This window comes from Rhodococcus sp. NPDC003383 (assembly GCF_053589115.1).
This window is the reverse complement of the sequence record NZ_JBSFRG010000037.1, coordinates 1-56499: the sequence shown is the minus strand read 5'-3', so window position 1 is coordinate 56499 and position 56499 is coordinate 1. Positions and strand designations below refer to the sequence as shown.

At 67.6% G+C, this 56499-nt stretch carries 57 protein-coding genes and 2 pseudogenes (1 of these 59 only partly in view); 18 read left to right on the top strand and 41 right to left on the bottom strand.

Features of this window, described 5'->3' with window-relative positions:
- Window positions 1–1513, top strand: the 3' portion of a protein-coding gene (locus ACWDTS_RS24795; protein WP_450119213.1) for a helicase-associated domain-containing protein. Its footprint begins 773 nt before the window's first position; the window shows 1513 of its 2286 coding nt (coding positions 774–2286); its start codon lies beyond the left edge, outside the window; it ends in the stop codon at window positions 1511–1513.
- A 188-nt stretch (window positions 1514–1701) separates the two neighbouring features.
- Here ACWDTS_RS24795 and ACWDTS_RS24790 read toward each other — a convergent pair whose 3' ends face one another.
- Together ACWDTS_RS24790 and ACWDTS_RS24785 are read right to left on the bottom strand one after the other, a co-directional pair.
- Window positions 1702–2184, bottom strand: coding sequence for a hypothetical protein (locus tag ACWDTS_RS24790; protein WP_248676255.1), 483 nt, complete (start codon window positions 2182–2184; stop codon window positions 1702–1704).
- A pseudogene (locus ACWDTS_RS24785) lies at window positions 2181–2318 on the bottom strand (GMC oxidoreductase); the annotation flags it as partial. The gene ACWDTS_RS24790 and the pseudogene ACWDTS_RS24785, both read right to left, overlap by 4 nt.
- A 99-nt stretch (window positions 2319–2417) precedes the next feature.
- On the opposite strand from ACWDTS_RS24785, the gene ACWDTS_RS24780 reads away from it, so the two are divergent.
- A complete protein-coding gene (locus ACWDTS_RS24780; RefSeq protein WP_450109156.1) occupies window positions 2418–3587 on the top strand; it encodes an IS1249 family transposase in 1170 nt (389 codons plus the stop codon).
- Window positions 3588–3626: 39 nt separating this feature from the next.
- On the opposite strand, the gene ACWDTS_RS24775 is transcribed toward ACWDTS_RS24780, so the two are convergent.
- Entirely contained in the window at window positions 3627–5084 is a 1458-nt protein-coding gene (locus tag ACWDTS_RS24775) for an FAD-binding protein (RefSeq protein WP_450119212.1), read from the bottom strand.
- A 364-nt stretch (window positions 5085–5448) separates the two neighbouring features.
- Here ACWDTS_RS24775 and ACWDTS_RS24770 point away from each other — a divergent pair, with 364 nt between their 5' ends.
- The 3 genes from ACWDTS_RS24770 to ACWDTS_RS24760 all read left to right on the top strand — a co-directional run bounded on the left by ACWDTS_RS24770 (window position 5449) and on the right by ACWDTS_RS24760 (window position 7618).
- The gene (locus ACWDTS_RS24770) at window positions 5449–5625 is read left to right on the top strand and encodes a hypothetical protein (RefSeq protein ID WP_248676253.1); all 177 of its coding nucleotides are present in this window, start codon (window positions 5449–5451) and stop codon (window positions 5623–5625) included.
- 22 nt (window positions 5626–5647) lie between these two features.
- On the top strand, window positions 5648–5833 hold the full coding sequence (locus ACWDTS_RS24765; RefSeq protein WP_197250094.1) for a hypothetical protein: 186 nt from the start codon (window positions 5648–5650) through the stop codon (window positions 5831–5833).
- Window positions 5834–5959: 126 nt separating this feature from the next.
- Complete coding sequence (locus tag ACWDTS_RS24760; RefSeq protein WP_197250030.1) at window positions 5960–7618, top strand: DNA repair helicase XPB; 1659 nt, start codon at window positions 5960–5962, stop codon at window positions 7616–7618.
- Window positions 7619–7630: 12 nt separating this feature from the next.
- On the opposite strand, the gene ACWDTS_RS24755 is transcribed toward ACWDTS_RS24760, so the two are convergent.
- From ACWDTS_RS24755 to ACWDTS_RS24745, 3 genes are read right to left on the bottom strand one after another with little or no spacing between them, the layout of a single operon-like run.
- On the bottom strand, window positions 7631–8293 hold the full coding sequence (locus ACWDTS_RS24755) for a response regulator (RefSeq protein WP_450111085.1): 663 nt from the start codon (window positions 8291–8293) through the stop codon (window positions 7631–7633).
- Window positions 8275–9942, bottom strand: coding sequence for an ATP-binding protein (locus ACWDTS_RS24750; RefSeq protein ID WP_450111086.1), 1668 nt, complete (start codon window positions 9940–9942; stop codon window positions 8275–8277). Before ACWDTS_RS24750 ends, ACWDTS_RS24755 begins: the two co-directional genes overlap by 19 nt.
- Before the next feature lie 48 nt (window positions 9943–9990).
- Window positions 9991–11358 carry a CitMHS family transporter gene (locus tag ACWDTS_RS24745; RefSeq protein ID WP_450111113.1) on the bottom strand — a complete coding sequence of 456 codons (1368 nt, stop codon included), beginning with the start codon at window positions 11356–11358 and terminating at the stop codon, window positions 9991–9993.
- Window positions 11359–11630: 272 nt separating this feature from the next.
- On the opposite strand from ACWDTS_RS24745, the gene ACWDTS_RS24740 reads away from it, so the two are divergent.
- Together ACWDTS_RS24740 and ACWDTS_RS24735 are read left to right on the top strand one after the other, a co-directional pair.
- Window positions 11631–12299 carry a DUF3239 domain-containing protein gene (locus tag ACWDTS_RS24740; RefSeq protein WP_197250033.1) on the top strand — a complete coding sequence of 223 codons (669 nt, stop codon included), beginning with the start codon at window positions 11631–11633 and terminating at the stop codon, window positions 12297–12299.
- Window position 12300: 1 nt separating this feature from the next.
- The gene (locus ACWDTS_RS24735) at window positions 12301–12864 is read left to right on the top strand and encodes a GNAT family N-acetyltransferase (protein ID WP_450111087.1); all 564 of its coding nucleotides are present in this window, start codon (window positions 12301–12303) and stop codon (window positions 12862–12864) included.
- A gap of 22 nt (window positions 12865–12886) precedes the next feature.
- Here ACWDTS_RS24735 and ACWDTS_RS24730 read toward each other — a convergent pair whose 3' ends face one another.
- Genes ACWDTS_RS24730 through ACWDTS_RS24705 form a run of 6 tightly spaced genes read right to left on the bottom strand, consistent with a single transcriptional unit; the run spans window position 12887 to window position 19308 of the window.
- Entirely contained in the window at window positions 12887–13873 is a 987-nt protein-coding gene (locus ACWDTS_RS24730) for an LLM class F420-dependent oxidoreductase (protein WP_450119211.1), read from the bottom strand.
- Between the two features lie 7 nt (window positions 13874–13880).
- Entirely contained in the window at window positions 13881–15152 is a 1272-nt protein-coding gene (locus ACWDTS_RS24725; RefSeq protein ID WP_197250035.1) for an MFS transporter, read from the bottom strand.
- The gene (locus tag ACWDTS_RS24720) at window positions 15149–16501 is read right to left on the bottom strand and encodes an LLM class flavin-dependent oxidoreductase (RefSeq protein ID WP_450119210.1); all 1353 of its coding nucleotides are present in this window, start codon (window positions 16499–16501) and stop codon (window positions 15149–15151) included. The genes ACWDTS_RS24725 and ACWDTS_RS24720 overlap by 4 nt, the downstream gene beginning before the upstream one ends.
- Before the next feature lie 29 nt (window positions 16502–16530).
- Window positions 16531–17403, bottom strand: coding sequence for an ABC transporter permease (locus ACWDTS_RS24715; RefSeq protein ID WP_197250037.1), 873 nt, complete (start codon window positions 17401–17403; stop codon window positions 16531–16533).
- A complete protein-coding gene (locus ACWDTS_RS24710) occupies window positions 17396–18220 on the bottom strand; it encodes an ABC transporter ATP-binding protein (protein ID WP_420752479.1) in 825 nt (274 codons plus the stop codon). The genes ACWDTS_RS24715 and ACWDTS_RS24710 overlap by 8 nt, the downstream gene beginning before the upstream one ends.
- Window positions 18217–19308: an ABC transporter substrate-binding protein gene (locus tag ACWDTS_RS24705; RefSeq protein WP_450119209.1), complete on the bottom strand. Its 1092-nt coding sequence runs from the start codon at window positions 19306–19308 to the stop codon at window positions 18217–18219. Before ACWDTS_RS24705 ends, ACWDTS_RS24710 begins: the two co-directional genes overlap by 4 nt.
- Window positions 19309–19660: 352 nt before the next feature.
- Here ACWDTS_RS24705 and ACWDTS_RS24700 point away from each other — a divergent pair, with 352 nt between their 5' ends.
- Entirely contained in the window at window positions 19661–20341 is a 681-nt protein-coding gene (locus ACWDTS_RS24700) for a hypothetical protein (RefSeq protein WP_450119208.1), read from the top strand.
- 1 nt (window position 20342) lies between these two features.
- Complete coding sequence (locus ACWDTS_RS24695) at window positions 20343–22115, top strand: GMC family oxidoreductase N-terminal domain-containing protein (protein WP_450119207.1); 1773 nt, start codon at window positions 20343–20345, stop codon at window positions 22113–22115.
- Window positions 22116–22203: 88 nt separating this feature from the next.
- On the opposite strand, the gene ACWDTS_RS24690 is transcribed toward ACWDTS_RS24695, so the two are convergent.
- Window positions 22204–22590 carry a VOC family protein gene (locus ACWDTS_RS24690; RefSeq protein WP_450119206.1) on the bottom strand — a complete coding sequence of 129 codons (387 nt, stop codon included), beginning with the start codon at window positions 22588–22590 and terminating at the stop codon, window positions 22204–22206.
- Window positions 22587–22880 carry an ArsR/SmtB family transcription factor gene (locus ACWDTS_RS24685; RefSeq protein ID WP_371304357.1) on the bottom strand — a complete coding sequence of 98 codons (294 nt, stop codon included), beginning with the start codon at window positions 22878–22880 and terminating at the stop codon, window positions 22587–22589. Before ACWDTS_RS24685 ends, ACWDTS_RS24690 begins: the two co-directional genes overlap by 4 nt.
- 77 nt (window positions 22881–22957) lie before the next feature.
- Between ACWDTS_RS24685 and ACWDTS_RS24680 the strand changes: the two genes are divergently transcribed.
- Together ACWDTS_RS24680 and ACWDTS_RS24675 are read left to right on the top strand one after the other, a co-directional pair.
- A complete protein-coding gene (locus ACWDTS_RS24680; protein ID WP_138999299.1) occupies window positions 22958–23896 on the top strand; it encodes a sigma-70 family RNA polymerase sigma factor in 939 nt (312 codons plus the stop codon).
- A gap of 10 nt (window positions 23897–23906) precedes the next feature.
- Window positions 23907–24323, top strand: coding sequence for a VOC family protein (locus tag ACWDTS_RS24675; RefSeq protein ID WP_138999298.1), 417 nt, complete (start codon window positions 23907–23909; stop codon window positions 24321–24323).
- A gap of 28 nt (window positions 24324–24351) precedes the next feature.
- On the opposite strand, the gene ACWDTS_RS24670 is transcribed toward ACWDTS_RS24675, so the two are convergent.
- The 4 genes from ACWDTS_RS24670 to ACWDTS_RS24655 form a co-directional block, all read right to left on the bottom strand.
- Window positions 24352–25551 (bottom strand): NAD(P)-dependent malic enzyme, encoded by a 1200-nt coding sequence (locus tag ACWDTS_RS24670; protein WP_138999297.1) that lies wholly within the window; start codon window positions 25549–25551, stop codon window positions 24352–24354.
- A gap of 122 nt (window positions 25552–25673) precedes the next feature.
- Window positions 25674–26597 carry an SDR family NAD(P)-dependent oxidoreductase gene (locus ACWDTS_RS24665; RefSeq protein ID WP_371306504.1) on the bottom strand — a complete coding sequence of 308 codons (924 nt, stop codon included), beginning with the start codon at window positions 26595–26597 and terminating at the stop codon, window positions 25674–25676.
- The gene (locus ACWDTS_RS24660) at window positions 26572–27177 is read right to left on the bottom strand and encodes a VOC family protein (protein ID WP_450119205.1); all 606 of its coding nucleotides are present in this window, start codon (window positions 27175–27177) and stop codon (window positions 26572–26574) included. Before ACWDTS_RS24660 ends, ACWDTS_RS24665 begins: the two co-directional genes overlap by 26 nt.
- Before the next feature lie 257 nt (window positions 27178–27434).
- Window positions 27435–28850 (bottom strand): purine-cytosine permease family protein, encoded by a 1416-nt coding sequence (locus ACWDTS_RS24655; protein ID WP_206022889.1) that lies wholly within the window; start codon window positions 28848–28850, stop codon window positions 27435–27437.
- A 232-nt stretch (window positions 28851–29082) separates the two neighbouring features.
- Between ACWDTS_RS24655 and ACWDTS_RS24650 the strand changes: the two genes are divergently transcribed.
- Window positions 29083–29922, top strand: a complete 840-nt coding sequence (locus tag ACWDTS_RS24650) for a GntR family transcriptional regulator (RefSeq protein WP_138999295.1) — start codon at window positions 29083–29085, stop codon at window positions 29920–29922.
- Here ACWDTS_RS24650 and ACWDTS_RS24645 read toward each other — a convergent pair.
- The 13 genes from ACWDTS_RS24645 to ACWDTS_RS24585 form a co-directional block, all read right to left on the bottom strand.
- Window positions 29908–31842, bottom strand: a complete 1935-nt coding sequence (locus ACWDTS_RS24645) for an oxidoreductase (protein WP_450119204.1) — start codon at window positions 31840–31842, stop codon at window positions 29908–29910. The two genes, ACWDTS_RS24650 and ACWDTS_RS24645, sit on opposite strands and share 15 nt — an antisense overlap.
- Before the next feature lie 212 nt (window positions 31843–32054).
- A complete protein-coding gene (locus tag ACWDTS_RS24640; RefSeq protein ID WP_138999293.1) occupies window positions 32055–32804 on the bottom strand; it encodes a maleate cis-trans isomerase family protein in 750 nt (249 codons plus the stop codon).
- Window positions 32801–33652, bottom strand: a complete 852-nt coding sequence (locus ACWDTS_RS24635; protein ID WP_138999372.1) for a GntR family transcriptional regulator — start codon at window positions 33650–33652, stop codon at window positions 32801–32803. The genes ACWDTS_RS24640 and ACWDTS_RS24635 overlap by 4 nt, the downstream gene beginning before the upstream one ends.
- A 23-nt stretch (window positions 33653–33675) precedes the next feature.
- Window positions 33676–33948, bottom strand: coding sequence for a hypothetical protein (locus ACWDTS_RS24630; protein ID WP_450119203.1), 273 nt, complete (start codon window positions 33946–33948; stop codon window positions 33676–33678).
- A complete protein-coding gene (locus ACWDTS_RS24625) occupies window positions 33945–34832 on the bottom strand; it encodes a carbon-nitrogen hydrolase family protein (RefSeq protein WP_138999292.1) in 888 nt (295 codons plus the stop codon). Before ACWDTS_RS24625 ends, ACWDTS_RS24630 begins: the two co-directional genes overlap by 4 nt.
- On the bottom strand, window positions 34829–35929 hold the full coding sequence (locus ACWDTS_RS24620) for a DODA-type extradiol aromatic ring-opening family dioxygenase (RefSeq protein WP_138999291.1): 1101 nt from the start codon (window positions 35927–35929) through the stop codon (window positions 34829–34831). Before ACWDTS_RS24620 ends, ACWDTS_RS24625 begins: the two co-directional genes overlap by 4 nt.
- A gap of 5 nt (window positions 35930–35934) precedes the next feature.
- Window positions 35935–36948, bottom strand: coding sequence for a M29 family metallopeptidase (locus ACWDTS_RS24615; protein WP_138999290.1), 1014 nt, complete (start codon window positions 36946–36948; stop codon window positions 35935–35937).
- A gap of 52 nt (window positions 36949–37000) precedes the next feature.
- Entirely contained in the window at window positions 37001–37774 is a 774-nt protein-coding gene (locus tag ACWDTS_RS24610; RefSeq protein WP_138999289.1) for an SDR family oxidoreductase, read from the bottom strand.
- A gap of 39 nt (window positions 37775–37813) precedes the next feature.
- Window positions 37814–38008, bottom strand: a complete 195-nt coding sequence (locus tag ACWDTS_RS24605; RefSeq protein ID WP_138999288.1) for a ferredoxin — start codon at window positions 38006–38008, stop codon at window positions 37814–37816.
- Between the two features lie 2 nt (window positions 38009–38010).
- Entirely contained in the window at window positions 38011–39267 is a 1257-nt protein-coding gene (locus ACWDTS_RS24600; protein WP_450119202.1) for an NADH-ubiquinone oxidoreductase-F iron-sulfur binding region domain-containing protein, read from the bottom strand.
- The gene (locus ACWDTS_RS24595) at window positions 39264–39938 is read right to left on the bottom strand and encodes an isochorismatase family protein (RefSeq protein WP_240795002.1); all 675 of its coding nucleotides are present in this window, start codon (window positions 39936–39938) and stop codon (window positions 39264–39266) included. The genes ACWDTS_RS24600 and ACWDTS_RS24595 overlap by 4 nt, the downstream gene beginning before the upstream one ends.
- On the bottom strand, window positions 39935–41320 hold the full coding sequence (locus ACWDTS_RS24590; RefSeq protein ID WP_138999285.1) for an aromatic ring-hydroxylating oxygenase subunit alpha: 1386 nt from the start codon (window positions 41318–41320) through the stop codon (window positions 39935–39937). The genes ACWDTS_RS24595 and ACWDTS_RS24590 overlap by 4 nt, the downstream gene beginning before the upstream one ends.
- A 62-nt stretch (window positions 41321–41382) precedes the next feature.
- Complete coding sequence (locus ACWDTS_RS24585; RefSeq protein ID WP_138999284.1) at window positions 41383–41928, bottom strand: aromatic-ring-hydroxylating dioxygenase subunit beta; 546 nt, start codon at window positions 41926–41928, stop codon at window positions 41383–41385.
- 233 nt (window positions 41929–42161) lie between these two features.
- Here ACWDTS_RS24585 and ACWDTS_RS24580 point away from each other — a divergent pair, with 233 nt between their 5' ends.
- Entirely contained in the window at window positions 42162–42809 is a 648-nt protein-coding gene (locus tag ACWDTS_RS24580; protein WP_450119201.1) for a flavin reductase family protein, read from the top strand.
- Window positions 42810–43091: 282 nt separating this feature from the next.
- On the opposite strand, the gene ACWDTS_RS24575 is transcribed toward ACWDTS_RS24580, so the two are convergent.
- On the bottom strand, window positions 43092–43682 hold the full coding sequence (locus ACWDTS_RS24575; protein WP_450119200.1) for a carboxymuconolactone decarboxylase family protein: 591 nt from the start codon (window positions 43680–43682) through the stop codon (window positions 43092–43094).
- A 119-nt stretch (window positions 43683–43801) separates the two neighbouring features.
- On the opposite strand from ACWDTS_RS24575, the gene ACWDTS_RS24570 reads away from it, so the two are divergent.
- Window positions 43802–44995: a pyridoxal phosphate-dependent aminotransferase gene (locus ACWDTS_RS24570; protein WP_248675030.1), complete on the top strand. Its 1194-nt coding sequence runs from the start codon at window positions 43802–43804 to the stop codon at window positions 44993–44995.
- A 1-nt stretch (window position 44996) separates the two neighbouring features.
- Window positions 44997–45992: an AraC family transcriptional regulator gene (locus ACWDTS_RS24565; protein ID WP_197250056.1), complete on the top strand. Its 996-nt coding sequence runs from the start codon at window positions 44997–44999 to the stop codon at window positions 45990–45992.
- 24 nt (window positions 45993–46016) lie between these two features.
- Here ACWDTS_RS24565 and ACWDTS_RS24560 read toward each other — a convergent pair whose 3' ends face one another.
- From ACWDTS_RS24560 to ACWDTS_RS24550, 3 genes are all read right to left on the bottom strand, one after another.
- On the bottom strand, window positions 46017–46442 hold the full coding sequence (locus ACWDTS_RS24560; RefSeq protein WP_450111100.1) for a VOC family protein: 426 nt from the start codon (window positions 46440–46442) through the stop codon (window positions 46017–46019).
- Between the two features lie 30 nt (window positions 46443–46472).
- Window positions 46473–47516: a zinc-binding dehydrogenase gene (locus tag ACWDTS_RS24555; RefSeq protein ID WP_450119199.1), complete on the bottom strand. Its 1044-nt coding sequence runs from the start codon at window positions 47514–47516 to the stop codon at window positions 46473–46475.
- A 177-nt stretch (window positions 47517–47693) separates the two neighbouring features.
- Window positions 47694–48092, bottom strand: coding sequence for a VOC family protein (locus tag ACWDTS_RS24550; RefSeq protein WP_450119198.1), 399 nt, complete (start codon window positions 48090–48092; stop codon window positions 47694–47696).
- 169 nt (window positions 48093–48261) lie between these two features.
- Here ACWDTS_RS24550 and ACWDTS_RS24545 point away from each other — a divergent pair, with 169 nt between their 5' ends.
- A complete protein-coding gene (locus ACWDTS_RS24545; protein ID WP_450119197.1) occupies window positions 48262–49545 on the top strand; it encodes a competence/damage-inducible protein A in 1284 nt (427 codons plus the stop codon).
- 70 nt (window positions 49546–49615) lie between these two features.
- Here ACWDTS_RS24545 and ACWDTS_RS24540 read toward each other — a convergent pair whose 3' ends face one another.
- From ACWDTS_RS24540 to ACWDTS_RS24515, 6 genes and pseudogenes are all read right to left on the bottom strand, one after another.
- On the bottom strand, window positions 49616–50461 hold the full coding sequence (locus ACWDTS_RS24540) for a hypothetical protein (RefSeq protein ID WP_450119196.1): 846 nt from the start codon (window positions 50459–50461) through the stop codon (window positions 49616–49618).
- Window positions 50458–51252, bottom strand: a complete 795-nt coding sequence (locus ACWDTS_RS24535) for a MerR family transcriptional regulator (protein WP_450119195.1) — start codon at window positions 51250–51252, stop codon at window positions 50458–50460. The genes ACWDTS_RS24540 and ACWDTS_RS24535 overlap by 4 nt, the downstream gene beginning before the upstream one ends.
- A 76-nt stretch (window positions 51253–51328) precedes the next feature.
- Window positions 51329–52414 carry a 3-deoxy-7-phosphoheptulonate synthase gene (locus ACWDTS_RS24530; RefSeq protein WP_248675036.1) on the bottom strand — a complete coding sequence of 362 codons (1086 nt, stop codon included), beginning with the start codon at window positions 52412–52414 and terminating at the stop codon, window positions 51329–51331.
- A 204-nt stretch (window positions 52415–52618) separates the two neighbouring features.
- Complete coding sequence (locus tag ACWDTS_RS24525; RefSeq protein ID WP_197250063.1) at window positions 52619–53230, bottom strand: acetate uptake transporter; 612 nt, start codon at window positions 53228–53230, stop codon at window positions 52619–52621.
- Window positions 53231–53528: 298 nt separating this feature from the next.
- Window positions 53529–53726: a hypothetical protein gene (locus ACWDTS_RS24520; protein ID WP_450119214.1), complete on the bottom strand. Its 198-nt coding sequence runs from the start codon at window positions 53724–53726 to the stop codon at window positions 53529–53531.
- 171 nt (window positions 53727–53897) lie between these two features.
- Window positions 53898–54092, bottom strand: a pseudogene (locus ACWDTS_RS24515) (TetR/AcrR family transcriptional regulator); the annotation flags it as partial.
- Between the two features lie 135 nt (window positions 54093–54227).
- Here ACWDTS_RS24515 and ACWDTS_RS24510 point away from each other — a divergent pair.
- Window positions 54228–55412, top strand: a complete 1185-nt coding sequence (locus ACWDTS_RS24510; RefSeq protein WP_248675038.1) for a cytochrome P450 — start codon at window positions 54228–54230, stop codon at window positions 55410–55412.
- Between the two features lie 197 nt (window positions 55413–55609).
- Window positions 55610–56482: a hypothetical protein gene (locus ACWDTS_RS24505; RefSeq protein ID WP_450119194.1), complete on the top strand. Its 873-nt coding sequence runs from the start codon at window positions 55610–55612 to the stop codon at window positions 56480–56482.
- Window positions 56483–56499 lie beyond the last annotated feature (17 nt).

The following is a 56499-nucleotide window of genomic DNA, read 5'->3' as shown; positions in this document are numbered from 1 at the left end:
GCGGCACGCCGAGGAACTGATCGACGCACTCGGTACCACCCCAGCCCCCGCGCTCAAATCCGGGGGACTCGGCGTCCGCGAGGTGCGCAGGCTCGCGAAGACCGTCGGCATCGACGAAACCCACGCGGCGCTGCTCGTCGAGGTGCTCGCCGCGGCCGGACTGATCGCGCGGGGCCTGCCGGACCCGCCGCCACCCACCGACGTCGACGACTACTGGGCTCCGACGACCTCCGCCGACGGCTGGATGAAGGCTCCCGCCGGACACCGGTGGGCGGTGCTCGCCGGCGCGTGGCTCGACTCGCCGCGGCGGCCGTGGCTCGTCGGCCGCCGCGACCAGAACGACAAGCCGATCGCCGCGCTGTCCGACGAGGTGCAGTCCCCGCCCGCAGTTCGCGACCGGCGGCTCCTGCTCGAATACCTCGCGGAGACCCCCGGATCGGCGCCCGACGTCGGGCAGATCCGCGCGGCACTGGCCTGGCGTCGGCCGCGGTGGGCGGGGCGGCTCGGGGGTGACGCGGTCGCCGAAACGCTGCGGGAGGCCACCGCGCTCGCCGTCGTCGCGCACGGGTCGATCGCATCCCCGGGCAAGGCACTGCTGCACGGCGGCGACGCCGAAGCCGAGATGGAAGCCGCGCTACCGGAGCCGGTGGACTACGTCCTCGTGCAGGCGGACCTGACCGTGGTCGCACCCGGGCCGCTGGTGCCCGATCTCGCCGCGCGCATCGCGCTCGTCGCCGACGTGGAATCGGCCGGCGCGGCCACGGTGTACCGCATCAGCGAGGGCAGCGTGCGGCGGGCGCTGGATGCCGGCACCGGGGCCGGAGACCTGCACGCGCTGTTCGCGACGCATTCGCGGACCCCGGTGCCGCAGTCCCTGACCTATCTCATCGACGACGTCGCGCGGCGGCACGGACGGCTGCGCACCGGCATCGCGTCGTCGTTCGTGCGGTCCGACGATCCGGCGCTGCTCGCCGAGGTCCTCGCCGCGCCGGTCGCCGCCACCCTGGCGCTGCGCGCGCTGGCACCGACCGTCGCGATCTCCCAGGCTCCGCTGGCCGAGGTGCTGCAGGAACTGCGGGCGGCGGGTTTCGCTCCCGCCGGGGAGGATTCGTCGGGCGCGGTCCTCGATCTGCGCCCGCCCGGTGCCCGGCTGGCGGTGCCGCGCACGCGCACCCGCTACACCGGCCCGGTCCCCCCGACCGCAGAGCAGCTCGACACGCTGGTCCGTACCCTGCGCGCCGGTGACCGTGCCGCGACCGCGTCGGCGTCGAAGTCGGTACAGGCGGACGGAAGCCGGTCCGGCGGCGCCGCCACGATGGCGCTGCTGCAGCTCGCGGTGCACAGCAAGCGCAGCGTCAACCTGGGGTACGTCGACGCGCAGGGCGTCGCGACCCGGCGCATCGTCGACCCGGTCGCGGTGAGCGGCGGCACGCTCGAAGCGTTCGATCCGGCCGCCGGCACGGTGCGCAGTTTCGTGCTGCACCGGGTCACCTCGGTCGCGCTCGTCGACTGACGGGCACCGACTACCCGGCACCGGCCCCCGGCACCGGCACTCTGCGGAGCCGCCCTGCCGGGTCCGCCGCCTTGCCCCTTCCGTCCACCCTCCCCTTGTCCGAGCGAACGGTACATTCGATCGATTGAAGGAGACGAGCGATACATTCGCTCGGAAAGGACGGGGGCGGGCGGGCAGGGATCGTGGACTCAGGACCGGGAGTCGTCCCGGACGAGCACGAACGGCGACGCCGCCACCCGGGACCACGGTGCCACGGCGAACGTCAGCCCGAGCATCGTCCGCTCGTCGAGGGCACGGAATTCGTCGCGCACCCACCGCCACGGAATCGGGCCGTCGGAGCCGTAGGAGACCACCACCGCGGGCCGGCCGTCGAGCCAGGACGGCTCGGTCGCAACCCGGATGGGCAGGTCCTCACGGAGCGTCCCGTCGTCGGTGACGAGCAGATTGGCCGCGGTGCCGTCGGCGGCGACGCGCTTGCCGTACCAACGCGGCATGCCGCCGAGAGCGATCGCGCGCGGTGCCGCAAAGCGCAGCAGGGCCGGTCCGACGAAGACGGCGCGGTAGGTTCCCGGCGCCATCGTCACGTCCGACGGCAGCGACCGGAACCGTTCGCGCAGTCCGCGAATCGACCCGGGCAGACTCCGGATTGCGTCGGTCTCCCCTGTGTTCACGCCGTCTCCTCGATCTTCTTGCGGGCCGCGTACCGCTCGGCGAACCGTTCGGCCATCGCGGCGATCGTCAGGCTCGGATTCACGCCGACGTTCGCGGGGATCGCCGAGCCGTCCACCACGTACAGGCCCGGATGCGAACAGGGTTAATGGCCAGAATGTGTGTACAGAACCCCCGATTTCTGAGCCCTGACCTCGGATGATAGCGACCCGAACATGCTCTGAAAGCATGTTCGGTGTCAGCTACCCGGAATTCCCCGCTCTGTGGTGTATGCGGAGCCAAGTTGGTCAAGAACGGCACCACCACAGCCGGCCGCACCCGCTGGCGCTGCAAAACCTGCGGCGCATCGACGACCCAGTCACGTCCGGACATCACCCGCAAAGCACAACTGAACGCATTCCGGGCATGGCTTCTCGACGGCCACACACCCACCCAGGTGGCCTCCAGCGCCCGCACCTTCCGCCGCGACACCTCCTGGTGCTGGAACATCGAAATCCCACCACCGACCCCGGCCCCGACACCGGCCGATCTGGTGATCCTCGACGGCACCTACTTCCAATCCTGGTGCCTGCTCATCGCCACCGACGGCCACCATGTCATCGACTGGCAATGGTGCGACCGCGAGAAGAAGATCGCCTGGCTGCAGATCCTCGAGCGCCACCGCGCCCCGACCGTCGCCGTCATCGACGGCGGCACCGGCCTGCACGCCGCGATCGCCGAGCAGTGGCCCACCACCCGCATCCAACGCTGCTACTTCCACATCTTCCAGGTCGTGCGCCGCCATCACACCCTCAAACCCCGACTCGAAGCCGCCCGCGAAATCCTCACTCTCACGCGAGCTTTGATGAATGTCCAGGGCATCGACCAGGCCGTGCTGTGGTTGCAGGCGTACGCGGCGTGGGAGGCCCGCTGGGACGGTTTCCTGCGTCACCGCACATACGCGAAAGCACATGTGGCCCGCCCGAGCGGGGTCTCGGACGACCAGCAGTGGTGGTACACCCACCGGGACCTGCGCAAGACCCGTGGCCTGTTCCGCCGCTTGATCGCCGGCAACCACCTGTTCACCTGGATCGACCCGGAGCTGACCGACGACGAACACCCACTGCAGCGGACCACCTCACCGCTCGAAGGTGGCCCGAACAAGGCGATCAAGGACCTGTTCCGCACACACCGTGGGCTGCCGGTCGAGCACGCTCGCCGGGCCGCGGAATGGAAACTCAACAGTCTGACCGCCGAGCCCCGCGATCAGTGGACTCTGGTCCGGCCCGAGCACCACACGCCGTCCCGGACGACGCGACGCGACACCACCGAGGACGAACCGATCGGCCCGACCATGGGCACCGACTTCAGCTGGGAGGACGGAAACGGTCGTCAACAGGGTTGGGCGGGCAGATCACGCCGGTGAACCGAGCCGACACACCGGTAGCCGTACACACATTTTGGCCTATAACCCCCCGAACACCTCGTGATCGGTGTCGACGACGCCCTGCGACGCGTCGGCGCCGATCGCCGCGCCGCCGAGGATGTGCGCGGTGATGGATTTGCCGCCGATGCTTTCGAGCAGGAGGTTCAGGGGACGACCGCCGATCGAGTCGGCGAATGCGCGCGCAACGGCATTGGCCTGCGGCAGGTAACTCGGTGCCTGCCGGCCCTCGACACCGCGGGAGCGAAGCACCTTCCGCCACGGCCGGATCGGCGACCGAGCGTAGTCGAGCCGGATCTCGCTCTCCACGTCCTGCATCACCGTGAACACACTGAGTCGTTCGATGAAGTTGCGCGCGAACATGGTTCGCAGCTGCCGCAGGGGATGGCGCAGCAGGATCGCTGCGGCGTCCCGTCGGCGGCGGCGTGGATCGGCGCCGTCGACGAGCGGCCCGACCTGGAACCGCATGTGCCAGCCGCCGACGTATCGGTTCTGCGTCACGTGAGTGCGTTCGTCGGGGTAGAACTCGCTCGAAATGGTCGGTCCGCGAGTGAGATCGGCATCGACGTCGTCGGCGAGGACCGCGGTGATCGCCTCCGAGTTGGTGCGCACACGCTCACCGAGCCGCGCGGAGACGTTCGGGAGGCCACCGTTCTCGCGGGAGCGGAACAGCAGTTCCACGGTGCCGAGCACTCCGGCGGCGAGCACCACCTCGGGTGCGCGCAGTCGTTCACCGCTCGCCAGGTGCACCTCGTACCCCTCGTCGAGCGCGGTCACCGACGTGACCTGCTGCTCGGGACGGATTTCGACGCCGCGCCGCTCGGCGAGCCACAGATAGTTCAGGTCCAGGGTGTTCTTGCTGCCGTACGGGCATCCGATCAGGCACCCACCGCACAGCCGGCAGCCGGTGCGGTCGGGCCCGTCGCCGCCGAAGAACGGATCGGGCACCGTGACGCCTTCCTCGCCGAACCAGATGGCCATCGGGGTGGGCCCGTAGGTGTCCTCGGCACCGAGCTTTCCCGCGACGACCCGCAGATGCTCGTCCATCGGGCCGCTGAACGGCGCACGGGTGCGCCCCAGCATCCGAGCGGCGGTCGCGTAGTGATCGGACAGCTCTGCGCGCCAGCCCTTTTCGGAAGTCGGCCAGGACGGATCGTTGAAGAACGCCTGCTCCGGTTCGAGGAGCACACCGGCCCAGACGATGCTGCCGCCGCCGACGCCGGCGCCCCCGATGATGCCGACGTGCGCGAACACCCGCTGCCAGAAGAACCCGCGCAGTCCGAGTTCGGGCAGCCACAGGTATCGGCGCGGGTCACGGCGCGCGGCCGCGAAGTCTGCCCGCGAATGCCGCCTGCCCTGCTCGAGCACCAGCACACGACGTCCCTGCTCCGCCAGCCGCAGAGCGGTGACCGAACCGCCGAATCCGCTGCCGACCACGATCACATCGGCAGCGAATTCCGGATTGTCCTCGGCTTCCACGGGCACAGCATAGATCCCGGTACGTGACGAACCGGACAAACGCCCGGTGAGCGGATCGGTCGGGGCCACCCCGTCCGAACAGGGCGTCGACGTCCGCGATTCCCGGAACACCGCTCTCCGAAGCCGATTTTCGTCGCACGCGAATTTCACGGCGACTGGCTTTTTTCTGCAAATGGGCTATGGTCGGGTCCTGTCGGGTTGTTCAACCCCTTTTTCGAGAGGAGAAAAATGGCCGACAAGGGTAAGGCACTCAAGAAACCGGCGCTGTCCATCAAGGAGCGTCGCGCGGAAAAACGTCGCAAGCAGGCGAACGAGGGCGAATTCGTGACGAGGCGCAAGTCGAACTGAACCGCCGGGAGACGCCGTGACCACCTCAGCTCAGGAACTCCTCGACAGCCTGTACGAGCAGTTCACAACCATGTCCGATCAGACGGCCGGCGGCCCGCAGTCCGCGTTCCTCCACAGCCGCCGGGCCGCCCTGGCTCGCGCCCGCCTGTTCGTCCTCGATCAGCAGGCCGCCGAATGCACCGTGACGGTGTGATCCGGAAAAATCCATCGAATCGGTGAACGACGAAAAACAGGAAACACACGTGAAAAGAGCACTGTCGGCCCTGGACAAAATTCAGGACAGACTCGAAAACGAATTGGATTCCCGACCCCCGGTGTCGGAAAAAGATGCGGGCTATCGGTCCGGAATTTCCGAAGCGCTGGTGTGCGTGATGGAGATGCGCCGCTCGCTCACGAACTGACGAGACCGCAGGGGGATTGCAGGGGGATCGCAGGGGGACCGAGCCGGAGGCGGCGCGCGGGTAGCGCGCCGCCTCCGGTGTCTGGAGAATGGGAGAGTTCCGCTGTTCCCGCGCTAGGAGGCGTCCGTGCCCGACGGACCGTTGATCGTCCAGTCCGACAAGACCTTGCTCCTCGAGGTCGATCACGAGCTTGCCGACGCGGCACGTCAGGCGATCGCGCCCTTCGCCGAACTCGAACGCGCCCCCGAACACGTCCACACCTACCGGGTGACGCCGCTGGCGCTGTGGAACGCCCGCGCCGCCGGGCACGACGCCGAGCAGGTCGTCGACGCACTCGTCACCTATTCACGGTTCGCTGTGCCGCAGCCGCTGCTGGTCGACGTCGTCGACACGATGGCTCGCTACGGGCGCCTGCAGCTGACGAAGAACCCCGCCCACGGGCTGACGCTGGTGAGCCTGGACCGCGCGGTGCTCGAGGAGGTGCTGCGCAACAAGAAGATCGCCCCGATGCTCGGTGCACGCATCGACGACGACACGGTGGTGGTGCATCCGAGCGAGCGCGGCCGGCTCAAGCAGATGCTGCTCAAGATCGGCTGGCCGGCGGAGGACCTCGCCGGCTACGTCGACGGCGAGGCGCACCCGATCACCCTCGACTTCGAGTCCGACCCCTGGCACCTGCGCGACTACCAGGAGATGGCCGCCGAGTCCTTCTGGGCGGGCGGCTCGGGCGTGGTGGTGCTGCCGTGCGGCGCGGGCAAGACGATGGTCGGTGCCGCCGCGATGGCGAAGGCCGGCGCGACCACGCTGATCCTGGTGACCAACACTGTCGCCGGCCGCCAGTGGAAGCGCGAGCTGATCGCCCGCACCTCGCTGACCGAGGACGAGATCGGCGAGTACTCGGGCGAGAAGAAGGAGATCCGGCCGGTCACCATCGCGACCTACCAGGTGATCACCCGCAAGTCGAAGGGCGAGTACCGCAACCTCGAGCTGTTCGACTCCCGCGACTGGGGTCTGATGATCTACGACGAGGTGCACCTGCTGCCGGCACCGGTGTTCCGCATGACCGCCGATCTGCAGTCGCGGCGCCGGCTCGGCCTCACCGCGACCCTCGTCCGTGAGGACGGCCGGGAAGGCGACGTGTTCTCGCTGATCGGCCCGAAGCGGTACGACGCGCCGTGGAAGGACATCGAGGCGCAGGGCTGGATCGCCCCGGCCGACTGCATCGAGGTGCGGGTCACGCTCACCGACGCCGAACGGATGGCGTACGCGGTCGCCGAGCCGGAGGAACGGTACAAGCTGTGCTCGACCGCGCGCACCAAGATTCCGGTGGTCGAGTCGATCCTCGCCAAGCACGGCGACGCCCCCACGCTGATCATCGGCGCCTACATCGATCAGCTCGACGAGCTCGGGGAAGCGCTCGATGCCCCGGTGATCAAGGGCTCGACGCGCACGAAGGAACGCGAGGCGCTGTTCGACCGGTTCCGCAACGGGGAGCTGAAGGTTCTGGTGGTCTCGAAGGTCGCCAACTTCTCCATCGATCTGCCGGAGGCGTCGGTGGCGGTGCAGGTGTCCGGCACGTTCGGGTCCCGCCAGGAGGAGGCGCAGCGCCTCGGCCGGCTGCTGCGGCCCAAGCAGGACGGCGGGCAGGCGCACTTCTACTCGGTGGTCTCCCGCGACACCCTCGACGCCGAGTACGCCGCCCACCGGCAGCGGTTCCTCGCCGAACAGGGTTACGCGTACCGCATCACCGACGCCGACGACCTGCTCGGGCCGCAGATCGGCTGACGCGAATCCCGGTCACACGGGACGGTATTCCTGCTCGGGACGGCCGGTGGTGCCGTACCGCAACTGCATTCGCAGGTGGCCCTTGGCGACGAGGGCCGCGAGATAACGCTGGGCGGTCGCGCGTGACACCCCGATGGTCACCGCGACCTCCCCGGCGGACAACGGCTCTCCCGATTCCCGAAGTGCTTGCAGTACAAGTTCTTTGGTGACCGAACGTGGGGGCGCTTCGCGGGCGGCCGGCAACACCGGCCGCAACGCCGCCAGCGCCGTGTCGATCTCGGCCTGGGTGAGCTCCTCCCCCGCGACGACCCGGCGGTACTGCGCGTAGGCCGCCAGACGCCGGGCCAGTTCGGTGCTCGCGAACGGCTTGACCAGATACACCAGCGCACCCGCGGCGAGCGCCGCACGCACCGTGGCACCCTCACCGGCGGCACCGAGCACGAAACTGTCGCACTCGAGACTCCGGATCAGGTCGACCCCGGACCCGTCCGGCAGGTACACGTCCACGAGCGCGAGGTCGACGGGACCGGCCCGGACCGCGTCCCGGGCCGCCGCGACGCTCCCCGCGACCGCCGCGACCTCGAACCCCGGCACACCCGACACCACGGACGCGTGCAGATCCGCGACCCGGAAGTCGTCGTCGACGACGAGCACCCTCAGATCCGTTCCGCCCATCCCGCATCTCCCTCGTCGAGCACCCCGGTCAGCGTCGCCAGGAACACCGCGCCCCCGGTCGGATTGTCCGGGGTGCGCCGGCCGCCGCGGTCCGCGAGCACGACGTCGCCGCCGTGCATCCGCGCCACGCGTCGTGCCAGCGCCAGCCCCATCCCCCGGCCGCCCGGCACGGACGAGTCGACGCGGGTCGTCGCGCCCTCGGCGAAGACGTCGGGCAGCTCGGCATCGACGCCGTCACCCGTGTCCGCGACACTCACGTGCAGGTCGGTGCCGTCCTCCACCAGCTCGACCTCGACTTCGGCGGGACTGCGCCCGCTCACGCGGGCCGCCTCGATCGCGTTGTCGAGCAGGTTGCCGAGCACGGTGGTGACGTCGACGGGCACCTTCACGGTGGCGTGCACCCACGTGTTCTCACCGAGCACGAGGGTCACGCCCTGCTCACGCGCGTGCGCCGCCTTCGCGGCGAGGAAGGCGTGCAGATACGGGTCGGCGAGCGCGTCGGCGCCCTCGAGCTCACCGAGCGGACCCGAGCCGAGGACCTGCTCGATGTATTCGACGGCCTGCTCCGCCCGCCCTTGGCGGAGCAGGCCGTCGATCAGGTGCAGCCGGTTGGCGAATTCGTGCCGCTGCGCCCGCAGCGCGGTGCTCATCGACTTGACGGCGCCGAGTTCGCGCGTGAGCGTCTCGATGTCGGTGCGGTCGCGCACCGACATCACCGTGCCGAGGTCGCGGCCGTCGCGCACGACCCGTCGCGAGACGGCGACAACGACCCGATCGCCCGTGGTGGCGGCGACCGGCGTGCCGTCCGCGCTGCGCAGCACGTCGAGCAGGCGCGGGGTCATCCCGAGCGTGTCGACGCTGCGGCCGATCCCGTCGTCGAGATCGAGCAGGCGACGCGCCTCGGCGTTGACGACGGTGACGATGCCGCGGGTGTCGGTACCGACGACCCCCTCGGAGATCCCGTGCAGCACGACCTCCTGCTCCCGGACCAGTTCGGTGAGCTGCTCGGGTTCGAGCCCCAAGGTGAGCCGCTTCCATCGGTTGGCGAGCAGCAGCGACCCGACGGCACCGCACACGAGCGCTGCGAGTGCGATCAGGACGGCGTCGGCGAGGTCGCTGCGCAGATCGGCGCGCACCCTGTCGGTGGAGATGCCCACGCTCACCTCCCCCACGACCCTGCCCGACGACGGGTCCGTCACCGGAACCTTGGCCCGCACCGAATCACCGAGCGTGCCCCGCTCGCTGGTCACGACCTCGCGTCCGGCGAGGGCCTCGGCCGGATCGGTGCTCACCCTGCGCCCGAGCTGTTCCGGATCGGGGTGGGCGAGCCGGAGCCCCTGATCGTCGGTGACCACGACGAACAACGCCCCGGTAGCGGTGCGGACGGCCTCTGCGGCCTCCTGCACCGCACCGGACGCGAGTGCGGGGTTGTCCGGCGAGACCACCCCGTCGTCGGCGGCCGCGTAGCGTGCGACCTCGTCGCGGACGGTCACGTCCGCGGACACGGCCCGGGCGATCGCGAGCGCCCGCTGACCGTGTTCGTCGGTGACGCGGTCCTCGGTGGTGGTGGCGAACACCGTGAATCCGATGCCGAGCGCCACCGCCACCACCGCGGACTGGAACAGCAGTACCTGGGTGCGAAGTTTCACCGCGTCGTCCCCGTTCGTCCCACCTGCCCAGTGTGGCCCGGGCGGATCTCAGCCGAGCGGAATCTGCCCGAGGAGCACGCCGACCACCAGCATCGCGATCGACACCACCCCGGCGCGCCACAGCACCTTGCGGTGGTGGTCGGCCAGTGGCACCCCGGCGAGGGTCACCAGCAGCAGGATCGCCGGGACCAGCGGGCTCTGCATGTGCACCGGCTGTCCGGTGATCGACGCACGCGCCATCTCGACCGGTTCGATGCCGTACTGCGCCGCCGTCTCCGCCAGGACGGGCAACACCCCGAAGTAGAAGGCGTCGTTGGTCATGAAGAACGTGAACGGGATGCTGAGCACGCCCGTGATGACCGCGAGGAACGGGCCGAGCGAATCGGGGACCACCCCGGTCAGCCACAGTGCCATGGACTCGACCATCCCGGTGCCCTGGAACACGCCGGTCAGGACCGCCGCGGCGAACACCATCGCGACGACCGACACGATGCTCGACGAGTGCCGTGCGATCGCGGCGGACTGGTCGACGACCCGCGGGAAGTTCACGGCCAGTGCGAGTCCCGCGGCGATCATGAACAGCACGGGGATCGGCAGGATGTCGAGGACGAGGACGACGAGCAGCGCCACCGTGAGGAGCGCGTTGAAGGGCAGCAGTCGCGGGCGCAGGGTCGGGCGGTCGGGGTCGAGACCCGCGGCGAACTGCCCGACCTCCGCGTCGGTCGTGTCCGAGTCACCGGTCGTCGTACCCACTCCCGAGGGACCGGCGCCGAGCGGCATCATCTCGGGCTTCCACACGAGCCGACCGATGCGGCGACGTTCGAAGATGCCCAGGTGCACGGCGAAGCCGAGGACGATCAGGAGTCCGACGACGAGCGACGGGATCATCGGGACGAACACCTCGGACGGCGACAGCCCGAGCGCGCTGGCCGCACGCACAGTCGGCCCACCCCACGGGATGATGTTCATCGTGGCGTTCGCCAGACCCGCGACGACGGTGAGGACGACCGGGCTGACCTTCAGTTTCAGGTAGAGCGGCAACAGCGCGGACGTGGTGATGATGAACGTCGTGGACCCGTCACCGTCGAGGGACACCACCATCGCCAGCACCGCGGTGCCCACCACGAGCCGGGCCGGGTCGTCGCGCACGAGCCGCAGGATGAGCCGCACCAGCGGGTCGAACAGGCCGACGTCGATCATGATCCCGAAGAAGATGATCGCGAAGAACAACAGTGCCGCAGTGGGGGCGAGACTTTCGACGCCGTCGACGATCATGTCGCCGATGCCGGTGCCGGCCCCGGCGATCAGTCCGAACGCGACGGGGACCAGGATCAGGCCGACGACCGGGGTGGCACGTTTCGACATGATCAGATACATGAACGTGGCGACCATCAGGAAGCCGAGGATGACGAGCATGGCGCTGCCCACTTTCTGACTGGGTCGGGCCGGACCGGGCACACGTCGGCCACGGCCGCTGCCGCGACCTGGGGTCGGTGTGGGAATCCGGCACCGAAAGCCGTCCGGGGTGTGATCTCTGCTGCCGCCGAAGCGGTGTGATCTCTGCTACATCAGAGTGTGTGTCCGCGCCCCGCGCGGAGTCACCGTTGAGCGCGATAGTGCCGTTCTGCGCATTCTGCTCGAGCCCATCGCGATCGGACCGCCGGAACGGTTCCCATATGCTGGACGACGTGCGCCGATTCGAATTCCCCGTCGACCTTCCCCACGCCAAGTCCGTGAACCAGACCCTCGCGGAAGTGCGCAGCCTGCGGATCTCCGGCATCGTCGTCGCGCTGTTGTGCGCGGCCGGAGCGGCGTGGCTGTTCACCCTCGGCAAGCCCTGGGCCTACATCGTCGGTGCGGTGCTGGTCGTCGCGGCCGTCACGTCGGCGTGGGTGGCGTTGTGGGCGCCGCGGAAGGTGGGTTCGGTGCAGGACCTGTACCACGAGAGCCCGCTGGTGCCCGCCGTGGTCTCCGAGATCCGGCCGCGTGGTCTGACGTTGCTGGCGCTGGTCGACATCGCAAAGCCCGGCACCGCCGACCGCCGATTCGCGCTGGTCACCCGCAACGTGCAGGCGGTCCCGGGGCATCAGAAGCGCGTCGGCGAACAGGTGCCGTGCGTGGCGGTGCTGTCCGATCGCACGACCCGCAACACGACCGGGTCGTGGCAGATGGTCAGCCCGATGCCGATCGCGTGGGGAACCCGGGACGCAAAGGTGCTGCGCGAGGCGACCGACGCGATCGACGACGCCGAATGGAAACTGCTGAAGAGCAAGGTCGATCTGTCCGAGAAGGTCAGCTTGACCGAGGACCACCGGCTGGTGCTCGATCGCGACGATCTCCCCGGCGAATTGCGCTGACATGCAGGTGACGTCGCTGTCGGACGGACGGGTTCATCTGACCGTCCCCGTCCCACACGACGTCGACACGATCACCACAGCGTGCCAGGACCGGGAGATCGCGGACTGGACGACGGTGCCCGATCCGTACACCCGCGCCGACGCGGTGCGTTTCGTCGGCGACATCGTGCCCCGGGGCTGGGCCGCGAGCGCCCCGAACTGGGCGATCCGCACCTCGCCGGACGGTGTGTTGCTCGGCGTCGTCGGGTTCCTGCATCACGAACGCACCGCCCCGGAGATCGGCTACTGGATCGCGGCGGATGCTCGCGGTCGCGGTTTGGCCACCGCCGCAGTGAATCTGGCGTGCGATTTCGCGTTCGACCCGGACGGGCTCGCGACCACTCGGATCGAGTGGCGGGCATTCGCCGGCAATCTGGCCTCGGCGGCGGTCGCGCGGCACGTCGGCTTCCGGTTCGAGGGGACGCTGCGCCGCGGCACCCTGCATCGCGGGGTCCCGCGCGACACGTGGATCGCCGGTCTGCTGTCCGACGATCCACGTGTACCCGCGGACGGCTGGCCGATCTGACGCTGCCGCCAGGCGCATACCGTCAAGCCAGGTGCGGCAGCACCTCGTTCTCGAGCAGTTCGATCCCCGACGTGTCGTAGGCCGCTTCCGGGAAGTAGAAGATCGCGTAGCCGAGGCCCTTCTTCTTCAGGGCCGTGAGGTTCTCGACGATCTGCTCCGGGGTGCCGACCGCGGGCATCCCGCGGAACGCGTTGAGGGAGGCGTCGGCGGCGGCGGCTCCGACCAGCGGTTCGAGCCGGGCGCGGAGGTTCTCGAGGCGGTCCTGCACCTCCGCTTCGGTGCGGCCGATGGCGACGTTGTAGTTCGCGGAGCGGACGATCGCATCGAAGTCGGTGCCGACGGCCGCACAATGCTCGCGCAGCACGTTCGACTTGTGCGCGAATCCCTCGGGGGTGCCGTCGAAGTTGGTGTACTGCGCGTACTTCGCGGCGATCTTCAGCGTGACCTTCTCGCCACCGCCGGCGATCCACAGCGGAATACCGCCCTCCTGCAACGGAAGCGGACGGACGATCGCACCGTCGACCTGGTAGTGCTTGCCCTGCAGGGTCGCCGACCCCGTGGTCCACGCCTGCCGGAAGATCTGTACCCCCTCGTCGAGGCGGGCAAGTCGCTCACCGGCGGAAGGGAATCCGTATCCGTAGGCGCGCCACTCGTGTTCGTACCAGCCGCCGCCGATACCCATCTCGATGCGCCCGCCGGAGATGATGTCGGCGGTCGCGGCGACCTTCGCCAGGTAGGCGGGATTGCGATAGCTCATCGCGGTGCACATCTGGCCGATGCGTACCCGCTCGGTGACGGCCGCGAACGCGGAGACGAGCGACCACGCCTCGTGGGTCGCCTCGTCCGTGGCCGCGGGGACAGTGTGGAAGTGGTCGTACACCCAGATCGATTCCCACGGGCCGCTGTCGGCGCGGACGGCGAGGTCACGCATCACCCGCCACTGGTCGGCGGGATCGATGCCCACGAGGTCGAGCCGCCAGCCCTGGGGAACGAAGAGTCCGAATCGCATTGATGTCCTATCTCGATCGGTTGGTGACCGTATCGACGAGATCCGCCCCCGGGTCCGGGGCCGGTTCGGTCGTCGCGGCCGACGGTACCGGCTGGAGCGTCCGGCGTGGCCACGGTGAGTATCGCGGAACGTAGCGGAACATGCAGGCCGCACCGGCCACCGCGAGACCGCCGATCGTGACGGCACCGGCCGCGAGCGACACGGCCGCGACCGCCCCCACCAGGAACGGGCCGACGAACATGCCGCTGTCGTGCGTGAGGCGCCACGCGGCGAGGAACTCGGCCCGGGTATCCGGTGGGGCGGTGTCCGCCCCGAGGGTCATGATCACGCCGTTGCCGAGCCCGTTCCCGATACCGAGGACCACCGCGACGACGGTGAGCGAGACGACGTCGTCGGCGAACGGCAACATCAGGAACGCGACAGCGATGATCACCAGCGACGGCACCGCGACGACCCGGCGACCGTACCGGTCCATCAGGATCCCGGCCGGATACGAGAACAGCAGGTCGACGGCGCCGCCGATACCGAACACGATCGACACGGTCACCGCGTCGAGCCCGATGTGGGTGGCCCACAGCGGAAGTACCGCTTCCCGGGACGCGCGCGCCGCGCCCATGAGCAGCGATCCGGTTCCGAGAGTGCACAGCAGCACCCGGTGCCGGCTCAGGATCGTTCCCAGCCCGACGGCAGCGACCGGGCCGGTCGACGACGACGAACGCGGGGTCTCCGGTGCCCGTGCCATGAGGATGCCCGCGAGCACGACACCGGTCACCTGGACGACGAGGCCACCGCGCACCCCCATGAGATGGATCGCACCGGCGCCGATGAACGGCCCGAGGAAATTGCCGAGCCGCCACATCGTGGCGAACATCGCCATGGCCCGCGCCCGGGCTTCGATGGGCACCGCCTCGGCGAGATAGCTCTGCCGCGCCAGCCCCCACACCGCGTTCGCGAATCCGGTGAGCAGGGCACCGACGGCGAGCACCACCGGAGTCCAGGCGGCGATCGAGACCCCGATGCCGAGGGCGCCGAGCACGCTGCCGCCGATGATCGCGCGTCTCTCCCCCAGGCGCGCGACGATGCTCCCGGCGGGCAGGTCACCGAGGACCGCGCCGAACGCCACGAGCGCGACGATCAGCCCGGCCACCGGCAACGGGGCCCCGAGTTCCCGCGCGAGCAGCGCGAGCACCGGGGCCCCGGCGCCCTGCCCGATCCCGAAGATGGCGGAGGGCAGAAAGACCGTGGTGACGAGAGGTTTCAGGTCGAAGGCCGGTCTCATGCAGTGGCGGCGTCCGACTCGGCGACCGCGGCGTAGCGGCTCACCGGCCGGTCCAGCCCGTAGTGCCCGCGCAGGGTGGTGGCGGTGTACTCGGTGCGGAACAGCCCGCGCTCCTGCAGGATCGGCACCACCTCGGCGGTGAAGTCCTCGAGCCCGCCCGGCAGGTAGGGCGGCATGACGTTGAAGCCGTCGGCGGCTTCCTGCTCGAACCACAGCTGCAGTTCGTCGGCGATCTGCTCGGGGGTGCCCGCGAAGGTGCGGTGCCCGCGACCGCCGCCGAGTTTGCCGATGAGCTGACGCACCGTCAGGCCCTCGTTCTCGGCGAGGTCCTTGACGAGCTGGTAGCGGCTCTTGTTGCCCTGGATCTGCTCGATCGGGGGCAGCGGCGGCAGCGGTGCGTCGAGGGCGTGCTCGGTCAGGTCGACGCCGAGCATGTTCGAGAGCTGCCGCAGCGAGTAGGCCGGCGAGATCAGGTCGGTGAACTCCTGTTCGAGCGCCTTGGCCTCCTCCTCGGTCTCCCCGATGAACGGCACGATGCCCGGCAGCACCTTCAGCGACTGCGGGTCGCGTCCGGCCTTGACGACGCGGGCCTTCAGATCGCGGTAGAAGGCCTGTCCCTCGGCGAGGGTGCGCTGCGCGGTGAACACGGCCTCGGCGTAGCGTGCCGCGAAATTCTTTCCGCTCTCGGACGACCCGGCCTGGACGAGCACGGGGCGGCCCTGGGGGCTGCGCGGCGAGTTCAGCGGGCCGCGCACCTTCAACCGTGCGCCGTCGTGGTCGACGGTGTGCACCTTGGCCGGATCGGCGAACCGCCCGGACTCCTCGTCCAATTCGATCGCGTCGTCTTCCCAGCTGTCCCACAGCGACACCGCGACGTCGACGAACTCGGCCGCGCGGTCGTAGCGGCCGGCGTGGTCCGGGGTGTCGTCGTAGCCGAAGTTGCGGGCCTCGTCGGCGCCGCCGGAGGTGACGATGTTCCAGCCGGCGCGGCCGCCGCTGATGTGGTCGAGCGAGGCGAACTTGCGGGCCAGGTTGAACGGCTCGTTGTAGCCGGTCGACGCGGTCGCGATGAGACCGACGTGCTCGGTCACCACGGCCATCGCGGACAGCAGGGTGACCGGTTCGAAGATCGCCTGCGTGTTGTGCTCGACGCGGGGGCCGACCGCGAGTCCGTCGGCGAAGAACACCGAATCGAGCTTGCCGCGTTCGGCGATCTGCGCGAGTTCCTGGAAGTGCTTCACATCGAGGACGCGGTGTGCTTCGGTGCGGGGGTGACGCCAGGCCGCCTCGTGGTGGCCGACACCCATGAGGAAGGCGTTGAGATGAAACTGCTTGCGTGACTGTGACATTCTTCTGATCCTGTGTGCTTCGGGTGGGGTCAGTGTTCGGGGCGCCAGCGGGAGAGTCGACGTTCGATCGTGACGAGGATGCCGTTGAACGTGAGCCCGACGAGCGAGATCGCGATGATGCCGGCGTACATGGCGGGGATCTGGAAGTTGAGCTGCGAGGCGGTGATCAGGTAGCCGAGTCCTGCCTTCGCACCGACCATTTCGGCGGCGATGAGCACGAGCACCGACGACGCCGCGGCCATGCGGATGCCGGTGAAGATCGTGGGAACCGCGGCCGGGAGGATCACCTTCTGGAACAGCCGGTAGGACGGCAGCCCCAGCGACCGGGCGGACTTGACCAGCAGCGGATCCACCGTGCGCACACCGGAAATGGTGTTGAGCAGGATCGGGAAGGTGCTCGCGTAGATCACCAGGGCGATCTTGGAGGTCTCCCCGATACCGAGGACGAGCACGAACACCGGCAGCAGCGCGAGAGCCGCGGTGTTGCGGAACAGCTCGAGGATCGGGTTGAGCAACTCGGCGACGGGCCGGTACCAGCCGATCGCGACGCCGAGCGGAACGGCGACGAGCAACGCGATCGAGAACCCGATGAGAGCCCGGGAGAGGCTGGCGCCCAGATGGTCTGCCAACTGTCCGCTCGTGATCAGATCGGCCAGCGATCCGAGCACGGTCGACAGCGGCGGCAGGAACACTTCGTCGACGAGACCGAGCCGCGGCGCGGTCTCCCACACCGCGAGGAACACGACGATCGCGACCGCCGGCTTGATCCCCTTCCACGCCAGCGCACCGGCCCGACGGCCTGCGCGTCGTAACTTCGTCGGATCCGTTGCGACGACGGTTTGTTCGACGACGGCCGGTTCGGTGTCGACGGGCCGGGTCAGGGTTGCGGTCGGACTAGACATGCTCCACCTCTTCCGTTGCGGTGCCGAGTTCGAGGTCGCGGGCACGCTCGACCTCGGAGTGCAGCAGTGACCAGATCTCGTGCCGGTAGTGCCGGAACGCCTCGCCGGAGCGCACGTCGTCGACGTTCCGGTCGATGTCGATGTCGACGATCGTCTTGATCCGCCCGGGGCGGGAGGTGAGCACGGCGACGCGCTGCCCCAGGTAGATCGCCTCGTCGATGCCGTGGGTGATGAACAGGATGGTCTTGCCGGTTTCCTTCCAGATCCGCAGCAGTTCGTCCTGCAGGGATTCGCGGGTCTGGGCGTCGAGCGCGGCGAACGGCTCGTCCATGAGCAGAACCTCGGGATCGAACGCGAGGCTGCGGGCGATCGCGACACGCTGCTTCATGCCGCCGGACAATTCGTGCGGGTAGCGGTCGCCGAAGCCGGCCAGACCGACGAGGTCGAGGTAGTCGTCGGCGAGTGCGCGGCGCTGCTTCTTCGGCAGTCCCTTGGCTTCCAGGCCGAACTCGATGTTGGCCCGTGCCGTGCGCCAGGGCAGCAGTGCGTACTGCTGGAACACGATGCCGCGGTCCAGGCCGGGCCCGGAGATCGGGCGGCCGTCCAGCAGGATCCGGCCCGAGGTCGGTTCGCTCAGACCGCCGAGCAGATCGAGCAGTGTGGACTTGCCGCAGCCGCTGGGGCCGACCAGGACCAGGAATTCCCCGGCGGCGAGATCGATGCTGACGTCGTCGAGTGCGGTGAACGTGTCGTTGCTGCCGCGCACCGCGAACTGCTTGGTCACATGCTCCAGGCGGAGCTTCGGGGTGGTGCTCACTTCGCCGCCTCCTCGACGGGTTCACCGTTGGGCCCGGCGCTCGGGTCGTAGGTGCCGTTGGCGTAGGGGTTGAATTCGTTGGTGTAGATGTCCGAGGTGGTGAACTTGCCGTCCTCGAGCTCACCGTTGCGGGTCAGCCAGTCCAGCCAGGTCTGGATCTCCTGATCGGTGATGACACCGCCGGGGCCTGCGACACCGGGGCTCTTCCAGTACTCGACGAGATCGGTGTTCTCGTTGCGGCCGCGGGCGTTGATGATCTCCTTGAACTTGGCGACCACTTCGTCGCGCGGGGTGGTCTGCGCCCACCGGATCGCCCGCGCGGTGCCCTGCACGAAATCGGCTACCGCATCACGGTTCTCGGCGATGAACTCGTCGCGGAAAACGTACGTTCCGTAGGTGAAGGCGCCGAACAACGATTCGTCGGTGAACAGCGGCCGGATGCCGCCCCGTTCGACGGCGGTCTCCCGGAACACGCTGCCGAGCGTGCCGACATCGATCTGTCCTTCGCGCAGCGCCTGCTCGGTGTTCACCGGAGGCACCACGATCAGCTCGACCTGCTTGATCTCGTCCGGCGTGAGTCCTTGCTGCGCAAGCCATTCCCGCACCAGGAACTCGTGATGTGCACCGAGGGTGTTCATCCCGACCTTCTTGCCGATCAGGTCCCGCGCGGTGCGGATCGGGCTGTCCTCGAGAACGTAGTAGCCGTTGAACGACTGCTTGTCGGAACCGTAGTAGCCGATCACCGACGTGATCGGCGAGTTCGCGGCCTGGAGCTTGATGACCGCGCCGTTGAACGCGCCACCGAAATCGGTCTGGCCGGTCGCGGCGTTCTGGATGGACTGCGGACCGCTGGTGTTGTCCCCGATCCAGTCGAGCTTCACCTTCTCGTAGAACCCGAACGCTTCGGCGAGTTCGGGATAGGTGACCTGTGAGGCCGTCCCCTCGTACCGAAGCACGGTCTTGCCGTCCTCGGTGGTGGTGACATCCGAACCGGACGAGCACGCGGCCGCGACGGACGTGACGGTGAGCAGTGCTGCGACGACGGCGACCGACCGGGTGAGTCGGGCGCGCAGCGTGGAATGCGACATCGTGAAAGCTGTTCCTTGCGTTGGAAGAAGGCCCTACGGACTCGGGCCGGGCGGGTGGCGTTACCGCGGGCAGCAATCGTCGATACGCATGCGACGGAGCGCAGATAACGAGTGCGGTGCGATACAGCCGGAAGATCTCTGCGACGCGCGGTCGTCAAACCTGCACGTCGGCGGTCGCTGGGTCAGCGACAACACTCCGAACACTCGTACACGGCAATCCCCCTGTGCGGCGATGTGACTTCAGCAAGAGTGCCGTCCGGGGGCGACGCGCTCAACGGTTCTGCGCAGCCTGATCGGAACTCGCGGCTCCAACCCCTAAGCTCTGTCGACGATCGACGAGACGGGAGCGCAGGTGGGCGGAGACGACGACCCGGTGTGGACTCGGCGGCGGTTCCTGGCCGGCATGGCCGGGACCGCGGCGGCCCTGATGGGGATCACCGCTCTGTTCTCGGCCGAGGCGATCGCACGCCCGGCCGCCGCTGCCCCACCGGTCCGCGACACGATCTGCGGCATCCTCGCGTTCGTCGTCCCCGGCAACGACCCCTATTCGCGGCACCAGGGTGTGTCCACCGATCGGGTCGGTGGCGCCACCGAGGGCGCCGCGGCCTCGCTCGAGCACACCTTCGACCACGCGTCGCCGGTACCGCTGCTGGGCCGCGCCGCCGGGAACCTGCCCGGAGCAGCCGCCGTCGCCGCGCTGGTCAACATGTATACGGTCACCGTCGATACCGGGTCGCTCGTCGGTCCGTTCGCGGCGCCGTTCGCGAATCTGAACCACGCCGCGAAGGCCCGTGTCTTCGAATTGCTGGACACCGAACCGCAGTTCGACGGGACGATGCTCACCTACGTGGTCAACGCGATTCCCACACTCGCCGCGTTCGCCGCGTATTCGGAGGTGTCCGCGTTCGACCCCGACCGCCGCGTCCTGACCGGCCGGCCCGTCGGGTGGGAACTGGCCCGCTACGACGGTGTCTCCGACGGGTGGGACGAGTTCGCGGGCTACTACCGCGGTGTCGACCGGATCGAGGAGTGACGTGCGGGACGTGATCGTGATCGGGTCCGGCGGTGGCGGGCCGGTCGTCGCGAAGGAACTCGCGGCACGCGGACTGGACGTCCTCGTCGTCGAGGCCGGGCCGCGCTTCGCGGATCCGGAGAACGAGTGGACGCATTTCGAGGACGACGCGAACAATCCCCTCACCGGCTTCTTCCGGCAGGGTCCCGGCGACCGGTCGCGCACCCCGTGGCTGCGCGACCTTCCGCAGAATTCGTACGTGTGGCAGGTCGCGGGGGTCGGCGGAACCACGCTGCACTACTTCGGCAACTCGCCGCGCGCGGTGCCGGGCGTGTTCGTCGGCTACGACGGCGCGGACCGGAACATGTACGACACGGACCACCTGTTCCCGTTCGGATACGACGAATTGCGCCGTTACTACGAATGGGTCGAGGCAACCCTGCCGGTGCAGACCGCCCCCATGGGCACGAAGGAACGGATCTTCCTGCGCGGTGCGGCCGCACTCGGCCTGCCGCACCAGACGACGCACGACACGAGCGTGGCCTCGCACCGCGCGCAGCAGAACGCGATCCTGCAGCCGGGCGGGACCGCCGGGCGCACCCGCGACCCGCAGCGGTTGCGCCACCCCGAGGCGCGGGGCTGCACGATGTGCGGCCACTGCTACCAGGGCTGCTACCTGCCGGCGGGTGCGCCCCGCAACCTGAAGGCGAAACGGTCGACGGACAACTCGTACGTGCCGATGATGCTCACCGCGGAGGCGTGGTCGCCGCACGGGCGGGCCGCGACGCTGGTGACCGACGCGACGGTCACGCAGGTACTGACCGAGGACGTACACGGAGAGACGACCGCGCGCGGGGTGCGGTTCCGCACCCTCGACGGCGAGGAACACGAGGAGCATGCACAGGTCGTGGTGCTCGCGGCGGGCGCGATCGAATCACCGCGCTTGTGGCTGGCGTCGGACCTGCCGAACCCGAACGACTGGGTGGGCCGCGGCCTGACGGACCACCACATGGATGCGGTGTTCGGGGTGTTCGACGAGGACACCGGCCAGACCCGGGGCGCCGGCTCGAATGCGCGCGTCGACCTGCCCGGATACGGCGGTATCGAACAGGTCGGGATGCCGCCGGCGCTGCAGGCGTATTCGCTGGCGTTCAGCGACTCCGGCATCCACGGCTACGGCCGGGCGGGCGGCGTCGTCGACGATGCCGGCGCCGACAGTCTCGGCCGGCTGGTGGGCCGGGACCTGCTCGGCACCCTCGACGACGCCAACCGGACGTTGGCGGCGCTGGTGATCACCGACGACGATGTCGAACCGGGCAACCGCGTGACCCGGTCGGCGATGTTGCTGCCGGACGAAGGTGGTCTCGCGCCGAAAGTGACGATGCGGCATCGGCAGCGGTCCGAACGCACGCGGCGAAACCGGGAGTACTGCACCCGCAAGGCCGTCGAGCTGATGCGGGCCGCGGGCGCGAAATCCGTGCACCGCTGCGACTGGCCCCCGCTGATCCTGCACGCGCAGTCGAGCATGCGGATGGGGACGAGCGAGGACGACTCGGTGCTCGACTCCACCGGTGAGGCGCGGTGGGTGAAACGGCTTTTCGTCGCGGACAATTCGGCGCTCGCGAACTCGCTGGGCGGGCCGAATCCGACGTTGACGACGCAGGCGCTGGCGACCCGCACGTCCGAGGCGATCTTCCGCGCCTACTTCGGCGGCAACGCGTGGGTGGGGAGCGAGGATCCGGTGTCCTCCATCGACGACCGCGTCACCGCGGCGGTGGTCGCGCGGGGGCTGTGACCTCGGCAGGGCATACACGCTGATTGTGAGGCGTACACCCCTTTCCGGTAGCGAAAGGGGGTGTACGCCCACACGACAGGGTGTACGCCTACTTCTCCGTGATGATCTGGATGAGGTTTCCGCACGTGTCGTCGAAGACGGCGACGACTGCGGTCCCGATGTCCGTCGGGGCCATCGTGAACACCACACCTTGTCCGGCAAGTCGCGCGTATTCGGCTTCCACGTCGTCGACGGCGAACTGCGCGAGCGGAATTCCGTCTTCCCTCAACGCATCCCGATACGGCTTGACCGCCGGGTGACCTGCCGGCTCGAGCAGGAGCTGCGGGCAGTCCGGCGCGTCGGGCGAGACGACGGTGAGCCAGGAGGCATCGCCGATCGGAATGTCGTGGTGTTTCACGAATCCGAGCACGTCGGTGTAGAAGGCGAGGGCGGCGCGCTGGTCGTCGACGAACACACTCGTCAGGTTGATCCTCATCGGTCTTTCCTTTCGTGGGCGGGCCACCGCTCGGTGATCTCGGCGAGCGGACCGGGGTCGAAGTAGTGGAATTTGGATCGTCCACGTCGCTCCGTGACGACCAACCCGGAGGCCTCGAGCACCCCGAGATGCTGCGAGATCGCCTGGCGGGTGAGACCGAGACCGTGACGCATCGTGAGCACGGAACAGATCTCGAACAGCGTGCGCCCGTCGCCGGCCGCGAGTTCGTCGAGGATGAGGCGTCGTGTCCGGTCGTCGAGCGCGTGAAAAACGTCGGCCACAGCGCCCACTATAGGCAAGTAGCCACTTGCCTATCAAGGGTGGTCGAGTCACCCACCACGCGGGCGCGCGTCGTACCATCGGACCCATGCGCGCTGCGTCGCTCGTCGATTCGTTCGAGGAACACAGGCCCCACCTGCTGTCGGTCGCGTACCGGCTCACCGGCAGCGTCGCCGACGCCGAGGACGCCGTGCAGGACGCCTGGTTGCGCCTGGACGGCGCCGACGCCGACCGCATCGACGACCTGCGTGCCTGGCTGACCACCGTGGTCGGGCGCCTGTGCCTGGACCGGCTGAAATCGGCGGCGGCGCGACGAGAACAATACGTCGGCCAGTGGCTGCCCGAACCGATCGTCACGCCGCTGTCGGGTTCCGTTCCCCCGGATCCGCTCGAGCAGGTGGTTCGGTTCGAGGACAATCGCCTCGCCGCGCTCGTCGTGCTCGACAACCTCACCCCGCCGCAACGCGTCGCATTCGTACTGCACGACGCATTCGCGGTGCCGTTCGACGAGATCGCCACGATCCTCGGAGTGGAGACACCCGCGGCACGGCAGCTCGCGTCCCGCGCGCGACGCATCGCGGGTGGCGCTCCCCCGCGCGCCGGCGACGACGAGCACAACGCCGCGGTGCAGCGGCTCCTGGAAGCCATCGCCGCCGGTGACCTCGACGCGGTCGTCGCGTCGCTGCACCCCGACGCCCGGATGATCGGGGACGCGAACGGGAGCACCCGCACGGCCGTCAACATCATCGTCGGCCCCGACAAGACGGCCCGGTTCTTTCTGGGCCTGGTCCAGATGTACGGCCCCGAGTCGCTGCGCACCTACACACCGGTACTGGTCAACGGGCAACTCGGCTTCGTCACGCCGGGCTCCCCCGGCGACGGCACCCACCGGGCCTACGCGGGCCGGGTCCTCGGGTGCACCGTCGTCGACGGTTACGTGTGGGCGGCGTACGACATGGCCAATCCCGAGAAGCTCCGGCGGGTGAAGGTGCCGTCGCCGTGGACGACCGACTCCGAGAGCGAGTAGTGAGCCGACGATGGAACAACGCCTGAGCTTCGTGACGCTGGCCGTCGGCGACGTGGCCCGCAGCCGCACGTTCTACGTCGACGGGCTCGGCTGGACACCGACCGTCGACATCGAAGGCGACGTGCTGATGTTCCAGGTCGGCGCGCACATCGTGCTGTCGCTGTGGGACCGCACCGCATTCGAGGCGGAAGTCGGCGGACCGATCGCGCGCGGCGGCATCGCACCGGTGACCCTCGCCCACAACGTCGCGACCCGCGACGACGTCGACCGGGTCCTCTCCGCCGCCCGCGCCGCCGGCGCCGAACGGATCACCGGCGGCACCGACCGCGAATGGGGCGGCTACACAGGCTATTTCGCAGATCCCGACGGCTTCTTCTGGGAGGTCGCCTGGAACCCGGGACCGATCGGGGAAGTGGTACTCCCGTAGAGGGCTGATTTCGGGGCGGTGCCCGAGGCTAGCCGGTCATCCCTTCGTCCCGCGCCGCCTGCGCGACGGCCGCCGCGACGGCCGGCGCCACCCGAGGGTCGAGCGGGCTCGGCACGATCTTGTCGGCCGCGAGCTCGTCGCCGAGTACCGACAGGATCGCCTCCGCTGCAGCCAACTTCATCCCCTCGGTGATCCGGCGGGCACCCGCATCCAGCGCACCTTTGAACACGCCCGGGAACGCCAGCACATTGTTGATCTGATTCGGGAAATCACTGCGTCCGGTCGCCACGATCGACGCGTACTCGGCCGCGATGTCCGGATGAACCTCCGGGTCCGGATTCGACATCGCGAAAATGATCGCCTCGGGCGCCATCGTCGCGATGATCTCCTCTGGCACCGTGCCCGCCGACACCCCCAGAAACACATCCGCACCATTCAGCGCCTCGACTATTCCACCCGTGCGGCCCGCCGGGTTGGTGCGTGCGGCGAGATCGGCCTTGATCTCACCCAGATCACCCCGGTCGGTAGAGACGATGCCCCTCGAATCCAGCACGGTCACGTCCGCGACACCGGCGGCCAGCAACATGTTGGCGCACGCCACACCGGCCGCACCCGATCCCGAGATCACCACCCGCAGGTTCGCGATCTCCCGGCCCTGCACCCGGGCGGCGCCACGCAGTGCGGCCAGCGCGACGATCGCGGTGCCGTGCTGGTCGTCGTGCATCACCGGGCAGTCCAGCGCCTCGATCACCCGGCGCTCGATCTCGAAGCAGCGAGGCGCGGAGATGTCCTCGAGGTTGACCGCACCGAAGCTCGGGCGCAGGCGGACCAGGGTCTCGACGATCTCGTCGGGGTCCTTGGTGGCGAGCACGAGCGGGATCGAGTTCAGACCGGCGAAGTTCTTGAACAGCGCCGACTTGCCCTCCATGACCGGCAGTGACGCGCGGGCGCCGATGTCGCCGAGACCGAGCACCGCGGACCCGTCGGAGACGACAACCACAAGGCGGCTGGTCCAGGTGTAGCGGTCGGCAAGAGTCTCGTCGGCATGGATTGCGCGGCTCACCTGGGCAACGCCCGGGGTGTACGCGATCGACAGCGCACGCTGGGTGTCGAGGGGAGCTGTCGTCTCGACCGAGAGCTTGCCGCCACTGTGGCCTGCGAAGATGTCATCGGACGTGATTTCTGTGGAAAGCTGTTGCGCCAAAACGTGTTCAGGATAGACGGTCATGTGAATTCCTTGGAGACAGAGCGGTGAATTGAGAATCTGCGCACAAGGAGCAGATGTACGAGTGGACGGAGCGCGCACCGGCGCGCGCGGGCCGGACGCAACGGCTTGCGGGCGGTGTAGTTCTACGACCGGATGCGACCACCAGGCCTGGCGATCCCGCGGATCGCCAGGCCGCTGTCGGCGGCCACGAGGGTGCCGGTCATCGCGGCAGAGTCATGTCGTGAGGCCAACATTGTAAAGATTCCGTCGTACGCGTCGATCGGAGCTATCGCCTGCAACGGAAGCGCCTTGTCGGTGCCGTCGAGGACAGAGTCGGCGGAATCCTGTCCCAATGCTCCGGTTCCGCGAAGCCGGGTGGGTGCGACACCGGGCGCGACACCATTGACCCGGACGTCGGGGGCGAGTTCGTAGGCCAACTGGCGGATCAGTCCGTGCACCGCGTGTTTGGACGACGTGTACAGCGACCCTCCGCCCGCCGCGTTGGTACTGGCGAAGGATCCCGTCAGGATGACGCCGCCTCGAGAGGCGATCAGTGCGTCAAGACACGCGCGCACGCCGAGCAGCGGCGCGAGGACGTTGACGCCGAACAGCTCACCGAAGGCAGCCGGAAGGCTCTGGCCAGGAATTTCCTCGAGTGGGCGGGCGCCGTCGGTGATCCCGGCGTTTCCGACGAAGACATCGATCCGGCCCCATCGTTCGAGTGCGATGCGGGCCGCTGTCTCGTTGCCCTCCCAGGTCGCCACGTCCGCGACGACCGGTACCACCGCCGAGCCGAGCTCGTCGACAAGCTCGGTCACGCGATCCGAGATATCCACGGCGACAACGGCTGCCCCTTCGGATACGTATCGGGCAACCACCGAACGGCCGATCCCAGCACCGGCCCCGGTGAATACCACGACCTGTCCATCCAACGCACCCATGTGTATTTCCTCCAGAGTGTCTTGTCCATCGAAGGTTTCCGATGGACGGCTCGTGCCGGAGTCCTGATCCCGGAGTGCCGGGTCCAGGACGGTGTGTGTTTCAGTAGGGCAATCTCGCGCGTGCATCCTCACGGACCCGCCTCTCGTCCTCCGGCAGGGCGAAGAGGGTGAGCTGGCGGTTTCCTCCGCCACTCATCCGCAGACAGTCCTGGTCCCAGGGGGTGTGGACGATCTCACCGACGCGGGCGACGCCGGAAGCCTCGAGACGCTCTGCAAGAGCTGTGATTCCGGCGCGATCGCGTACCTCGACCCGCACTGCGTGGTCGGTGCCGGTGAGCTGCCCCGCCTCCGAGCCGTCGACAAGGTCCCATTGCGGACCGTCGAACAGTTCGATGGCGGAGGGCGCGACCCCGAACAGTACGCCGCGTTGTCCGCCGGGGTGGATCCACTCGTCGACGATGGGCATGCCCAACCCGTCCCGGTAGGCGCGGACGGCCTCGTCGAGGTCATCGACCCTCGAGCAGATCCGCAGTTCGTCGAATGCCCGCACGGCCGCCGCCGGGTGCCTGCTCGGACGGCTGATCAAGACGTAGATCTGCCCGTCCGGGGCCCGGAAGTGCGACCAGGACGTCCCCCACGAGTCGGCGAGGCCGTCGTGCACGTCGCCGAGGAACTCCACTCCGCTGGATTCGAGTTCGGCGCGCACCTCCCGGACATCGTCGACAAGGATCCCGGGGCACCGGGTGCTGGAAGAAGGCGTGGTCGTCGTCGGTGGGCTTGAAGATCTCGAAGGCACTGCCGTCCGGGAAGGAGAAGACAACCGCGTTTTCCTGGTCGAGCGTCATCGTCAGACCTAGCTTGTCTGCGACGAACTCACGCATGGCAGCGAAGTCGGCGGTGCGGGAGCCGACCCAGCCGAGCCCATGAACCTTCATGTGTGAAGCAACCTTTCGCGAGTGCTGGTCAGGAGACGATCGACGGTTCGGCCTCGCCCCGGCTCGCAGCGACGTCCGGCCGCGCCGGTCCGGACAGCCGGTAGGTGAGCGCGTAGAGCACGACCGACAGCACCAGCACGACCAACTGCGCCGACTGGGTCAGCACCGTCGGTACGCCCGGGATCTCCAGGAGAAGGATGCCGATCAAGGAGGGCATGATCCAGGCGACGAGGCCACGTCCGATGCGGGGTAGCCGGGCGTCGTCGTGGACGGGCCCCCGGCGTCGGTCGCGGAAGTCGAGAGCGAAGTGGGTGAGCACCACACCCACCCAGCCCACGGCGAGGACGCCCTGCCAGTTCAGTGCCGTCTGGAGGTAGCTGAAGACGTCGGTGAGCATCATCAGGAAGACGACCGTTGCCACACCCGAGACCCACACGGCACGGGGCAGCCGGACCGAGGTGAACCCACTGAGAATGCGTTCGAAGTTGGTGGTCGACAGGTAGTAGTTCATGCTGTTGACCCGGGTCTGCGAGACCACGATGAACAGCAGCCCGACGAACCCGAGACTGGCCAGGATCGCCTGTACTACACCGATTTCCGAGGCAGGCTCGTTCGGCAGAACGGTCTGCACCAGATAGATTCCCGCAATGCCGTTGACGACGAACAACACGAGATAGAAGACCCATCCGAAGGTGACGACCTCGTGGAAGCGTTCGTCCTCCTTCCTTGCGAAGCGGGCGAAGTCGACCGTGGCCGGCATGTTGATGAAAATGCCCGTGTACAGGATCGCCGACAGCACCCAGCCGGGGAAGGACCGCCCCTCCGAAGGAACGATGCCGCCGAAATCCAGCCAGGACGAGTCGGTTCCGAACTTGACGTGGGCGGCGATCACGGTGGCGATCAGGCCCACGAAGTAGAACGGCAGCAGGACGCCGTTGAGTTTGGCCATCCAGGACTGCACACTGCCGAGCATCAGAGGAAGCATCGCGATGACCACGGCGGCGTACCAGATTCGGATGTCGCCGGCGCCGAAGTAGGACTGGAATGCCACCGCGAGGGTGCTGGACTCGAATACCGCGTAGTACAGCACGGTGGCGGCGATGAGCAGCGCGGTGAGGAAGGCGCCCCACCGACCGAAGATGGTCTTGGTCAACAGGGTGGAGTTGAGTCCGTGGCGCACGCCGAGCCGAGTGGTGACGATGTTCACCAGGGAGAAGACGACGGTGGACAGCACGATCGCGATGATCGCGTCGCGGGTGCCGTAAAGGCTGGCGGCGAGCGCACCGTAGAAGAGCCACACCATTGCGCTGAGCATCGACCAGAACGACATGGTGACCTGCCAGCGGCCGAGTCGGAGGGTCGTCGGCACGGCGACAGTGCTGAAGTTCTCGTCGGACTCGATCTCGCGGGAGTCCGAGTTGGGGGGCGGGGGCAGAGCAGGCAATGCACACCTCCAAAAGTGTGTACAGAACTGGATACAGTTTTATCGAGTGTAAGGAGAATCACGTAAAATGGAAGACCTGCGGGTAACGGTTCTGTTTCCGGCTCCGCGGGGAGTGCGTGCCGCCGCGATCCGCCGGTTGCCCGCCCTGGTCGAGACGACGGTGCACCGCTTCGGCACTGTGGGGTGCAAACTGTATGCAGATTGCGTACCGACACCGACCCGAGGACGACCCATGACTGCGAGCAATGCGCTCACCCGCGCCGGAACCACCGTGGACGACCTGTGCGGGGCCCTGCGGGAACGCATCATTTCCGGGACGTACCCGCCCGGCCAACGGATGTCCCAGGAGCAACTGGCCGCCGAGTTCAACGTCAGCCGAACCCCGCTGCGCGAGGCACTACAGCGTCTCGAGGCCGATGGGCTGCTTGTCGCACACGCCAACCGCGGCATGCACGTCGCGCCGATCGTCAACTCCGACACCGAGCAGCACTACGCGCTGCGCCTGCTGGTCGAACCGCCGACGGTGGCGGCGGTCATCGACAGCCTCACCGAGGACGACATCACCGCTATGCGTACCGCGCTGGACGAGATGCGCGAACACCGCGGGCACAATCGGCGTTTCCAGGAAGCGCACCAACGTTTCCACGATGTCGCCCTGGTGCGCTACCCGCCGTCGTTCAGCCAACTGATCCGGTCTCTGCACACGATGATCCACCGGCACCAGAGCGTCTACCTCTCGCACCAGCGCACCCCGGACGATTTCATCGATCTCGACCAGGACTTGGTGGACGCGATCGTGGCCGGCAACGCCGGTTCGGCGCGGCGGATCATGGAGTTCCACCTCACCGATGCGGCGCTGGGGCTGGTGCTGGATGCCGACCCGGACCACGAGTTCGATGCCCTGCTGGTGGCGCTTCGGGGACGCGGCATCACCCTCGAGCACGACGCATCCGGGCGGGTCATCCGCCCTGCCCGGATCTACTGGGTCGACGCCGATCCGGTACTCCCGGACCGCCGCACCTCGAACCTTGTCCTCGTCCCGCCACCGTCCCGGACCTCAGATCAAGCGTGAGGTGAAGAACGCGGTGTGAATCGCGTCGAACACCCGGCCAGGCTCGCGGGCCGAACCGACAACGTGAACGTCGAGTCCGGACGCGCGCAGCGCGATGGCCAAATCGTCGTCGGATGCGACTCGGCCGAGCGCGAGCACTACGGTATCGGCCGTGATCACCTCTTCGGCGCCCCCGGCGGTCACCTTCACCCCGTCGGCGTCGATCGCGGTTACCCGGGTACCGAGACGCACGTCGACGGCGGCGCCGTCCAGAAACAACGGCAGCCGTTCGACATCCGTGAACACCTCGTTGCCCTGCAACAACGACTCGCTGCGCTCGAGCAGGATCACCTTGACGTCACCGGCTTCGGCCACTCGCAGCGCGGCCTCACATCCCTGCAGCCCACCACCGATGACCACGACCTGCCCGGTGGACGGGGTGTCGGCGCGGACATCGACCGCGGTGATCACCGGCAACGGGCCGGTGATCGGGAAGTCCGGCTCGCGCATCGGTGCACCGGTCGCGAGAACGACGGTGTCGTAACCGGATCCGACGAGGTCGGATGCACCGGCCGTGGCGCGGCGCACCGTCACGCCTCGACGCTCGACTTCGTGCACCAGGTGCGCGACGAGCGAGGCCAAGTCCTGCTTGACCGTCGAACCCAGTGCGTGCGTGAGCATTCCGCCGAGTTCACCCGACTCGTAGAGGGTCACCTCATGACCGCGGTCGTGAAGGATGGCGGCGCTGCGCAGGCCGGCGGGCCCGCCCCCGACCACGGCGACCCGCTTCGGGGTGGCGGACGGCTCGACCGGGAATCTTCCTTCCTCGGCCATGTTCGGGTTGACGCTGCAACCGGCGCTGCGGCCCCTGTTCAGTCCACGGTCCAGGCAACCGTCGTTGCAGCGGATACAAGGGGTGATCTCGAGAACACGGCCTTCCCGGGTCTTACGGGCCCAGTCCGGATCGGCGAGCATCGCACGCCCGAGTGAGACGAAGTCCGCGGACCCGGATTCGATGATGTCCGCGGCGATGTCGGGGCCGACCAGCGAGCCGGAGGCGATCACGGGAATGGTGACGGCCGGCTTGATCCTCTCCCAGCCCCAGCGGTGCGGGGCGCGGATCTGGTACCAGGGACTCACCTCCCACTCCATACCGGCGTGGTGGCCACCGGAGGCGTGGATCACGTCGACTCCGTGCGCCTCGAGCAGCCGGCACAGCCGGATGGTCTCCTCGATCGGGATGCCGTCCTCTTCGTAGTCGGTGACCGAGAGGCGAATACTCAGCGGGAATTCTCGTGGTACCGCTGCCCGGATCGAGTCGACGATGCGCAGCAGTAGCCGGGAGCGGTTCTCGAAGCTTCCGCCGTACTCGTCTGTGCGGAAGTTGGTGTGCGGTGAGAGGAAGTTCGTGATGAGGTAGCCGTGCCCGGCGTGCACCTCGACCAGGTCGAAGCGGGCGGCATGGGCTCGCGCCGCGGACTCCCCGAAGGCGACGACGATGCCATCGATCTCGTCGAGGGTCATCGGGGTCGGCACGATGCCGTACTGCACCTCGACGTCCCACCACGAGGAGTGCGACGCCGACTTGATCGGCGCGGTTCCGAGGAACTTCTGCCGGCCGCCGTGGGCGATCTGCAACCCGACCCGGGCTCCGGTGGAGTGCACCTCGTCGGCGAGCCAACCCAGGCCCGCAACATGCTCGCGACGGCTGACGCCGATCTGATTGTGGATGGCCTTGCTGGCGTCGTCGTCGACGTAGCTGTACTCGACCATGACCAGGCCGATACCGCCTTCGCCGAGCCGGCGGTAGTGGTTGACCGTGCGCTGGCTGACGGTGCCGTCCGGGTTCGACGTCGCCGTACTCTGCGGGGACTTGACGATCCGGTTCGGAATCTCGAGGGTTCCGATCCGGCCCGGGGTGAAGAGCGATTCGAATTTCACTGGTACTCCCGTTGATTCGACCCGGTGCGCTGTATACGTGTCCGAGCATGAACGGAGTTGGAGGGCCGGACGTCCGGAACTGCCGCCCGGTGGCTCGGCCACACCGAAAGGTGGAAGGAAAGCGCTGCGGCCCTGCGCTCGATCGGTAGGGCCACGGCGGGAGCGGATCACCGGAATGAGGGGCTCCGGCGATCCACTCCGTGTGCGGTGGGTCAGGGTGCGAGCAGGGCGCCTGCCCGCGGGACGACCTGTTCGAGGCCCAGACGCCCGAGCAGATGCCAGGTGGTGGCCGCCGCCGCGGACAGCACCGGGATGTCGAACCGCCGTTGGAGGGTGTCGAGCACGGGCAACGACGGCATCTGGACGCAGGCGCTGATGACCAGGGCATCGGCGCCGCTGGTGTCCACTCGCTTCGCGTGCTCGAGCAGGTTCTGTGGGTCGAGTCGGCCGACAGCCAGGTTGTCCGGGACCTCGAGACTCAGCGAGTCGACGACCTCGAAGCCCTCGTGCTCGATGTAGTCGCACACCGTCGCGGTGAGCGGCTTCATGTACGGGGTCACCACCGCGATCTTCTCGGCGCCGAGATGGGCGAGAGCCTCGGTGAGCGCGCCCGCAGACGAGAGCACCGGGATGTTTTCGCCGCTCTCCTCCTTCGCGATTCGGGCCAGCTTCGGCTCGGACTCCGAGTGGTACCCCCGGCCCTGCGACATGATCGCGACCAGGCAGGCATAAGCCATCGCGTCGACGCGGGCGTCCGCCAGTTCCGCGGCACACCGCAGCGAGTCCGCGTCCATCGCGGCCAACTGCTCCGGGGTCACGTGCTGCATCCGCATCCTGGACGAGTGGAAGGTGAACCGCTCCGGCCGGATCTCCTCCCGGGCGCGCAGCATCGCCGGAATCTCGGTTTCCATCGTCGTATTCGAACTCGGAACGATCATCCCGATCCGAAAGTTGTTCTTCATGTCTGTCCTACCTGTTCTCGATGGAGGAGCGCAGCGGTCGACTCGGACGTCGAGCCGCGCCGGTCCTGTCCTGCGGATGTCAGATGTGCCGTACACAGGTCGGGTGAGAAGCCGAAGCCGTTGTCCGGCCAACTTATTCGTGCACGCCCACCGGACCTGAGGTCGTCGAGTCCGGCGAGTGAGAGGGGGGTGGCGTCGAGTGCGATCGAGAGCGCCGAGAAGCCATGGCCGGGATCAGCGGCCGTGATCATGCCCAGTGCGGCATCGAGGAGGTGGAACTCGAGCAGCTTCCGCGCAGGGCCGCCCGCCCGGACACGGACCGCCTCGAGAAACATCGCGTCGGTCGCCACCATGTCCCGTACCGCCTCGGCATCCGCAAAATAGAGCCGCTGGTGGCGGTCGATCACGGTCAGATGCTCTTCCACGACCCGGCTGATGGAATTCGGATACCGGCCCAGCATGATCCGGTGGAAATCCCAGTGGGCATACTGGAACTCGCGCGCAGAAATGCCGGGTTCCCGCATTTCGGTCAGCGCGTCTTCCATTGCCGCGAGGTCTCCGGGGGTAACCCGGTTCACCATCGACGGAACCAGTGCCGGTTCGATCAGTAACCGGAGGGCGTAGGAGGCTTCGACGTCCGACAACTCCAGAGGGGCAACGACCACTCCCCTGTTGACGCGGCTGACCACCAGGTTCTCCGATTCGAGACGGCGCAGCGCCTCGCGCAGCGGAGTGCGGGACACCCGCAGGTCCGCCGCCAATCCGACCTGGGAGAGCGCGGCCCCGGGCCGGTAGATCCCCGCGATGATCCGGTCCCGTAAGGTCGCGTGGATCTCGTCGACGACCAAGCCGCTCCGCGGCCGCCTCGGGTTCACGAAGTCTCGTCGGATCCGAGCCCTGCAGCGATCATCTTCGTGAAGAAGTCGGGGTCCTGCCCGGCGACGGTCTCGAGTACCATCGCGTCGAGCAGGATCCGTTTGTCCGTGCGCGGAACGTACAGTTCCAGCCGTTCTCCGTGGCGGGTCCAAACCTTGCGGTACTGCACCCCGGCGAACTCGTTGGCCACCCCGTTCCACTCGTCGGCACGGACCACGCCCAGGGGGAGGTCCGACGCCCGACGGTCCGCAGCTGCCGTATCGCTCATGACCGCTCCCTCTTCGTGTCACTCTTGATCGCGACGATCGTGGGCTCCGCCCCGTATACCTCGTGCCCGCGTCGACCGGACAACACCGACAGCCTGGCCCGTGCCGCCGCCACCGCGTCGAGGTTCAGATCGACGACGGTGACCACAGCGGGGTCCTCGCCGAGGTCGACGAGAACCTCACCCCAGGGCGAGACCACCAAGGCGTGCCCGTAGGTCTCGAACGCATCCACATGATCGGGCGTCGGCGAGTGCACGGTGGCCGGGGCCACCACGTAAGCGAGGTTCTCGATCGCCCTGGCGCGGAGCAGAGTGTGCCAGTGTGCCTCGCCGGTGGACCGGACGAACGCCGCGGGCACGAGCAGGATCTCTGCTCCGGCAGCGGCGAGTTCGCGGGACAGTTCGGGGAACCGGACGTCGTAACAGATGGTCAGTCCGATCCGGACCCCGTCGACGTCGATGAGCACCGGGCCGTCGCCCGGGCGCTCGACCGAGGACGCCTCGAAGGACTGCCCACCGATGTTGGCGTCGAACAGATGCAGCTTGTCGTACCGGCCGGCGATGGTACCGTCGCGGTCGATCACCAGCGCCGAGTTGTACACACCGTCGACGGTGCGGTTCTTCATGCCACCCAGCACGATCACCACAGAATGCCGGCGCGCGGCAGCGCACAGTTCCTTCACCGGGACCGCATCGACGTCGAAGGCGGCCTCACGCATCTGTGCGTTGGTGCCGAGCATCAGCCCATTTTCCGGGAGGGCGACCAGCGCCGCTCCCCCATCGGCCGCTTCCTCGATGAGCCGGAGCGCGGTGGCCAGGTTGGTGTCCGGGTCTGCGGTGGCGTGCCATTGGGTCAGGCCGACGGCCAGGCGCCGCGACGCGGTCACTGCTTCACCCCGACAAGGTCCATGTTGACCACTGTCCAGCCACCGCCGGATGCCTCCAGCGGCTCGTAGGCGTAGACCTCACCGCGCACGCCCGGACCGACCAGCCCGAGCATGATCATCCAGTTCATGAGTTCGTACTGGCCGTGTTCGAGCAGCGGGAACGGTTCCAGCGAGCACATGTCGAGACCGCGACCGGTTTCGATCAGCGTGAGCAGGTACGTGTCGAATTCGACGTCGACACCGCCGAAGTGGCCGGGGTCCAGCCAGTGTGAGAGCCCTCCGGTCGCGAGGAAGGCGACCTTGAGTCCGGACTGCTCGACGACCGGGCGCAACGCCTCACCGAAGCGGCGCGCATTGAACGGTGAGAAGGACCGAGCGGGCTGGGTGATCACCGGGATCACGGGCAGGTCGGGTCGCGGCAGGATCAGCCGCAGCGGCACGATCAGGCCGTGGTCGAGTTCGACCTGCGGTGCCTCCTCCACTTCCTGACCGGCCGCGCGCACCGCGCCGGCGAGCGCCGTCGCGAAGTCGGGCTGCCCGGCCAGTTCGAGGTCGAGGTCGGGGCGCTTGAAGAACTCCATCGAACCCTGGTGCCGGTCCCCGACGCCGATCACGAAGTGCCCGGTCTCGAAGCTCTGGAAGTGGCAGTCTGCGGACACCAGCAGCACGTCCGGATCGGCGGCAACGAGGTCCTGCCGGAGCTTCTCGTACCCGGCCAGCAGTCGGTCGACCGCGACTTCGGGGTCGATCTCGGGCCGGGCCAGCAGATCCGGGACGTGGGAGCATCCGCCGGCGAAAACAAGATTGTCCGGCAGTGCCGGGGCCGGCACCGGGATGGACTCGTCGACGATGAACCGGCCCCGACTGGAGGAATCGCCGAAGTCGTCCTTGAACCACCGGCTGACCAGGATCGTCAGACCGTCGTTGAGACCGATGGCGCGCAGTCGGTCGCGGTTGCCGGTGATGATGGTCTCGGCCCACTCCTGTTCGATACCGAGCAATTCGCGGGCCTGCCCCGGCTGCGCCTTGACCGCGGCGAGCAACTCCGCGTCACGGGCCATCGCCAGGATCGCCTGTTCGATCGCGTTCTTATCCATGGCGCTCACTCCTGTACGAGCGCGCCGTTGCGCACGACGGCGACGCCGTCGATCTCGACGGTGCATCCGCGCATCGGCACGTCGAGGTGGGCAGGGGTCTCGCGGTCCGCGAAGCGGTTCGATCCGGTGGACCACATGAAGTTTCCTGCGGTCGAACGCAGTTCCTGACCGTAGAGCGTGCGCGGGTCGTATACGTCGAACGCCGACCAGCGGGCCCGATCCAGCAGGCCCCAGCCCATGTGGCTGAGGGCCCAGACTTCGCTGTCGTCCCACGCCTCGAAGTAGTCGTTGAGCACGTGCGCGTCGGTGCCGTTGCCGGAAACCTCGGTGATGAAGCCCTTTTCCACCTCGATTGTCACGGTGTCCTGGACGTAGCGTTGCCACGGGATGAGGGCATCACCGGGCTGAAGCACGATCCGCCCCTCGGCGGTGCGATCGTTCGGGAAGCAGGCCACGAAGCCGGACGGCCAGTGGTCCCAGCGGCCCGGCTCGTCGACGTATCCCCACTGGTGGGTGATCGGCAGGTCCTCGCCGGAGATGTCGGCGGTGAGATCCGTTCCGGCAGCACTGGTCACGTGCAGGGTGGAGCCGGAACGCAGTGCGTTGCCCCCGGTTTCGACGCGCCCGCGCAGGTCCGAGTCTCCGATCAACCGCTCGAGGACGTCGGTCGGCTCGGCCACGAACAGCATCCGCTTGCCGTTGCCGGTGATCCGGGTACGGACGTCCGAGTGGATGAGTCCGCCCACGGTGACGTCGATGACAATGTCGCACTCGCCGGCTGCGGCAAGGAGCGGCGCGACCTCGCGGCCGTCGGCGGTGTACGGCGGCAACATCGGGTTGGACAGGCTCGACGCGTGCAGGACCAGGGCGCCCGCGCCGAGCTGGCGCGCTGCAGCAACCGCTGCGGTGACGTACTCATCCTTCTGGCCCAGCTCGGCGATGATGCCTACTGTCTCGTCGGAGGTGACCTTGCAGAGCTTCAATTGCTCGACGAAGTTTTCGGTCAGAGTCTTCGGCATGAACTTCTCCTTCGTGAAAATACTGCGTATATCGTTGATTTGAGGTGAGAGGTCAGTGGCCCGCGCGAATGGCACCGCCGTCGACCGGCAATGACGCTCCGGTAATGAACGAAGCTCGCTGTGACACGAGGAAAGCGACCGCATCAGCGATCTCGCCCGCTTCACCCCATCTACCGGCCGGGATGTCCTGGACCACCTTGGCGATTTCGTCGTCGGCCGACGTACCGTTGTTCGCCGACTTCATTTCGAGGATGCCCTGCATCCGGTCGGTACCGGTGGCCCCGGGCATCACCTGGTTGACGCGAACCCCGGTGCCACCGAGCTCGAGTGCCAGCGTCTTGACAAAGGCCGACGCGGCCGAGCGGTACGACGAGGAGAGGACGCCACCGAGGGCAGGCTGGCGCACCCAGGTGGACGAGAGCAGAACAATGGCGCCACTTCCTTGCTCGCACATCACCTTGCCGGCAGCTGTTCCCAGCTGCACGACCGGCCGCAACAGCAGATCGTGCGCTGCTTGCCAGTCCACCCAGTCCACATCGAGAGCAGGCCCGATTCGCGGACCCGGGGTGTTCAGCACCGCAACATCGAGACGCCCGAACCGCTCGACTACACGACCCACCAGTGCGGCTGTCGCGTCTGCGTCGCCGAGATCGTGGACCAAGGGAACGATGCGACCCTGGCCATGTTCCTCGGTGTCCGTTCCAGCCGAACGAGAGGCAGCGACCACGGTCATACCTTCGCTCGCAAGACGTTCGGCTGTCGCCCTGCCGATCCCGCGCGATGCCGCGGTCACCAGCGCGATGCCGTTCTCGAGTCCCAGGTACACATCTACTCCTTCAATTCGTTCCACTTGGGCTGCTTTCGATCACGAGATCTCACGGATCGCGTGCTCGGCACACAGTGCAATCACACGACGTGCCATTTCCTCGTCTTCCAGCGGAACGGTGCCGTCGCCCTCGGTCGACGCATATCCCCAGTCATCGGATCGGAATACCGAGGGGCACATGGCGAAACAGGTGCCGTATCCATCACACTTGGTGGGATCGACTGTCACACGCATCGTCAGGACTCCTTACGTTCACTACGGCGGGCCAGTTCAGCGCCGGCGGTCCGGGCCAGTGCTGCAGCACCGTCGATGAATCCGCAGGCGCCGCGACCCGTGAGTGTGTCTCCCCAGCGAATCAAGTTCTCCTGGTGCACCGTCGAGGTGTCTCCGCGCTGCATCTGACGGAAGGCGCGGGCTATCGCGTTGGTACCGCTCACGCAGACACCGCACTGCATTGCCGACTCGGACTGGAACCAGGTACTGAGCTCCCCCGCGACCTCGACGAGGTCGTCGTTCCGGCCGAGGACTGTCACCGCTGCGCAGCCCAGACCGCTGCCGGCCTCGCGCACGGCGTCGTAGCAGCAGACGAGCGAGGACCGGTCACCGGCGAGCAGGCCACCGAACCATCCGCCGACCATCAGGCCACCGATGCCGGCGGTGGCCCCGCCGGCCGACTCGATCAGATGGTCGATCGTCTTGCCGAGCGACATCTCGTAGACTCCGGGGCGCTCCACCGCTCCGGTCAGCGTGAACAGTGCTGTTCCGCTGGAGGTTCCGGATCCGACCTCGGCGAAGGCCGCCGCGCCGTGTCGACGGATCCAGGCCACGTGAGCCAGTGTCTCGACGTTACTGATCAGCGTCGGCAGGCCACGAACACCCGATTCGTACGGCCGCGGCGGCTTCGAAGTCGGTTTGGCGGGGAAACCGTTGATCGACCGGCACACCGCGGATTCTTCACCGGCCACGTAGGTGTGCTCAGCGCGGTGGGTGCGCAACGCCAGCCCGTCCGGTACGAGCCCCGCGGCCGCAAGTTCCGCGATGGCACCTTCGACCGAGGCGAGAGCGTCTGCGTCGGAGACGTACACGATCGCCTCGGACGCTCCGGTGACCACTGCGGCGAGGAGGAGGCCGTCGAGCACGAGGTGCGGGCGGTGGGTCAGCAGCCAGCGGTCCTTCGCCGAGGCCGGTTCGCCCTCGTGTCCGTTGGCGACGACCACGGTCTCGCCGTGGGCACCGGCCACCGCTGCGAACTTCCGGTGCGCCGGGTAACCGGCACCGCCGCGGCCCCGCAGGCCGGAGCGCTCGAGTTCGGCGAGGAAGGCGGCCGGATCGACCGGGGAGCCGAAGAATCCGAGTGCCCGTTCCTGTTCCAGCCCGAAGGCACCGGCGGCGGTGTCGGGAAGCACCAGGCGGGGCGGGGTGTCACCGACGACTCCGGACGGCCCGCCGGCGCTGGAAGCGCGGTACAGGACCGATTCGACTGCGACTGTCATGACAACCCCTTGATCTTGTTGTCGCTGAACGATTCTGTGACGATGTGCAGTGCCGTCCGCAGGGAAACGACGTCGCCGTACTTGGCGTCGATGTCCAGGAGAGCGGCGTCGTGCGGGCCACGCTCGCGGTCGCCGACGCACTCGCGGACGACGAAGGCCGGCAGGTTCGCGGCACAGGCGTCGACGACGGTAGCGCGGACGCAGCCGGAAGTGGTCGCCCCGGCCACGATCACCGTGTCCACCCCGTCCGCGACCAGACGGTCGGCGAGGTCGGTGTGAGCGAAGGCTGAGGCGGTCTGCTTCACCACGAGTTCGTCGCCGACCTGCATGCCCAGTCGAGCGTCGATCTCGACGCTGCGATCGCCGGCCCGCAGCACCGTCATCGCCGGCATCTTCTGCAGCCAGGTGGTCCCGATACCACCATCCGAGGGGAATGCGATGGTGGTGAAGTAGACCGGTACACCGTGCTCCCGCGCGGTGTCCACCAGCGTCAGCGTCGCGGCCACCACCTCGTCGAGATCGAATCCGGGCCCGTACTGCGGTTCGGTGAAGCCGTATTGCAGGTCCACTACGATCACGGCGGGAGAGGTTCCGGGTGTGAGCGTGCCGAGTAGGCCACCGCGTCGGTACCGCTCGCGCAGTTCCGCTTCGGCGGTCGAATGCGCGCTCAAAACTGAAACTCCGGCCACTGACCGGGCTCGGCGCGCATCATGTCCGCATAGAACTGGTACATGTTGCGCTGGACGCCTTCCTCATAGCGGGTCCAGAAGACCCGGCCCGGTCCTGGCCAGTCGGACACCGGTGTTGCCATGCCGATTCCGGGAAGGCCCATCTCGTAGTTCAGTTCGAAGTCGAGGAGTTCGGCCGCTACCGAGCCGCCGTTCTTCGTGACGCTGAGCCAGGGCTCGGTGTCGTCCATTTCGAACGATCCACCGAGCGAGAATGTCCCCAGGCCGGCTCGGTAGGTCCGCTCCTTCTCCTCCGGTGTCATGTTCTTGTAGCCGACGAACCAGTTCCAGATCTCGATCTGGCCAGGGCCCTTGGGCTGCCAGGTTCGGATGGTGAGAATGCCGGTCGGCGGGTGCTGGGCCCCATCCTCGGTCATAGGCAAAGCCAGAATCGAGAAGTTGGGGAAGACGTTGCCCACGAAAACGCGTGAGCGGCGGGCCACCTCGAGCTGTTCGGATGAGATGTTGACGCTGTCGAAGTGCTCGGCCAGGGATTCCGGAAAGCCGAAGAAGTTGGGTCCGGGCTCGTCGGCGTACTCGGCCATGGAGAAGGACAACGAATGTCCGGGTGAGGCCTGAATGTGGTAGCCCATCATGTTCTCGCTGAAGGGAACCGGGAAAGCACCGATGCTCCATACCGACTTGTGCAAGGTGCCGAGATGGTAGTCGTCGCCGGAGAAGTTGTCCGCCCCGGATTTCCAGTTCGCGTCGACGATGAAACGCTGTGGTTTGCCGAGGATCTCGACGCCATCCTTATCGAGGCCGAAGATCAGATCCAGGTACCAGGCCATGCCGCCCAGGTACTCACGCAGCGTTGGGGCGGTGGGATCCAGGGTCGCGAAGATCAAGCCGTGGAAGGCCTCCACCTTGGCCGCGCGTGCCAGGCCGTTGTTCTCCTTGCTCATGTTGCTCAGGGCGTTCTTCCACAACGGGGCGCCGACGAGGGAACCGTCCGAGGAGTAGGTCCACCCGTGGTAGGGACACCGGAAGTGGGAGGAGTTCCCGGAGTCGGAGCGGCAGATCTGCACGCCGCGGTGTCTGCACGCGTCGAACAGGACGTTGATGTTGCCGCGTTCGTCTCGGGTGACCACGAACGAGTCTTCGCCGATCTTGCGGACGACATAGTCGCCGTTCGACTCGATCTCGGATTCGTGGGCCAGGTAGACCCAGGCTCGCCCGAAGATCTTGCGCAACTCGGCCTGGTAGACCTCCGGGTTGCCCATGATGGCGGATGGGATCCTGCCCTCCGGCAGGCCGCTGTCGATGCGGTCCATCAGCTCCTGGACTCGGGGCGAGAGCGAATCCTGTTTGGGCACAGGCTTCATGTGTGGACTCCTGGTAGTGGAATGCGAGGTGAGGATACAAGTTGGGCCGACCGTGAAGGTCGTCAGAAGAAGAGCGAGAGGTTGTGCGTGCCGATCACACTCAGGTCCAGGTAGACGACCCGGCGCAACAGCTTGAGCGCGCCGTTCTCGCGCCGGAGGACGTCGTCGCGTTCCCCGGAGAGCATTTGAGGGGTGGTCTGGGACTGCCTGGTCCGGTAGATCAGGATGTTGCTCTTGGCCCGGAGCAGGTCCTCGTCACCGTCCTCGTGGGGACGGACCCGAATGTTGGTGACGAAGTGACGCACCCGCGACGGCGGGTCCTCCGCCCATGCGTACTTCGTCTCTCCACGGGTGACCCGCGATTCGAGTGAACCCAGCGTTTCGTTGAGATGGAACGTGTTGGTAGAGAATCCCTTACCGCGTGCGCGCTCGACCGTCTCTCGGACGGGAACCTGGTACTCGATGTCCGCACTGACCAGCTGGGTGAGCCATAAACGTTCCTCGAGGTCGTCGAGCAGTTCGGTCTCGTAGTGCATGAAGTCGACCACTTCGACATGGCGCGGATCGGCTGTCGACAGTGGTCGCGGAGTAGCAGTGACTTGCTGCATCGGCGAGATACCTCCTTCAAAGTGCATACACTTTTGGATGCACTTCAGTGTGAGCTACCGGAGGCGTTAGCGCAAGACCCCTTCGAAACTCGTAACGCAGAGGACACTAAACGGTCGGTTCGCCTACGCTCCGGTCGGCGCACACGCCTGCCGCTGCGATAGTGGGCATCCCAAAGACCCAGCGCCCCAGAACAAGCGGACCAGCTATATGGTTCCGTGTAACTATCTGTCGAATGTTCGAAGGGAATGCCACCCTCATGTTGCCCGCCGACGCACCGAGCCCGTCCCGTACGCGGATTGATCCCCGCGCGATCCGACCTTCGCAGGCCTACCGGCTGCTGACGGCGTCGATCGTGCCCAGACCGATCGCGTGGGTGTCGACTCGTTCGGTCGAGGGGACCCACAACCTCGCGCCGTACAGCTTCTTCACGGTCGCGTCGAGCGAGCCGCCCATTCTTCAGATCACGTCCATCGGCCACAAGGACACCTGGCGCAACATTGTCGATACCGGCCAGTTCGTCGTCAATATCGGCACCGAGACCCTCATCGACCAGATGAACACGACGTCTGCGCCGTTCGACAGCTCGGTCGACGAGTTCGAAGCGGCCGGCTTGACACCGATCGACAGCGAGGTCGTTGCAGCACCCCAAGTCGCCGAGGCACCAATCGCCTTCGAATGCGAGAAGCAACTGATTCTCGAGGTGGGCAACGGGACCATCATCCTCGGCCTTGTCGTCGGTATCTCGATGAGCAACGACGTACTGGCCGACGACGGCCTGCCTGATTTCGGGAGGCTTGCACCGCCCTCGCGGCTCGGGCGGACGGAATGGGGTCTCGCCCCGCAGACGACGATCAGGGACCGCCCTCGAGCGACCGGATAAACCCGCGGATGCCTCTCCCGGAAGCTACCGACGCGAACTCGGCGAAGCGCGCGTCATCCCGACACGCCTCCGCTGCAGAGTTCAACCGCTGTGTGCGGTCCTCTTCGTTCACCGAGCGTTACCGGGACGTGCGCCGGCGCTCCGTTGTTCACAGCGGCGGCGAAGGCACACAGAGGATAGACGGGTCGGGGCGGGCCTGAGGCGGGACTCCTGCTGCTCGACGTACTGCCGCAGCAACGGCATCACGGGCACCGCCGACCGACCTGCATCCGGGCTGCGGTACTAGACCGTGCCGGTGTCCTCGGCAACCGCCCACGGAACACGGCACGCGTCGGTGCTGAAACCCTGGTCGTGGATGCCCAGCGCCGAGTTCATGCGGGCCCGCATATTCTCCAGCGCGATCTGATAGGTCAGTTCCACGACCCCGGCCGGCCCGAAACGGCGTTCGAGGTCGGCGACCTGTTCGTCGGTCACGTCGTCGCGGACGTTGCCGGTCATCGCGTCCGCGTACTCGATCGCGGCGCGCTCGTCGTCGCTGTACAGATCCGAGGTCTTGTACTCGGCGATGTGCTCGAGCCGCTCGGTGTCGAGTCCGTCGAGGCGCTGCAGCATCGTCCCGAAGTCGACGCACCACGAGCATCCGACGTTCCAGGCCGTGCGGTACACCGCGATCTCCCGCACGTTCTTCGGCAACACCTTCGACGCCCGCTGCGCGAGCATTTCGTGCACGGCGTTGCTGCGCATCAGGCCCGGGTGGTGGGCGAGCACCGTGAACGGCTCGGGCACCTCCCCGAACATCCGCGCGGCCATCTTGTACGCGACCTTGGTCGCAGGGCCGGCCTGGTCGGGGGTCACCACGGGAATGCGAGCCATGATCGTCTCCGTTCGTCACCGGCCCCGTATGGGCCGTTCATCTTCTTGGACGAGGTAGCCTTCCCGAATGTGACACTACTGCCCGATCGAACCCACCGCACCCCCGCTACGCTGGCGAAATGGCTGAGATGACGTCACCGCGACCGGTCCGCACGGTCAACCGGCTCCGACCGTTCGCGTCCACGATCTTCGCCGAGATGACCTCCCTGGCCATCCAGCACGACGCGGTGAACCTGGGGCAGGGTTTCCCCGACACGGACGGTCCTGCGGCGATGCTCGAGGTGGCCCGTCAGGCGATCTCGGACGGCGTCAACCAGTACCCGCCCGGTCCGGGCACGCCGGAGTTGCGCCGCGCGATCACCGACGACCGCGCCGCCCGGTACGGACTCGAATACGACCCCGACGGCGAGGTGCTGGTCACCGTCGGCGCGACCGAGGCGATCAGCGCCGCGATCCTCGGGCTCGTCGAACCCGGTGACGAGGTGCTGCTCACCGAGCCGTACTACGACTCGTACGCCGCGTCGGTGGCGCTGGCCGGGGCCTCCCGGCGCGCGGTCCCCCTGGAACGCTCCGGATCCGGTTTCGTGCTCGACGTCGACGCGCTGCGCGCCGCGGTCACCGACCGCACCACCATGCTGGTCGTCAACACCCCGCACAATCCGACGGGCACCGTGTACGACGACGCGACGCTGACCGCGGTCGCCGAACTCGCGTGCGAACGAGATCTGCTGGTGCTGTCGGACGAGGTGTACGAGCATCTGGTGTTCGACGGTCGCCGGCACACCCCGCTCGCGTCGTTGCCCGGCATGGCCGAACGCACCGTCACCGTGTCGAGCGCGGCGAAGATGTTCAACGTGACCGGCTGGAAGATCGGCTGGGCGCTCGGGCCGCGCGAGCTGATCGACGGCGTGCGCGCCGCCAAGCAGTTCATGTCGTTCGTCGCCGGGGCACCGTTCCAGCCGGCGGTCGCGTACGCGCTGAAGCACGAGCAGGCCTGGGTCGCCGCACAGCGCGACGACCTGCAACGCCGGCGCGATCTGCTGTCCACGGCATTGGCCGACGCGGGATTCGGTGTACTCGATTCGGCGGGAACATATTTCGTGTGCGCGGACGTCACCCCGATCGGCGTCACCGACGCTGTCGAGTTCTGTCGCAGCCTGCCCCGGCGGATCGGTGTCGCCGCGGTGCCGGTGAGTGCGTTCGTCGATCATCCCGAACGGTGGAATCATCTGGTGCGGTTCGCGTTCTGCAAACGCGACGAGATTCTCGCCGAAGGTGTGCGACGGCTGCGGACCCTGCGGGAGGCGCACTGACGTGTCGGCTCCCACCATTCCGTCCGATTTCGTGAGCCGGGCGGTCCAGCTCGCTGCCGCCGAAGGAGTCGATCTGGCGCCGGCGCTGGATGCGGCGCGGATCAGCCGGGCGGTGCTGGCGCAGCCGCACGCGCGCCTCACACCCGAGCAGGTCAGCCGGTTCACCCAGGTGACGTGGCAGATCACCGACGACGAACTGTTCGGACTCGGCTCGGGACCGGTTCCGCGCGGATCCTTCCGGGTGATGTGCCTGACCCTCATCCACTGTCCCGACCTGTCGCATGCCCTGACCCGCATGATCGAGGTCAACCGGGTCATGCGGACGCTGCCGACCCTGACGCTGACGCCGGGCCCGGAAACGACCTTCCTGGATGTGGGACTCCCCGACGTGGTGACCGAAAAGACCCGGGTCACCGTCGATTTCCTGTTGATGCTGCTGCACCGCTTCGCGGCGTGGCTGGTCGGCGGGCGGGTGCGCCTGGAATCGGTGGAAATGCCCTATCCGCAACCGGATCCGGTGCTCGCCCGCAGTTACGACGCAATCTTCGGTGTCCCCGTCACGTTCGGCGCCGACCGCGCGGCCCTGGAAATCGACAATGCCGCGCTGCGGTCCCCGCTCGTGCAGACCGAGAGCGGCCTCGAAGAATATCTGCGCGAGTCACCGAATCTCATGCTGTCGGAACGTGATTACGAATCGACGGCGTCGGCGCAGGTGCGCCGCATCTTCGAGTCGGGCATCAAGGGACGCACCGCCAGCGCGGAGGACATCGCCGACATGCTGTCGGTGAGCGCCCCGCACCTGCGTCGCCTGCTGCGGCAGGAGGGCACGTCGCTCGGCCACCTCCGTGAGGAAGTACTGCGGGACGCGGCCATCGCCGGCCTGCGCCGCGGTGAATCGGTGGACGACCTGTCGGCACGGCTCGGCTTCTCGGAACCGAGCGCGTTCCGGCGCGCGTTCAAGCGCTGGACCGGATCCACACCGCGCAGCTTCCGCTGACCTGCGGGCGGGCCCCGACCTCGGTCAGGCCACGCAGAATTCGTTTCCTTCCGGATCGGTCATGGTGACCCACTCGTACGGGCCCTGGCTTCCTCGGTACAGGACAGTCGCACCGGCCGCGACGAGCTTGTCGACGAGCGCGTCGCGGTCGTCGCCGGCGCGGATGTCGAAGTGCAGCCGGTTCTTCACCGTCTTGCCTTCCGGCACGAGCTGGAACAAAACGCGCGGCCGGGCCGGGGTTTCCGGATCGGAGATCGCGGCACCGATCTTCCACACCAGTTTGCCTTCGAAGATCTCGGTATCGTCCTCCCGGGCCTGTCCGGCGGCGATGAGACCGCGGATGAAGTTCTCGTCGCTCGGCTCGACCCGCCATCCCAGCGCTTCTGCCCACCATTTCGCCTGCGTATGCGGGCTGTTCGAATCGACCGTCACCTGAAATTCGTATCCCATGTGCCGACGATACGACCGGCCTCCGACAGATCAGGGACGGACGAGGATCCTGATCGGGTTGCCGACGTGGTTGTGCAGCTTCTCGATTCCCTCCGCGACGTTCTCGAGCGGCACGATCTCGCTGATCGAGCGGGACAGATCGAGCCGGCCGCGGGAGACGAGCTCGGCGAGGACTTCGATGTCGACGTTCTTGTAGCCCAGGTGGCCGAGCACCTGCTTCTGCGACAACCCGAAGTTCGCGGTCGGGCCGAGCGACGCCTCCTGACCGCTCAATCCGACGACGACCACCCGCCCGCCGCGGCGCGCCGCCCCCAGCGCCTGATCGAATGTGATCTTCAGACCCGCGGAATCGAACGCGACGTCGAGACCCTTGCCGTTCGTCGCCTCGGTGATCTTGGCGGGCAGGTCGAGGTCGCGGGTGTCGAAGGCGTAGTCGGCGCCGAGCTCGAGCGCCCGGTCGAGGACGACGGGATCGATGTCGAGGGCGATGACCGGGACGGCGCCGACGAGCCGCGCCAGCTGCACGATGTGCGTACCGACCCCGCCGACGCCCCACACGCCCACGGCCTCACCGACCCGGACCTGCCCGGTCCGCACCACGGCGCCGTAGGGGGTCGAGACGGCATCGGCGAGAATCGCCGCCTGCTCGAACGAGACGTTGTCGGGGATGCGGGTCAGGCCGCCGGCCTGCGCGACCGTGTACTCCGCCCACGCGCCGTCGTAGGCGAAGGCCATCAGCTGGATGTTCTCGCAGTTGGTCAGGTCGCCGCGGCGGCAGCTGCGGCACTGGAAGCACGGGCGCCCGGCGGACGGAATCACCCGATCACCGACCTGCCAGCCGGTGACCCCGGCGCCCAGGGCGGCGATGGTGCCGGATGCTTCGTGCCCCTGCGTGACGACCTGCAGCAGCGGCGGGAAGGTGCCGTCGAGCAGGCTCAGATCGGAATGGCAGATCCCGCAGAACTCGACCTTCACCAGTACTTCCCCGGGCCCGGGCGAGGGAATCGGAACATCTTCCAGGACATTGGTTTTCGAATCGGCATAGAATCTCGCTGCCCGCATGGTGTCGGCCATCGTCCCTCGTTCGTGTCGGCAACCCTCGTCGCTCGCGACCCTACTACCGCGACGGCCCGCGCGGTCGCCATGTGTGTTTTCCGGTTCCGGGTGGACCGAGCAGGCGCCGAATCCGGCGGCGCGGAGGCGCAGTTCGGCGCCGGAGGTGTTGCGGCACCGGCAAAGGGTCCGGGACGCTCAGCCCCGTGCGGACGGGTCCATCCAGAAGATCTGCCAGGAGTGGCCGTCCGGGTCGTCGTAGCTGCGACCGTACATGAAGCCGTGATCCTCGCTGTCCCCTGCAGCACCGCCCGCGGCGACAGCACGATCCACCAGCGCGTCCACATCCTCACGGCTGTCGGCACCCAAGCAGATGACACATTCCTTCACCTCGGAGGCGTCCGCGGTCCGCGCCGGATGGAGAGAGTCGAAACAGTCGCGCAGCATCAACATCGCGAACCGGTTCTCACCCAGTACGAGCACCAGCGCGCGGCCGTCGCTGAACTTCTCGTCGAAGGTGTAACCGAGGTCTGTGAAGAACTGCCGCGAGCGATCGATGTCGGCGACAGGCAGGTTCACGAAGATCGTCGAGTGCATGGAAAGGCTCCTCCGGTCCGCGGCATCCGAAACCGGACGCCGTCACAGGGCTGGACTCCCCGCGCCCCCGAAACTCATCGGTCCGCGGCGAACGGCATCGCGTTGTGTCCCGGGAGTGTCGCCGACGCCTACGGCTGATCTGGGACGCCTCCCGACTAGGCTCGACGCCGTGAGCGTGCGTGCAGGAATAGTCGTGACCGGGACCGAGGTACTGACCGGGAGGATCGCCGACCAGAACGGACCGTGGTTGTCCCAGCAGCTCCTGACACTCGGCGTCGACGTCGCCCACATCACGATCTGCGGCGACCGGCCCGCCGACCTGATCGCACAACTGCGCTTCCTCGCCGATCAGGGCGTCGACCTCATCGTCACCAGCGGAGGGCTCGGCCCGACCGCCGACGACCTCACCGTCGCGACCGTCGCCGATTTCTGTAACCGTGAGCTGCTGCTCGACCCCGAACTCGAAGAACACATCGCGGGTGTCATCGGCCGCTTCCGTCCGAACACCCCGGACCTGGACGCAGGGCCGACGCGTATCGGGATCCGCAAGCAGGCGCAGGTTCCCGCCGGTGCCACCGCCTTGCCGCCGACCGGCACAGCGCCGGGCGTGGTAATCCCAGCAGTGGGCGGTGACCGGCCGATCCCGACGTTCGTGATCCTGCCCGGGCCGCCCGGAGAGTTGCAGGCGATGTGGCCGAGCGCGGTCACCTCACCTGCGGTCGCCGAGGTACTGTCCCGAGCCGACGACCTGCAGCAGGAAACCGTGCGCGCCTACGGATTGCACGAGGCACAACTCGCCGAGACACTGCGCCGGGCCGAAGCAGAGATCGCCGACTTCGACCGGCTCGAGATCACCACATGTCTTCGAGGCGGCGAACTCGACATGGTGACCCGATTCGCCTCCGGCGACGCGGACGTCTACCGCCGTCTTCTCGGTGTTCTCACCGAATACCATGGGCGCCAGATCTTCTCCACCGACGGCTCCACCATCGACGACCAGCTGATCGACGTCCTCGACGGCCGGTCGATCGCGACCGCGGAGTCGTGCACCGGCGGACTCGTCGCTGCACGTCTCACCGCCCGACCCGGGTCGTCGGGCTATGTCATGGGCGGCGTCGTCTCGTACTCCAACGACGCCAAGTCCGAGCTGATCGACGTACCGGCCGAGATGATCGCCGCGCACGGCGCGGTCAGCGAACAGGTCGCCGCAGCGATGGCCGAGGGCGCCCGACGCCGTCTCGAAGCCGACGTCGCGGTCTCCACCACCGGGATCGCCGGCCCCGACGGCGGCACCGACACCAAACCGGTGGGCACCGTCTGCTTCGGCGTCGCGATCGACGGACGACCGACGTACACCGTCACCCGCCGTTTCCCCGGGGACCGCGAGCGGGTCCGAACCCTCACCACCACGGCCGCACTGCATCTCGTTGTCGCACAACTGAAACGATATTGAGTCTGCACCCGAGCCACCTCCCCACCGCTCTCGCCAACTTCCTCGACGTCGGGACCGCGACTCGTCGGCTTCAGCCCGTCGAGGTGATCCCGGTTTCGCTCCGCAGTGCGGCGAATGCAGCGCGGAGGTCTTCGGGGTCGTCGACCTGCAACGCCACGCGCCCGACCTGAGTGGTGGTGCGCCGGCGTTCGAGCAGATAGGGCAATTTCACCTCGATCGGTTCGCGCAGCAGCACGTCGACGTTGGTGCCGTCCGGCCCGGGCAGATACAGCACGTCGTCCTCCACGATCGGCGAGGTGTGCTGGAATCTCCTGTGTATCAACGCTTTCTCGACGGTGCCGACAGGAAGGGTCGCGACCACCTGATGCCCGGACCGGACGACGAACCGGGCGTCGTCGAGCAGGTGCGGATGCACCACGCGGGAGGCGAGGATACCTAACAGCGGCACGAAGCCGTACACCGAGACGACCAGCAGGGTGGTGCGCAGCCACGGCCAAGGCACGAGCAGGTGGATGGCGACGGTTTCGACCACACACGCGATCAGGAAAGCGATGGGCATGCCCATCGTGCCCCTGGTGTAGCCGATCGCGACCATCCCGTCGCGCAGGCCGTCGCGGCGTCGCCGGGCGAACAGCCACAGCGATCGGTAGGCGCGCAGTTCCGCGCGGATCAGGCCGGCAGCGGGGCCGGCGAGCTCGTCGAGCACGGCGTTCCAGGAGGCACCGGATCGACGCAGCGCCCGGATCCGCACGACGGTGACGGTGACGACGAGGGCGAACAACGGGAGTTCGACCGCGAGCCACAACACGAACGCGGTTCCGGGGGCGAGGATGCCGACGGCGGCGAGCACCGCGTTCGTCAGCGCCGTCAGGATCGCCACCACCAGTGCGCCGCGGTGGATCCGCTGCGCGGTCACGACTCCACCGCCCGCGCTGCGATCGTCTCGATGACCCGGACCGCGACGGCGCGTTGCGCGGGATCGGGCAGGACCTCGGCCATGTGGGGACTGTCGGCGACGTCGGCCGCGGTCGTCGCCCATTGCGCGAACATCCCGTCCGGGTCGTCGAGGTCGTCGAAGAAGGCGGCCAGGGCGTCGGCGGTCTCTTCGATGTGCTCGGTCACATCGGCGGGGTCGCGGCCGGCGAGCGCGCCGAACCGGCGATACAGGGCGACCAATTCGTGCCGGCGTTCCGGGTCGGTCAGTGCTGCGGTTGCGGCGTCGACGAACGGTTGCGGGGTCTGTCCGGACAGCGCGAGGATCTCCCAGCTGTCGCGTTCCCGGACGAACAACTCGCGCACGCGCGGATCGGTCTCGCCGTCGACGAGTTCGGTGAACGCCTGCGCGAGCGGCGCGGCCAGCGGCGAGAGCGGTTCGCCGCGCCGGTGCAGGTCCAGCATCGCCGCGAGCGAATCGCGTTTGACCTGCAGGGAGCGCAGCTGTTCGTCGATGTCGGCGAGCAGCGCTTCGAGGTCGGCTCCGAGGTCGTCGGTGTCGTCGGCGGCACCGAGGACCGTGGCGACGGATCCGAGCGGCACCCCGGAGCGGGCGAGCCAGCGGATCCGCATGAGCCGGACCAGGTCCCCCAACGAATACACGCGGTATCCGTTGGAGGACCTCGGCGGTTCCGGCAGCAACCCGAGCCGGTGGTAGTGCCGAACCGTCCGGACGGTGGTCTCGGCAGCCTGCGCGAGCTCGCTGATTCTCATGCCCCCAGCATCAACCCTGACGTTGCGTCAGGGTCAAGTCTCCCGGTGGGCATGGGAGTGGGGTGGAGCGAGCCCGTCAGGCGCGACGTGCGCGCACGGCGGCGGCGAGACGGTCGAGCTGGTCGGCGGTGGTCGCCCAGTCGATGCACGCGTCGGTGATGGACTTGCCGTACTCGAGCTCGTCGGCCTTGCCGAGGGTCAGGTCCTGACGACCCGCCTCGATGAAGCTCTCGAGCATGAGGCCGACGATGCCCTTCTCCCCCGCGACGATCCGCTCGGCGATGTCGGTGACGACGTCGACCTGCTTCTCGTGGTTCTTGCTGCTGTTGCCGTGGCTGGCGTCGACGACGACCCGCTCCGGCAGACCCGCCTTGCGCAGCCGGGCGAGGGTGTCGGCGACCGTCTCGACGTCGTAGTTCGGTCCGCTGCTCCCGCCGCGCAGGATGACGTGGCAGTCGGGGTTGCCGACGGTCTGGATCAGCGCGGCCTGGCCGTCGAGGTCGGTGCCGGGGAATACGTGGCTGGCGGCAGCGGCGCGCGTGCCGTCGACCGCGACCTGGACGTCGCCCTCGGTGGAGTTCTTGATGCCGACGGGCATGGACAGCGCCGAGCACAGCTGGCGGTGCACCTGGCTGGCGGCGGTGCGGGCACCGATCGCGCCGTAGGTGACCAGGTCCGCGTAGTACTGCGGGAGGATCGGGTCGAGGAACTCGCAGCCGACGGGCAGACCCAGGCTCGACACATCCAGCAGCAGCTTGCGGCCGATCCGCAGACCGGTGTTGATGTCGTACGTGCCGTCGAGGTGCGGGTCGTTGAGCAGGCCCTTCCAGCCCAGCGTGGTGCGCGGCTTCTCGAAGTAGACGCGCATGACGATGTGCAGGTCGTCGCGCAGTTCGTCGGCCTTCGCGGCGAGACGGCGGGCGTAGTCCATCGCGGCGGCCGGATCGTGCACGGAGCACGGTCCGACGACGACGAGCAGGCGGTCGTCGGTGCCGTCGAGGATGCCGACGGTGTCGGCGCGACCCGACCGCACGGTCGCGGCGGCGACCTCGTCGGGGGCGTGCTCGGTGCGCACGACGGACGGCGCCACGAGGGGGCTGATCCGCACGGTGCGCTGCTCGTCGAGATTCGAGGTCGAGATGCGGTCGATCTGGGTGCTCATGGGGTTCGGTTTCCTGTTCTCAGGCCGACCCACGAGAAGATGAGATTCCAGCGAGCCGGTCCGTTGTCCGGCTCGTAGGTGGTGAAGTCAGCGCTCGGTTACGCCGACCGACCCACCCCGGGCCGGCCTGCTAAACCAAAAATATGCGCGCTGCATGACGACGAGGGTAACAGACGCGTCCGCACCTGTCGGATCGGACCCCTGTCAACGTGGGCCCGTGGGCAGGACTACGCGCCCGAATGTCGTGCTGAGTACCCCGGCAGCGGAGCAGTACCACGCGCCGACGGCAGCGGCGAGTCCGAAGTAGCCACCGACCCTCGTCAGGCCGGTCACCTCCAGTAGCGCTCCGAGTGTCAGGAATACGAAAGCGACGAGGAGCACCGAGAAGGTGACGAAGAGGCCAATGCTGATCCGGGTGCTGGCAAACCACATGTAGAGGGTGAAGATGGTCCAGCCCAGCAGGAAGATTCCCACCCCCACGTGCCTCTCGTCGCCCATGTCCTCGGTGACGTAGGTGACCAGGTACCAGAAGCTCAACCAGAAGGCGCCGTACGAGCTGAAGGCCGTCGCCCCGAAGACGTTGCCCTTCAGGAACTCCCACATTCCGGCGGCGAGCTGGGTGAGACCGCCGTAGAACAACGCCACCCCGAAGACGGCAGCTTCCGCATCCGACGAGATGAATCCGGCGTTGGCGCAGGACAGGATGAACGTGGTGAGTGCAAATGCTGCCAGACCCAAAGGCCCGGGGTCGGCGATGTGAGCGCCTCTGTGAATGGGGACGGCGATTTCGTTGGGGTCGTCTTCGGTGTACGGCATCCGCCGGCTCCTTTCGGAGAAAGGACCCGGCACAGGCTCCCGGGGCCTCACATCGGATGATTCGAATATCTACAAGTGTGCGCCTCGGCCATCGGTGTGCGCGGGGCAATCGGATGCCACTTCCTGTCGGCAACCTCCCCGGGTGCAACCGATCGAGTCGGCTGCATATATCCGAAATGCCGGAGCATCCGCTGCCGGCGGGCAATCGAAGCGAGTGACCGGTTGTAGCGCAACAGAGTTGGACGATATCCGCAGATGCCGTAAACAGATCCGGGTGTGGCGGTCGCCGGTGGCAATTTCAGTGACGGTCGATCCCGGCCACTATCGAGTCGATGAGGCGATTCTCCTCGACCGGATCAGCCGGCCAGAGGAGCAGTGTCATGAACGATCTGACGGCGAATTCCGTCGAGGTGGTGTCGGATGGATCGATCCCGATGAGATCGGCCGCAAGCGTGGCGACCGTACCCGAGGTGATGGCGGTGGGTGCCATCGCCATCAGGTCGCCCGAGCGTAGGAACTGTCGAATCACTCGGTCCTGTCGGAGTTCTCGTAGCGCCACCGAGATCGCGACGCTTGCTCGGTCGCGACCGTCGAGGCCTGCGGTCGCGGTGCGGACGGCGGTGACGATGTGAGCCGATGCGGTCATCAGGACGGACTCGATGACGGCCGTGCGACCGCCGACGTGCCGGTAGACGGTCGCTCGCGAACAGTGTGCGTGCCGAACGAGGTCGTTGATGTCGAACTCGGTCACTCCACGCCTGGCGATCAGTTCTGCAGCGCAAGCGATCAGGCGGTCTCGGGCGACGTCGGAGCGCTTCCCGTCGATCAACCAGTCATAACCCACAGTCTCAGTATGAGACATCAGCAGATCGTTCTCGGCGGATCGGCGCAGGTCACAGGCCCGTGTTGAGACACGTACCGCGAAGGGTGAATCCAGACGTATCGACTTGGTGCCGAGGGGTTGTCAGCAGACGTCTCCGGTACGCAGCCTCGACGTATGCATGATCTCGACGATCCGTACGGCTACCTCGCGCAACTCCGACGTCGAGACCCGGTCCACCGACTCGGTGACTCACCGTTCTTTCTGGTCACATCCTGGGACCTGATCGCCGAAGCCGTGAGTCGACACGATGAGTTCTCGTCGAACCTCACCGCGACGATGGTGTGGCACCCCGATGGCACCGTCACCGCGTTTCCGATCGCCGAACTCGGGTCGCCGCTGCACGTGCTGGCCACCGCCGACGAACCTACGCACCGCGTTCACCGGGCGCTGGTGATGCCGTCTCTGACCGCCCGGCGGATCAGCCGCCTGGAGCCGTTCATCTCCGAGACGCTGAGCGCGCTGTGGACCGCGGGCCTCCAGCAAGGACGTATCGATTGGGTTCGCGCGGTCGCACAGCGTCTACCGATCAGGGTGGTCGCCGCACTGCTGGGCTTTCCCGCCTACGACACCGACGACCTCGTGCGGTGGTCCCTTGCCAGTACCGTTCTTCTCGACGGCGTGGTCACCGCCGACCAGCTCGAAGCAGCGACACAGGCCGTCGGCGAACTCGGCGTGTATCTCTCGGAGGCATTCGGCGCAGCCATGGAAGAGCCCGGCCACAACGTGATGGGAGACCTCGCCCGCACGGTCAGCGCCGGGGACCTCGACCACGACACAGCGGTGATGATCCTCATCCAACTCGTCACCGCGGGCATCGAATCCACCGTGAGCCTGATCGGTAACGCTGCCTGGCTTCTCGGAACCCACCCCGACATCCAACGTGAGGTGCGCGCCGATATCGCTCTCCTTCCGAGGTTCGTCGAAGAAGCACTGCGACTCGAGTCACCCTTCCGTGGCCACTACCGGTACGTCGTTGCCGACACTACCCTGGGTGGGGTCGCGCTGCCCGCAGGTTCACACCTATATCTGTCGTGGGCGGCGGCGAATCGCGACGATGCGACCCTCGACGTCCCGAATGCCATCGACCTCGGCTCGACAACTCACCGCCCTCACATGGCCTTCGGGAAGGGGATTCACCATTGCGTCGGAGCCGCCTTGGCTCGGCTCGAGGGCAACATGGCGCTCGAACACCTCCTCGGCGCCACCACTGACTTCAACATCGACGACCAGGAACCCGAATGGGAACACAGCCTGCTGGTCCGACGTCTTCGAACCCTGACGCTCGGGGTGACGCAATGAAACTTCTTCCTGAAAGCGGAAACTTCTTCCTGAAAGCGAACCCGCCGAGAACGCGTGGCCGTCCGGTTGATCGCCCGAACAACACTGCGTCCACCGGGACGAGTTCTCGACCGCTGGAGCGGCACCACGGCCGAAGGTCCGAAAAGCCAGTTATGTCCTGGTACTTTCTTGCGAAACCGAAGAAACGGAGTTCCAGCGTGACCATCCGCCGCGTCCCCATGCTTCTCGTCTCGCTCGCAGCCTCCGTCGCACTCGTCGGGGCCGGATGTTCGTCGGATTCGGACGCCGGTTCGACGACCACCGCGCCGCCACCGGCCGGTTCCGTCGCCGGCGTGACCGTGCCGGATGCATTCACCGCGCTCACCCTCGACACGATCGGGAATCCGCCGCTGCCGTTCCGCGGAACGGACGGCAAGTACCACGTGGTCTACGACCTGCAGCTCACCAACGCCACCAAGGTGCCGGCGAGCCTGGACAGGATCGACGTGGTCGACGGCGAGGATCCGACGAAGGTGATCGCCAGTTTCTCCGGTTCCGCGCTGGTCGATCCGGCCTGTGTCTTCGGCGACTGCAATCGACTGCGCGACCTGCCCGCAGGCTACGTGGACAGCAACGCGATCCCGCCGCAGGAAAGCCGGGTCCTGTTCATCGACTTCACCCTGGACTCGCTCGACCAGGCTCCGAAGGCCCTGTTGCACCACCTCTACGGAACCGGCGCTGCCTCACCGGCATTCGGGATGCCGGGACCGATCGACTACCTGACGACTCCGATCGCCGTCTCCACACAGACCGTGCCGGTCCTCGCTCCCCCGGTCCGTGGCGACAACTGGATCGCACTCAACGGATGCTGCGAACCGGGTTTCCCGCACCGCAGTTCGCTGATGTCGGTCAACGGCAAGCTGAACAACAGCCAGCGCTTCGCGATCGACTGGAAGCGCACCAATGAGCAGGGCGAGTTCTACACCGGCGACAAGACCAACAACGAGAGCTACTGCCGCATCAGGCTACGTTCGCCCTGTCGACGATCTCGCGTAGCCGTTGATCTCTGGCGTGCTGGTTCCGCCAAATGATGTAGCGACGAATCATC

Coding starts and splice junctions, on each gene's coding strand:
- ACWDTS_RS24755 (WP_450111085.1), bottom strand. CDS start 8,293: ATGGGCGGAACGGATCTGAGGGTGCTCGTCGTCGACGACGACTTCCGG.
- ACWDTS_RS24745 (WP_450111113.1), bottom strand. CDS start 11,358: ATGCTCGTCATCCTCGGCTTCCTGATGGTCGCCACGTTCATGTATCTG.
- ACWDTS_RS24735 (WP_450111087.1), top strand. CDS start 12,301: ATGCAGGTGACGTCGCTGTCGGACGGACGGGTTCATCTGACCGTCCCC.
- ACWDTS_RS24730 (WP_450119211.1), bottom strand. CDS start 13,873: ATGCGATTCGGACTCTTCGTTCCCCAGGGCTGGCGGCTCGACCTCGTG.
- ACWDTS_RS24725 (WP_197250035.1), bottom strand. CDS start 15,152: ATGAGACCGGCCTTCGACCTGAAACCTCTCGTCACCACGGTCTTTCTG.
- ACWDTS_RS24720 (WP_450119210.1), bottom strand. CDS start 16,501: ATGTCACAGTCACGCAAGCAGTTTCATCTCAACGCCTTCCTCATGGGT.
- ACWDTS_RS24715 (WP_197250037.1), bottom strand. CDS start 17,403: ATGTCTAGTCCGACCGCAACCCTGACCCGGCCCGTCGACACCGAACCG.
- ACWDTS_RS24705 (WP_450119209.1), bottom strand. CDS start 19,308: ATGTCGCATTCCACGCTGCGCGCCCGACTCACCCGGTCGGTCGCCGTC.
- ACWDTS_RS24690 (WP_450119206.1), bottom strand. CDS start 22,590: ATGAGGATCAACCTGACGAGTGTGTTCGTCGACGACCAGCGCGCCGCC.
- ACWDTS_RS24680 (WP_138999299.1), top strand. CDS start 22,958: ATGCGCGCTGCGTCGCTCGTCGATTCGTTCGAGGAACACAGGCCCCAC.
- ACWDTS_RS24675 (WP_138999298.1), top strand. CDS start 23,907: ATGGAACAACGCCTGAGCTTCGTGACGCTGGCCGTCGGCGACGTGGCC.
- ACWDTS_RS24670 (WP_138999297.1), bottom strand. CDS start 25,551: ATGACCGTCTATCCTGAACACGTTTTGGCGCAACAGCTTTCCACAGAA.
- ACWDTS_RS24665 (WP_371306504.1), bottom strand. CDS start 26,597: ATGCACGCGCGAGATTGCCCTACTGAAACACACACCGTCCTGGACCCG.
- ACWDTS_RS24650 (WP_138999295.1), top strand. CDS start 29,083: ATGACTGCGAGCAATGCGCTCACCCGCGCCGGAACCACCGTGGACGAC.
- ACWDTS_RS24640 (WP_138999293.1), bottom strand. CDS start 32,804: ATGAAGAACAACTTTCGGATCGGGATGATCGTTCCGAGTTCGAATACG.
- ACWDTS_RS24630 (WP_450119203.1), bottom strand. CDS start 33,948: ATGAGCGATACGGCAGCTGCGGACCGTCGGGCGTCGGACCTCCCCCTG.
- ACWDTS_RS24620 (WP_138999291.1), bottom strand. CDS start 35,929: ATGGATAAGAACGCGATCGAACAGGCGATCCTGGCGATGGCCCGTGAC.
- ACWDTS_RS24615 (WP_138999290.1), bottom strand. CDS start 36,948: ATGCCGAAGACTCTGACCGAAAACTTCGTCGAGCAATTGAAGCTCTGC.
- ACWDTS_RS24605 (WP_138999288.1), bottom strand. CDS start 38,008: ATGCGTGTGACAGTCGATCCCACCAAGTGTGATGGATACGGCACCTGT.
- ACWDTS_RS24600 (WP_450119202.1), bottom strand. CDS start 39,267: ATGACAGTCGCAGTCGAATCGGTCCTGTACCGCGCTTCCAGCGCCGGC.
- ACWDTS_RS24590 (WP_138999285.1), bottom strand. CDS start 41,320: ATGAAGCCTGTGCCCAAACAGGATTCGCTCTCGCCCCGAGTCCAGGAG.
- ACWDTS_RS24585 (WP_138999284.1), bottom strand. CDS start 41,928: ATGCAGCAAGTCACTGCTACTCCGCGACCACTGTCGACAGCCGATCCG.
- ACWDTS_RS24580 (WP_450119201.1), top strand. CDS start 42,162: ATGTTCGAAGGGAATGCCACCCTCATGTTGCCCGCCGACGCACCGAGC.
- ACWDTS_RS24575 (WP_450119200.1), bottom strand. CDS start 43,682: ATGGCTCGCATTCCCGTGGTGACCCCCGACCAGGCCGGCCCTGCGACC.
- ACWDTS_RS24570 (WP_248675030.1), top strand. CDS start 43,802: ATGGCTGAGATGACGTCACCGCGACCGGTCCGCACGGTCAACCGGCTC.
- ACWDTS_RS24560 (WP_450111100.1), bottom strand. CDS start 46,442: ATGGGATACGAATTTCAGGTGACGGTCGATTCGAACAGCCCGCATACG.
- ACWDTS_RS24555 (WP_450119199.1), bottom strand. CDS start 47,516: ATGGCCGACACCATGCGGGCAGCGAGATTCTATGCCGATTCGAAAACC.
- ACWDTS_RS24550 (WP_450119198.1), bottom strand. CDS start 48,092: ATGCACTCGACGATCTTCGTGAACCTGCCTGTCGCCGACATCGATCGC.
- ACWDTS_RS24535 (WP_450119195.1), bottom strand. CDS start 51,252: ATGAGAATCAGCGAGCTCGCGCAGGCTGCCGAGACCACCGTCCGGACG.
- ACWDTS_RS24530 (WP_248675036.1), bottom strand. CDS start 52,414: ATGAGCACCCAGATCGACCGCATCTCGACCTCGAATCTCGACGAGCAG.
- ACWDTS_RS24525 (WP_197250063.1), bottom strand. CDS start 53,230: ATGCCGTACACCGAAGACGACCCCAACGAAATCGCCGTCCCCATTCAC.
- ACWDTS_RS24520 (WP_450119214.1), bottom strand. CDS start 53,726: ATGGCGATGGCACCCACCGCCATCACCTCGGGTACGGTCGCCACGCTT.
- ACWDTS_RS24510 (WP_248675038.1), top strand. CDS start 54,228: ATGCATGATCTCGACGATCCGTACGGCTACCTCGCGCAACTCCGACGT.